This is a genomic window from Mesorhizobium sp. M5C.F.Ca.ET.164.01.1.1, from assembly GCF_004792125.1.
Classification (GTDB): domain Bacteria; phylum Pseudomonadota; class Alphaproteobacteria; order Rhizobiales; family Rhizobiaceae; genus Mesorhizobium; species Mesorhizobium wenxiniae.
Genome location: NZ_SRTG01000012.1, coordinates 1 through 54,638 on the forward strand (window position 1 = coordinate 1; position 54,638 = coordinate 54,638).

Below are 54,638 nucleotides of genomic sequence, written 5' to 3' on the forward strand. Positions count from 1 at the left end.
CCAGCCTTCGTGCCCGGACGGGAAGCGCACGCGGTGGATCGGACCGTTGGCGCGTAGCGCCAACATCTCGGGCGAGGGCTCGATGTGATCGACGCGCCACATCGGCAGCGTCGGCAGGGGTTGTTCGCACATGGTGGCACTTCACTCTCTAAGCGATGGACGGGCGGAAGGTGACCGGCAGGCGCTGCGGGCAGCGAATGACGTAAGACGGCATGTAGATGACCTCCTCCGCGGCGATGGTCAGCGCCAGATCCTCCAGCCGCCCGAACAGCGCGGGGAAGGCGTAGCGCAATTCCAGGCGCGCCAGCGCAGCGCCCAGGCAGGAATGCGGCCCCTCGCCGAACGACAGATGAGGGTTATGCCGCCGGGTGACATCGAACCTGTCGGCGCCGGGACCGAAGGCCTTTTCGTCCCGGTTCGCCGCATGGAACGCCATCAGGACGGCGTCGCCGCGGCGGACCATGCATCCGTCGATCTCCACGTCCTGGGTGGCATAGCGGAAAGGCAGATTGGCCACTGCGCTGCCCCAGCGCAGGATCTCCTCGATCGCCTGTGACCACGGAACTTGGCCGCTGCGCACCAGGTGCAGTTGCTGCGGATGCGTCAGCAATGCCAGCACGCCATTGCCGATGACGCCGGTGGTGGTCACGAAGCCCGCAGAGAGCACCATGAACAGCATGTCGATGAGCTCGGTGTCGGAAACGAGCTCGCCGTTGTCGCGCGCGACGATCAGGGCCGAAGCCAGATCGTCGCCGAGCTGGCCCCGCTTGAGCGCGATCAGGCGACGGAAGAACTCCGGGATGCGCTGCCGCGTCTGTCGCACCTCTGCGGCTGTGGCGGAGGTGTTGGCCCGGCTGTAGGTAAGCGCGACGAGCTCCTCGCGCTGTTCGTCCGGCAAACCGAACAGTTCGGCGATCACGTTGGTGGGCAGCGGAACGGCGAACTCGCACATCAGATCGGCACTGCCGCCGCGCTGCGCCATCTCGGCCAGGAGTCGATCGACGCATTGTTCGATCCGTGGCGCCAGCAAGGCGATACGACTGGGCGCGAAGCTCCTGGACAGCAGGCCGCGCAAGCGCCGGTGATCGGCGCCATGCGCCGTGACCATGTTGTCCACTTTGCACATCCCGATCAGCGGATGATCCTCGGGAATCTCGCCGTCCTGCAGCGCCCGCCACTGTCGCCAGTCCCTGTTGAAACGCTGGTCGGAAAGCATCCGCCTGAGCGTCTGGTGACGGCCTGCCGCCCAGGTCACCACATTGCCTGACAGCGACACTCGCGCCATCCCCCCCTGCTGCAGAATCGCAGCAGACAGACTATCAAGTTGCGTGGGAGCGACCGACACACCGATCACATCGCAATGATCGTTTTCTACGCGCATGCCAACAACTCCTTAAAGAACCATTATGTATAAAGTTACAAAATCATTTGCAGCTTCGCGCAAGATGCGTAACGTCTCATCCCTCAACAAGAACCAGCAAAATTGGATTTCGACTAACCCGCTTGACCTTGCCGGGTTCGGGCGCCCTAGTTAATTGAATAACAAGCCCCAAAATTCAAGTGAAAGAATGTTAACTTTATTTGTTACTGAAATGTCTAAAATCGCATAATTCCGCAATATATTTCACAATTCTGGCCCGTCATCCCATTCCTCTCACGGCGTATCAGAACCGCGCTCGGCAGGGCTTCGGGCCCGAGCGCCGCAATACGCGAGGGCCGCGTCTTGTCGCAACACCCCTTGAAGCCTTCGGCGGCGAAGCGCTCTGCCAACGCCATATGCAGCTCTTGGACTTGCCGGCCTGCCGGATCATGTCGACGGTGCCGACGTCATCGTCGGTCCAGCCGGTTCGGAGCCGCCTCAAGAACATGCAGACTTCTGTCATCAGACATAGGCGCAGACATAGAAATTGACGCCGTAAGCTTCCCCGGCTCCTTCAGTGTCATCATCTCTCGCCCATCATCTCATGCCACGCCAGATGAGATCGCGCCTGCTTCTGTTGTTCCATTCCATTATCAGGATCAGAATCGGAAAAGGGTTACTTGCTTTTCATACGTCTGAAACACTCAGTTCATAAAAAATTGTGACGGTTTATATCTTTTCTACAAATTGTAAACATAATATGTACTAACTCAATCAGAAAATGTATTTGGTAAATTATGTATCGTTTGGCATTTAACTGGGAAATGCAGTCGTCTCGACCAGGACTGGCATATAATTTCAGAATATCGAAGTTCGGATTCAAATTAGATGCAATCGAATGGAGAGTGATATGCTAGCGCTCGGATATGTCGCCGCCGTGTTGGGGCTGCCCGTCAAAGAGGTGGCGCCACACGCCAGACACGCTTCAGGTTGGAAGCGCAGAAATAGCGGCTAGCCCGTAAATCGTGTCGTTGGCGTGATGCACGGCAAGCGGTCAATAGCGCCGTTCAGGTCGCGCATCGACGGTTGGCACAGTGGCATCCCGGCTTCCTCCTCAAAGCGGCGTGTTGTTCATAGGGTCGCGATCGCGTATGCCGCATTCCCAGCCCTCGAATAGGGCCTTTCACGTCCTGGGGGGTAGACCAAAGCGATTGCCTCCCAGACTCGACCGGAGCTTTGATACATTGGGCCCAATCAGCTTTTCGGCTCGATGTCCTTCGATCTGGCAAGCGCATCGAAAACATATTGCCTGGCGCGGCTGACGCTCGCTTCCAGCGATGCTCCATGAGCAAGCGAGCTGGCGACTGCGCTGGACAGCATGCAGCCAGTACCGCGCATCCCACGCGGCCAGCGGGGCGCATCGAATCGAACCGAGGGGAGGTTTGGCTGCAACAGCACATCGATGCAACGGCTTCCTTGCGCATGGCCGCCCTTGACGAGCACGGCGGCCCTGACCGTTCTCGACAATTCGTCAGCTTGACGCCAGGCGCCTTTTTCGTCCGAGGCCGGTGCCGATCCGGTCAATCGCGCCTGCTCGACCAGGTTGGGTGTTACGAATATGACCATAGCCCGCGAACTCTTGGGCGGCTGCCAGGAAAGCACCTGTCACGTCTCCCGCGAGCTCTGCAAGGTCGCTAGCAAAGCCTCTCGGGAAGCTGGTTTGGTCCGTGGGCAGTACCGTGCAGACGAAACTTTCGATCAATTCACGCACGTCAGGATCTGCGCGCATCCGCGCATACCAATCTGCGTCACGTTCGGGTTTGCCCCAGTCCACCAATCCCGGGAAACTTCGATCGGGTCGATACTCCAGCCAGCGCGCAACCTCCGACAGATTGCTGATTGAAGATCCGACCGCTGCCGCCAGGCGCAGAGCGTTTTCGAGATCGCGGCCAGTTGCCTTGAGTTTATTCTCGACCAAGCGGTTGAGCCGGTCCTGGCTCGCGCGCGATGGTCGCGGCGTTGCATCTGCGATGCGTTGTGAGAGACGTATGATCTCGGCGGCGGTTTCAATGCCCCAACTGCCGCCCTGATCGTCATCACGTGCGAGCAGCGCGTCAATCAGCGGGCGCAAGGTCAGGCGCACAGCTTGGGGATGCCCAGCAAGCGCAGTTTCTATCCCGGCTTCGACCTTGCCGTGATAGTAGGCAAGCGATCCGTCGGCACCTTGACGCAAATTGCGCCCAGTCACAAAGCTGTTTACAAGCGTGCTGATCTTACCCTCGAGACTGGAATCGATGTCGACTAGTGCATCGTCGAGGCCGCGCAGCACATCGGCTGACAGACGACCGTATGGCTTGATGAGTGCCCACAGAATCGCTGCAGGCTTGATCGCGTCGCGGGCCTCGAGTTGGTCGACGACGGTGCGCTCGATGGAATCCTGATGTGCCCGTTTGATCGCAGTCGCGAGGGCAGCTTGCGGATGCCTGGCGAGTTCGTCCGAAGCTAGGTCAGGGAGGCTGTCAAAGAAGTTGCGCAGCTCGAGCGGCAGGCTGAGTTCGCGCAGAAGATGAAAATCCGGTCATGCCGTGCGCTCTCAAAGGCCGGAGCGAGCTGATCGTTCCAGGGACGGCTGTCCGGCTCAAACTTGAAGCGCCCCCAAGGATCTTCAATGTCGTAGAGCACCGGGGGCACCGTCGTGTCGGTCCGCAGCTGGTCCGGGCCATGGGTGATGTGGACGCGCTTGAGATCAGGGATGCCGCCCTTGAGGTGAAGCCAGAGCGCCTCGGCGGTCGCGGTCTTTCCGCTGCCTGACTGTCCGATGATCATGATCGCGTGACGCTTGGCCAGCGCCTGAGTCAAGTCACCCCAATTGGTCGGCTGCACCTATCCGTCTCGGTCCTGTCCGCTGACTAGGTAGCCCTCGTGCTTGGCGATGACTTGCTCGGCTTGCTCGCGCGTCCACAGCCCGTCGTCCAAACCACCCATCCGGTCCCAAGCTGCCTCGCGTAGTACCACAAGGCAGTCTTCCCAACACGCGCGCGGGACGCGCAAACGCTCGAGCAGCAGGGTCTTGATGTCAGTTTTCAGCCGTTCATCATCCTCGCCACCGATGATCGCCAGCCGACCTGCGATATTGGTTCCTGCCGTTGCGATTTTCTGTGGCACTTTGCTAGCTGCGGGCCAGGTCCCGGCGTGTCTCACACCCAGATAGCTCACAGGATCATTGAGTGCTGCGCTGGTAACGAGGAGGTAGCGGGCATTCGGATCCTGTTCGAGCCGCTTGATCGCTGACTTGCGGTGTTCGCCATGCTTGAGCAACGAGATATATCTGGCCTCGGTCCATGCGTTGCCGGTGCGCCGTTTGGCCTGAACGATCAGGCGATAGCCAGCAGAGCGACCGTCTCGGCGACGGTGCCAGGCTCCAATTCCTGGACGTCCGCCTCGACATCTTCCTCACTAACATGTTCAAGGATCATCTCGCTGGCGAGCCGGTTGGCTACCATTAGGTCTAGTGCCAACCAGACCGAAACGTCAACCTGATAGTCGAAGCCCTTGAGCGACCAGCTACCAGCTCCAACGCGCCCTGTACTATTGCCATTGTCCGCCAACACATGCTCCGCTCTATTTATAAGAACTCCGTAGCGTGAATAGCGCGCATTTGAGGGATGCCCACGCCTTTGATGCCAGAAGACAGTCTTATCCAAATAGAGCGAACGTCGCTGTGACGTCTTGCTAGGCGATCCTGAGGGGCCAAATGCAGGTAGACTGGTTGGGGTCAAACTCGCCAGAGGACGAAGAATTCCGGCTCATGTGGATTGTGCGGCAATTCCCCGATGTAAGCGTACGGCGCGACGGACATCCGCTAACCAGCTAAGCAGCCTCTTGGCTATAAGGATCAAACGACTGCTTCTGGCGCATTGTGCTGTTTCGGAACCGGGTTGACCGACCTGGGGCAGGATCAAAGTCGCAATAAGATTGCAGTGTGGAATCCGGCCTGAAAAGCCGGACCCTTGTTACTGACATTCAATCTCAGGTGATTCTCGATTTGCACTCGATGCGCCAACTGCAGAGTGCATATCCGGCGCGAGGTAAGAAATATTCGCTTTTCGCTTCACCGTCCGTGCGTCCTGTTCGTGCAGGCGGTTGCAGAGCCTCCGACAGCCTGCACGAAAGCGTCGTCTGTCTGGTCGCACCCGAGCACGGGCGCCGGGAGCGCCAGTTCGAGCGGGCTAATCCTCGGAGTCAATGCTCGCCAGACGCGTGCTGCCGCTGGCGAAGCTCGGCAAATGAAAGGCGCGCTAGCGGACGCTAGGCGTTTCCTTTCTCAGTCGAACTTGATGCTCGCCTGCACGAACATGCCGTAGCGCTCTGCCTTCCAGTCATCGACCTGCGGGGAACCATTGGACGGCGTGTCCTCGAAATGCGCGCTGCCGTCAGATGCCACCCGCCAGTAGCGGGCGCCGACACCGATGTTGAAGAAATCCGTGACCTTGTAGTTCAACACCGCCTCCAGTTGGAGCCCATGCCCGTCGCCGTCTTCAGGAACGGGATTAATCTCTGGGCGCAGATGGTGCCGATCTTTGCCGTCGAGCCGCGTGAACAAGGAACGCCACGTCGCCAGAAAGGCTGAGTCGGTCGGTGAGTTGCGTCTGCCCGGCCAGTCCGAGCCGCAGCGAATGCCAATCGTTGTCCTGGCTGATGATGCCGACATTGGTCGGCATGTCTGCGCAAATCTGCGAGTTAGCCGCCTGCTGCGCGCAACCGACGGCGTCGTAGCGCTCGTTTCAGAAGTTATAGCCGACCAAAGCACCGATGCGGTAGCGCGGCGTGTTCCAGAAATAGTATCCCAGATCAGTGGTGAAATAGGTGATGTCGCCCCCGCGCTGATCGCTCGACGTGTTCGAATAAGGTTCTGTTAACGGCGGGAAATCCTCGTCGACGAGAGAGCCCTCGGTGACCCCGCCCGCACCGAGGAGGCCCTTGACGAAAATGCCAGTCGGATTGTGGGTTGCCTTGAAGAAGACTTCGCCCGAATGCGCATCGAGATGGTCGTAAGTGAGCCGCGAGAGCAGCCGCGTGCCGCTGGCGTCGTAAAGGTCCTTCGATGCTTCGCCGGTACTGTACCAGTAGCGTTGCCACTCTCGAACGAAAAGACTGGGGCCGCTGCCCCGGCTACAATTGCCGGATCGGCGATCACTGGAACATTGGCAGCGGTAGCGCCCGCCGTCAGCCCACAAAGCGCCCCATTTGTAAAAAAAGTCGCCGCATCAGATAATTCTCCTTTGTGTCCCCGGGGTGTCGATCTCGGGTTCTGTCGCAAATTGTTCGGTAAGAAGGTCGATGGCTTTGAGCGCTCTTCGGTTTCTGAGAAGCTCATGATGTAAAGGCCGGCAGTTGGACTGATCGGGATCGTGCTGCGCGTGCGCTTGTAGGTGGTGGTGAAGCCACTCCGATTTCTTGGTTGCGCTTGCCGTCACGATCGCTCCCACAGCTCGACCCATCGCGCCCCGGAACCCCACATACGCTCGCGCATCAGCATGCCCTCCACAATGCTACTGTCTCTATCCGGCGGATACGCCTGTCATGGCTGCCGCAAGAAGCGCTTCGTCACAAACCGGTCCCGCGGGCCGATCGGAGATCTGATTGCGTCCGCAGGTGACAGAATTATCCAAGCAAAATGCGTGCCGAATTGGCGGACTCTGCGCTGCACCGATTCTCCATGCCGGCGGCCCGGCCCCTCATCCCTTTTTTGTCGGTCTTCACATTCTTGTCGAGCTTCCGACACAAAAGGTTTGAGGATAAGAATGCTTCCTGAGCCGAGCCGAGCAGCAACGCCAAAAATGAAACCCTTCCGGAGGGTCGAATCAGGGTATACGCCTGCAGATCGTAGAACCATGTCTGAACGCCGAGACCGGCCTGAAGGTAAGCAGTCTGTGAGCTCCATGCTGCGGTCGAAGTGATGGATCAACGGGGCCGAATGAGGAAGGGGACCAAGCACGTCACCAAGCCCTCCATGATCGCGCGTGACTGCCAGTCGTTGTTGCGCAAGAAGATCGCGGTCCTTCTTTTCCTTGACTTCCACTTCGGTCGCACCGCCGACGCGGATGACGGCAACGCCCTCAACCCAACCCGTGCGGCCGTCAGGAAGGAGAGGTTCGGTTCTTCGGTGAGGTCGACGCGTCGGCGACCAGCATGCGGCGGGTCATAGGCCGGATCGCCAGCCGCTTTGGTTACGTGCATTTCTGCTATGAGGCTGGGCCGACCGGGTACGGCCTTTATCGCCTGACCCGGTCGCTCGGGCACGAGCGCACCGTGGTTGCACGCGCGCCGGCGAGCTGACCGCGGTGTGGGTTCCCGATGAAGGGCACGAGTCCATACGGGATCTTGTTCGCGCGCGGGCGGCCACGGTCGAGACGCTGCGGGTTCCATCGCCAACAGGTGAGCGCATTGGCCTCACATGCCAATGGATGGTCAGGATCACATCGCGCGCGTCGTCATCGACGTCCGCCACGATATCCTTGATGAGCGCGCGCAGCAGTTGCTGACGGCAGCGCATATCGACACCCGGCGCATTCCAGCCGGCTTCGAGATCCTGGGCGAGGCCGGTGAAGTCAGGGATCGCGTCGACAGGCTCCATGCGCTGGACTTCGCTGAGCCGGGCCTCGCAGGTCTCCACGCGCCTGAGCGTAGCTTCCCAGTTCCTCTCGAGCTGGGCCGCTATAAGCCGGTTCTCCGGGTCGCAGGCGGCATAGCGGCGCTCGGCGAGCGATGCCTCATAGCGTGCCTGCTGCAGGTCCATCTCGATCATCTGCCGCCGCTTGGCTTCGCTCTCCAGCTGCATCCGTTCAGCCTCCAACGCCGCTTCGATCGCCATCGGCGCAACCGCCTCCAGCGCTTCGCGGGTCACCGCCGCGTCGGTGCGAAAGCCGTTGAACGACATGCATCGCGCCTGTGCCATCATGAGGTTGCCGCTCGCAGCGATATACCGGATAACCTTGGCCGCGTCCGGCATACATAACAACCAGTCTTCGCCCGCATCGACCACAGGAGAGAAGACCCGGGAGCAACGCGCGACCGCCGCGGCCCGACTTGACGCCGCCGGCTTTGCCATAGGCGTTGGCGGCGAGAAATTCCTGGTTCCGTTCGTACTCGCTCCATCCAATATAGCCTTCGTGATGCTCCTTGAGCACCACCGCCCACTCGCTGGCCGGCTTGTATGGCCATAGCTCTTGCGAACGCGGCCATCGCCTCCAGGCAAAGCACGGCGCCCACATGGCCGGTGCACAGATCGTCGACCAAGCGCTCGAAACCGGGACGCTCCACAGCCCCGCTTGCGGTTCGTCCCAGATCCTCGTCGATCACCTCTACTTTGCGGAATCCCCAACGCCGCGCGACGCCGACAAGCTCATACTGCCGACGCTGGCTCTCAAGGTTGAGCTGCACTTGCGCCTGCGTGGACTGACGTGCATAGAAGACGGCCTTGCGCTTGAGGATGGTGGCCGGAATCAGATTACCGCTCGTCATCGCAGCTCTCCTCCTCCGTTGCCACGCCGGCGGCGGCCATCAGTACGTTGGCGAGCCGGGCGATCACTATCGTCCGTTGCGCTGAACTCAGCCGTTCAGCTTCTGCGAGTCGAGCGGCATGCTGAGCTGGCGAACGATCACGAGAGATCGTGTCAGTGGCGGCAAGGTTCTCATTTTTGCGTCTTCCCGATGATGAAACCATCCGGAGAGAATGATCCGACCGTTGGCGCGTTCTTTGCTGTTCTCGCAGCGAAGCCGGCGTCCGAACGCGCGAGAGCTTGTCGCGCGTCTCGATCATCCAGCGCTCGAGCTCGGTGACCAGCGGCGCGCTCCGCTCCTGGCGCACGTCGAGGCGTTGGGCCGGCGACGGGCCCACAAATGTGGCGGGCTCTACCAGGTCTACCCTGCGCGTTTCGCAAAAGGCGGACAGGGGTTCCGCTAAGCCCCCGGACAGTTTCCGGGGTGGATTTGACGTTCGGTTCTCGGCTGCGCCGTTCTGGTATTTTGGCTCTCTCATCATCGAACCGAGAGAGCCCATGCTAAGACGGAAGCAAGCGAGATGAACGAGCGTGAGGGATATCCGGACGATCCTGCGCCTGACCATGAACTGGGCCTCCCGGTGGGCGAGATGGCAGAGCGACTGAGGTTCGGCAAGACCTCGGTTTCCACCTATTTACTGCGGGCGCTGGAGGAGGGGCTGACGTGCTGGCCCTGCATGCGGGCTTTGACGACGATGCGATGTTGAAACAGCGTCTGTTGCATCGAATCGGCCGTCGGCCACGCGTTGTCGTCGTCAGGTTCTCGACAGCTTCCCGGTGGCAAATTCAAGCCGTGGTCGGCGCTCCCGACCAAGGTGGTGGGAAGGCAGCGCTGACATAGCCGAACGTCGATCAAGTCACGATCGACGATTGCCTCATGCTGCATGCCCCTGCGGAACTGAAAAACGGAGAAGAATATGTGCGATGCAAAACTGAAAACCGTGCTTTCGCTTTTTTCGCAGGTGGCCAGACAGTTAGATGCTCTCTCGTCCAACGGACCAGTGACGGATGCAAATTGCGTTAAGCTAAATACGAACGAGAACCCGTTTCCGTTGCCGAAGAGCGTAATGCAAAGTGCGATTGCTGCGATCGAACACCAGTATCTTTATCCGGAAGACGACAACCTCAGCTTAAGGGAAGCTGCCTCCGACGCTTACGGACTTTCCAAAGATCAGGTGATTGCCGGCAACGGTTCGTCGGAACTTCTCGGACTCATCTACAGAGCGTTCCTCGCCCCAGGAGATAGAGTGGCGATGCTGTCGCCCGGATTCTCGTTCAACCGAAAACTTGCCATGCTGCAGGGTGCTGAGTTTCTCGAAATCGCATCGAGCGAAGCTCATTCCTTGCCAATAGAAAAACTGCTGTTCGGCCCCGCAAAAGACGCGAAGTTCATTCTGTTGGCTAATCCGAACAATCCGACCGGAACATTCGTGCCGGTGGCCGAAATCGAACGCCTTGTGGAGCTAGCAGATCGCTTGATCGTCTTGGACGAGGCCTACGTCGACTTTGCACCCGACCATGCCCTGCGCCTCGTCAATAAACATCCGAATCTTTTGATCTTGAGGACTTTTTCGAAGAGCTATGCTGCCGCTGGCGTGCGAGTCGGCTTCGGTTTCGGTCATCCAGAAATCATTGGCAGGCTGCGCAACATCCAGAACGTGTTCAACATGAACGTGATCGGGCAGGCGGTCGGGAAAAGCATCCTTGCGCATCGCCACGCCTACGAAGAGAATCACAAGCACATCAAGCATGAACGACAGCGAGTGACCCTGGCGCTGTTGCAACTTGGCTTTTCCGTAACACCCTCCCACGCAAACTTTTTGCTGGCCCGTGTGCCGGCGGGACAGGAGGGCCCATGCTGGCAAGCAGCGTTGAAAGAGCAGAAGATACTTATCGCCAGCTTTCCTGACAGATATTTGAAGAACTGCATTCGCGTCAGCATTGGCACCAAAGAGCAGATGGATAAATTCCTTGCTGCCGCCAAACACATCTCCGTGAGCTTTAGGAGGAAATCGCGGTGTGCAGAAGCATCAAGGTCTGAATTCGCTTTGCATGGGCGGTGCATAATGTAATACGTGTCGATGTGTTATGAGTGCTGGTGTTCCAACGAGTAGGTTAGATTATGTCTAATTTGGAGAAGAATTAATGAAGAAAATTTTCCCTTCGGGCTTGACCTTCGGCATCTTCGATCATCTGGACGAAAACTGCGATGATATCGCCCAACAATATGCAGATCGGCTGACCCTAGCAGAGGCGTGCGATCGCTATGGCTTTTATGCGTATCATCTCGCAGAGCACCACTGTACGCCGCATGGCAGAGGTCCATCACCGAATTTGTTCTTAGCGAGCGTCGCCCAGCGAACCCGCCGTCTTCGTGTTGGTCCCATGGTAATGCTGCTTGCGCTCTATCATCCGCTGCGTGCGTTCGAGGAGATCTGCATGCTTGATCAGTTGAGCGGCGGCAGGCTCGAACTCGGCATAGGGCGCGGCTCTGCCCCGACTGAATTGGGATACTTCGGGGTTGCTGTAGAAGCAGCACCAGAACAGTATGCGGAGGCCAGCGAGATTCTCATGGGTGCGATGAAAGGCGGGACGCTTTCTTATCAGGGCCGCCACTTTGAGTTGAAGGACGTTCCGTTGACGTTGAGACCTCACCAATATCCCCATCCGCCGACATGGATCGCCACCAATCGACCCGAGCCGGCTAGCTGGGCCGCCGCGAATGGGGCAAACATCGCCTGCGTTGGACCTTGCACTTCTGTTCGCAGCGTTACCGACGCATTCCGCGCCGCTCGAATGCACGATGCTGACGTTGGCCACCAAGCGCCATTTCTTGGATTGCTCCGAATGGTGGTGATAGAGCGTTCTGAAACAGATGCGTATTTGCTCGCAGCACCTGCCTATGGACGATGGCTCAAGAGCTTCAAATTTCTATACGAACTTAATGCCATTCCCACCCCACCAAACTTGCCGCTGGACTTCGATGCAGCAATTGAAAGTGAATTGTGCGTCGTGGGAACGGCAGCTTCTGTCCGACAAGCTCTCCTTGATCAGCTGGAAGAGGCAGGTGCTAATTATCTTCTGTGTCAACTGGCATTTGGGGATTTGCCGCTGGATGCGTCGCTATACACCGCATCGACCATTCGATCCGAAATCATGGCTCGAGTTGGCGCATCGTGAAATCCGTTGCGTGATTGGAGGAGGAGCGGCAGCGCTGCTCCTCATTCCGAAACGGTTGCGGGGGATTAACGTATATGCCTTGGCATATGAGCAAACTGCGCCGGCGCCGAGCCAGTCTAATCTAAATCCGCATGACCACTGGCCAATGCGCAACAGCTTGTCACGATCATATTCCCTCAGGTTGCGCGGCTATCCACCTTCTCGAAGCGTTCGCCAGACATCACGTCTGCGAGCCGGCTTTGAGGATCGTCTCGAGGGCTTCTTCAGGCACACGTCGAAGGAGGCGTAGTTGAGATTGTATAGTTCGGGATAAAGCCCACCCAGCGCCATCTTGGTCGTGAGTGCCGGTCTCAAGGACTTGGCCATTTGTCGCTTGGCACTTAATTGTAAGAATGCGCCGGTTTGGTTAAGGATTGGCATTTAATCGTGAGAATCTTGGGCTTCTGATTCTCAAATTAACTGCATTTGAGAAGAGGCTCTCGACCTGCGCGCTCGGGCTATAATGTTCTCGGCGGCGTCGGTGAATCTCACCCTGTTGTCACCTATCATGTGCCCACGCAGCATTCGGAGCATCTCCGGTCCGGCACGCTCGACGATGGCGATTCCCGCCAGCAGAGCGGGCCGCATGTGAAGCGGCAGGATCGGCTTTGCAGGCGTGGGCAGGTTCTCCTGTTCCGCGCCGACGACACGGTCGAGATCGGGGATGATTGCGCCGAGCACCCGGAAGCGCCAAAGGTCGCTCTCGCGTGGTATAGGTCTTGGAATGCGTCGCATCAGGAGAAGCCGGGCAATTTCGGCTGGCGATGTCCAGGTTCCGATACCACGTTCGACTTCATCGTCGAGCAGCTTTTCGTCACGAAGAGCGGCAGTCCGATATTGCCGGAAAGGGGAGGCGAGTTCGCGACCGCCGGCATCCCGGAGGTGGTCTCCGCACAAAGGGCACGTAATGCGCCACCCCAGAAGCTGGCTTCGCAGGATCGGCTCCGGCTCCGTATGTCCCGGGCTGCAGCTGGTGCAGACCTGCGTTGGCCGCGTGGCGATGAACCGACGCGATGGTTGCGCGACATTTGCGAAGGTCATTCGGCGCACTGCGGCCGGCTCGGTGGCGAACATCTTGGCCAGGCGGATTTCCGATCACTGCTCAGATGGAGATCGGCCGCGCGCAACGCCGAGGCCTCCGGCAGGCAATGCCGAAGCATGACCAGCGGTGGAACCGAGTAAAAGGCGGCATGCCGGCCGATCCAGGATGACAGCAGTTCGTCCGCGACAGGTGACAACCTCGCTGTCTTTCTGGTCGCCGCGTCGACCAGTTCTCGCTGCGCCATCGCGGTGCGGACGATGGCGCGGGTGTCGACTTCACGGCGGCCTTTCGCCAGCAGAGTGCGTCGGGCGGTCAGCGCCTCGTGCAGGGTTATCGAGGGCAGGGTCACGTCGGCATAACGGGCTTCCACAAAGTTCCCTGATGGCCGTCGAACGAAAATGCGCGCTAAGTCGCGCGGATCGTACTTCACAAGCAGGCGGCGGTCAGAACGTCCGACGTCGGCGCTGAGCGCCGCCGACCAGTAGCGCAGGCCGAACAGATGAATCCCGGTCGGCCGCAAGGTGCGCTCCTGCTCAGGCAGGAAGGTCAGCCAGAAGCGGAGCCGATCCTGTGGCAGTCGAAGCGGGATCTCGCCCTCGTGCTCCGCCAGACCGCAATCGGCGGGCGGCCCAGGGAGCTGTGGATCGACTGATGATAGGAGCCGACGATATCGAGGGCGATGTAGCGCTCGAGTTCCCTCAAAGTCAGCGCTGCGTGCCGCTTGGAGTTGTATTCGCCGAACTCCTGTTCGTTGCTGAATGTTGTCCCGGGCAGCAGGTGCAGCTTTCCCATCTGCGTGCCGATCAGACGCTCGATGTGACCGCCGAAGCGCGGCTCGCCCGGCGGCCGCCATCGATTGCCATACCGGCATCCTCACAACCTCTCTTGAATGCTCGACTTCGGAAGTCGGATCCGTTGTCGACATGTACCGTGGTCGGCAGGCCAGCTACGGGCCACGGCTCCCTGATCTCACGTTCTCTCAACCATACCGACTTGTCGAAGACGGAATGCAAGAGGCACAGGCTGGTCGACAACCGCGACGGGGCCTCCATAGTGAGATAGAACCCGGTGACCATCCGACTGCAGATGTCCATCGCCAAGGTCAGCCACGGCCGGCCGATCGGCTGCCGGGTCTCCTCGTCAACAACGAATACATCGGGCTTTGGTATGGTCGATCTGGACCACCTCGAGGGGGCGGGAGGCACCGAACGCTCCGGGAACGGCCGTTGTCGCCTTCACGATCTTCTGTTCGCCACGTCGCCTGGCACGCTTCTGGAGGTCTATGTCCTCAAGGCGAGCGACGATCGTTCTGCGATGCGGCGGCTTCAGTCCTGCCGACATGCAGTTCGTCTGCACGTCCCGGACCAACTGCGAGACCGTCGGTCGTGTCCGCTTCAGATAGAACGTGCTGATGGTCCTCCGGACAATTTCCTCACGCTTCTCATCCAGTGTGCGATGACCCTCCGGCCGCCCGCGTTTGCGGTCCACAAGCGACAGGACGGTTCCGCCGGCGCGGAACAGCTTGACCAGGCGGTAAGCTGTAGCTTGGCTAAGGCCGAGCTCGGCCGCTAGCCCCGCAACATTTCCGGCCGTAGTACGGCCGGAGTGGCGCCTTAGAAAGCCGCGGATCGAATCCGCACGCCGGCACGCTTCGTCCCAAAGCGCCTCATCAATTTCGTCGGGAAATGGGTCGCTCATGGAGGCTCACCAGTGAAAAACTCCGAGAGCCCTATTCTCACATTAAGTGGTAAGCGCCAAGAGCGATTATCAAATTAACTGCTAATTCTCAAATTAAGTGCCGGCCTAAGCATCTGGAATCGTTTGTATGGCATTCTCATAACTAAGTGCCAAGTGACAGGTATCGAACGTTTGTTACCCAACGCAGTCAACAGCCCAAAATAGGCTGCGTATGTTCCCTGCACCGGGCGCATCGGCAACGTGACCCAAGCTGGGATTAAACACGCTGCGAGGGCATGGACCTGGCGAAGAGCCATTGCTGTTATCTGGTCGACACTCGCGCCACCCAGCTTCAGCCTTTTGTTCACGGGATCAGGCACGAGCACGCAATTGTAGGACTCATTCAATCCCCTAATGTCTCTGTCCTCGTTTCGCGTCTTCACCCCGATGAAGTAACGTTTGCCTGACTTTTCAGCAAGAAGGTCGCGAACGGGTGGTTGTGTATGTCGCCGTTCAAATCACGGATTCCTGAAAAACCATTTAGGGCAAGCGCTTCCGCAGCAAGGATTTCTCCGAGCCTACCAAGCTTGGATGTACGGCGAATGCGAGCAATGATGTCTTCCATTTTGTCCCTCGCACTCTTCTGTAGCATTGATGAGCTGTCACAGTTCAAAACCGGCAATACAAAGAAGTGCATGCAACGGTACGGATCGGCAATATGCCCTTCCCAAATGATTGTCGCCCGACCACACAGGATTACGCGACCTCTTCCCGTCTTCCTTGCGCAATGCTCACTTCAGGCGCCTGGGCCAAGGCTTGCCGCGTCTGAGTACTAGGGTGGGCGACAATGGGTTCAATCCGGCCGACTGTCACGCCGATAGCCGTCAAGCGTTCCCGCTGGAAGCCGGTAATTGCCCTCAGCCGCTTGCTGAACATTTCGCTTCAACCAATGTCGATTGTAACGGTTTGCAGCCAATTGCAGCTCCGGTGACTTGGTGCACTGTGTGCACTCCTCCGCTGTTTTTATCAGCGACGTGATGAGGGTAGAGGAGTGGAGCCGATCACATTTGTAAAGCTGGCCATACGCCATCATTTGCTACACGTCACCCTGCGACACGCCTTGCTTGGCATCCTCCATACGGGCGGCGATCCGCTTCCATTTCGTGTCGATAATCTGCACGACCTCGTCGCCGCGCTTGACCAGGATGTCCAGCCGCGTCTGGAACAGGGCACGTCGATCTTCGGTTTCGAGGCAGTAGAGCCGTCCACCTTGGCTGACGACACGGAGATCTGTATCCACCAGCACACGCTTCAACATTCGAGCGACATATTCCTCGAACAGGGTGTTCATCTCGAACAGCAGAGAGAAGCCGTCGCTGCAACCGGCAGAGGTCGTCTGGAACCGCTCACCAAGCAGGAGGCGAGCGAGATTGAGCAACTCGCGCCAGCGGCCATTGGTCCTATCAGGCACGACCTCGTCCCAGCGTAGGACCGACCTAGGCACATCCGCGATATCGGCATAGGCGAATGCCAACTCGCGCAGTCGGCGCTGGTTGTCGGCGGTCCGTGGGATGCGAACGAGCCGGGCAACAGCCTTCATGATCCGGTTGAGGGCAGTATCGGCGGTCAGGGAGTCATAGCGACAAGCCAGCCGCGATGGTTTGGCGGCGAGGATCGTGAACTGCCGCGTCACGTCGAGCTGTCCGCGCAGCAAGGGCAGGTCATTGGCGTGTTCGACATAGCGCCGCGGCATACCCTGCCGGACAGAATCGACCAACTTCTCGGAAAACAACCCGATCAATATTTCGAGCAGCGTCTCTCGCTGCCAGTCTAGCGTTGTGACCTGGCCCGCATCGATCTTCAGGTCTAGTGCGACGGCGAGCATGTGGACGAGACGACGGCGGATGCTGCCGGTCATCTCGGCCCCATCCTCGCCTGGAAAGTCGATCTTGGGCAAGATTTCCATCGCACAGCCTTCGGCAGCAATCACGCCGACGACCCCTCTCGCACGAAGCTGCTTGCGTCCATGCTCAAGGACACCGCCGCCGCCCCGGCCTGCGAGCGGCGACGCCGCCGCAATCGCAGCGATACGATCGGCCGCTAGTGTGGGATTTCATCGGCCGCCTCGCCGTAGCGACCCGGCACAGGTTCGAGCGTCAATGCCATTGGTAGAACGAGCTTGTTAGCGGAACGGCGGCGAATATAGCAGACCGCCCGTTGGTCCACAGGCTGTTGTAACCGCGCTCCCAGCCGAGCGGCCTCAGATTGCCGACGGTCTTGATGATGTTGTAGGCCCATGTTGGATTGAGGCCGATTGCGTGCGCCAGCGATGGATCAACGCCGAGGAAGCGCTGTATGGCTGGGTCCGGCGATTCCAGGAAATCGTCGACATTCTTGCTGGTGATGCCATTCCTCGGCCTGGATAGTTGCGTTGACCGTCCAGTTGACGATCTCCAGCCAGCGATCGTCGCCGCCGGCGCCAGCGGCTCCTTCGACAGCCGCTCCGGTAAGATGATGTAATCGTCGGGCTTCTTTAGCTGAGTCCGCTTGCCGACAAGATCGGACGAGTCCTGCGTGATCGCGTCGACGCGACCGGTCTCCAGCGCGTTGATGAACTGGCCGGTGTCCTCGATCGTCACCGGCGTGAACTTCTTGCCGGTCTTGCGGAAGAGATCGGCGAAGTTCAACTCGCCGGTCGTGCCGCTCTGCACGCCGATCGTCGCGCCATCGAGGTCGGCTGCCTTGGTCACGCCGAGGTCCTTGCGAACAAGCCTGCCCTGGCCATCATAGAAAACGGGCGGGCCGAAATGGAAGCCGAGCTGCAAGGCGCGCGTGATCGTCACCCGTCACGCCGGAAAGCAGAATGTCGAACTCACCGGATTGCAGCACCGGCAGGCGTTGCTGCGGCGAGGAGTTGGTGAACTCCACCTTCTCCGGATCGCCAAAAACGGTGATCGCCAGGGCGCGACCATAGTCGGCGAAGAAGCCTTGCCAGCGACCGTTGCTGTCCGGTGAGAAGAAGCCGGGTATCGTGCCCACGCCAACCTTGATCGTGCCACGAGCCTTGATCCTGTCGAGGGTCGGGCCGGCGTAGGTGGATGTCGAGAACAGTCCCACTGCCACCATGAGCGTTGTTGCCAGTACCGTCCTCCAACCGGCACCGGACCGGGTTGTCATTGTCATGTCAGGCACTCGTGCGATTTTTGTCATCAGCCGCTGGCGGAACTTCCCCCGCTCTGCCCGACCGCCGCAAAGTTAATTCTATAATTTTTGGAGGCTAAGGAATGGCAATCCATTTTTTGGCCACTGGGAAAGCAGATTGCTCCCAAAAGGGCGCATCGCGGCGAATGCGGTCCAGCTCGTTTCCTGGTTTCTGGGAGCGATGGATGCCCGTCGCGACCGGCAAGAGACCTGCCGGCAAAAAATTGGCCGGGCTCGAATGCGGCCCGGCCAGAAGAAGGTTCACACCTTCATAGAGACACCGTTCAGTGGCTTGGGAGGAGAACGCTGAACGACTTTACCTTTTTGAGCCCATCTCGCAGTCCCAGCGACACATCAAATTCCAAAGAATGGCTCCAATGAAAAAAATTCGTCTTTTAAACTGGGCACCTCAGCCGGGCCGGCTTTCCGGGTCCAGCAGGTCCGCGTGATGGCGCCGGGCGACGTCAGGATGTGAACGCACTCGGCGAGCACATTGGTTCCGACATCGCGGAGCAGCGGGTTGTCCGGATCGCTGGCCAGCCCGCGCACTTGCGCCGCCAATTCCAAGCAAGGGGATCGTCGCATCGAGCCTGGCGCTGAAGAAGATCGGCATCGAAATACGCTCGACGCCGGTGGGCGGCGATGCACGGTCGCGTGCAAATAGCCGTTCCAGGCAGTTCGACCAATTCGCCGATGTTGACGAGGAGCGTTCCGAGCTATCGGACCCACATCCACCCACCTTCCATCATAGTCGACCTGCAGCCCCTTGTTGTCATCCTGGAGCAATGGCGTCAGGAAACCGTCATCCTTGTGCGCCCCGACACCCTGGTCGCCATCGGTCGCATCGCGGGGGCACTGTGGCCGAGAACCATTCATTGATCTGGGCGCTTGAGGGTTCTGCCGGTGCGCTATTGCTCGTCGGTAGGCCTTCGGGGCTGGCGAGTCTGCCAAGGCGAGCAACGACAGGCGATGCCCGCAGCCATTACGTGACGGCACTTGATATTGCAGCGCAGCAAGCGTAGGGCACCGCGCGCTTATCGGAGTGTCGTCCATGGACCTTACCAATGCTGGTAACGAGGCAGAACCCGTCGAACAATCGAGCCATTCTGAGGTCGAGCAGCACAGCACCAAGGTGCTGATGCTGGGCCCACTCGGCGTGGTTTACGGTGATATCGGCACCAGCCCGATCTATGCTTTCCGCGAGGCATTGGTGGCATCGTCGGGGGGCGAAGTCGCCAACCGTGGCGACATCCTCGGCGTGCAGTCGCTGATCATCTGGTCGCTGACGATCATCGTCACCATCAAATATATCATGTTCGTGCTCAGGGCCGATAATCGCGGCGAGGGCGGGGTGCTGTCGCTGATGGCACTGGCGCGCAACAGTTTCCCGACCCGCTCGGCGGTGATCCTCGGCATCGGCATCGTCGGCGCCTCGCTCTTTTTCGGTGACGCCGTCATCACGCCGGCGATATCGGTGCTGTCGGCGGTCGAAGGCATGAACGTCGTCACGCCGACCTTCCAGCCCTATGTGGTGCCGTTGACGCTCGCCATCCTGGCGATCCTGTTTTCGGCACAGAGGTTTGGAACCGGCGGCGTCGCCCTGATCTTCGGCCCGATCACGGCGGTCTGGTTCCTGGCCATCGGCCTTTCCGGTCTCAACCACATCATCGCCGACCCGGAGATCCTGCTGGCAGTCAGCCCGCATTACATCGTCGCGTTCCTGATCAATTCACCAGACGTCGCCTTCGTAACGATCGGCGCCATCTTCCTCGCCGTCACCGGCGCCGAGGCGCTCTATGCCGATCTCGGCCATTTCGGCCGTAAGCCGATCGTGCTCGCCTGGCTGGCAATCGTGTTCCCTTGCCTGTTGCTCAATTATGCCGGGCAGGGCGCATTCGTGCTGGCGAAAAACGGAGTGGTCGGTCATCCCTTCTTCGAGATGAACGAAGGCTGGACGCTTATTCCGATGGTCGTCCTGGCCACCGCTGCGACCGTCATCGCCAGCCAGGCGGTGATCTCCGGCGCTTTCTCGCTAACCAGGCAAGCAGTGCAGCTCAACATGCTGCCGCGCCTGGAAATCCTGCATACGTCGGAAAGACAGTCCGGCCAGATCTACATGCCGCGCGTCAACATGCTGCTGGCGCTGGTGGTGATGCTGCTGGTGGTCGGCTTTGGCGAATCCAGCAAGCTTGCCTCGGCGTACGGCATTTCGGTGACCGGCAACATGCTGGTGACGACGGTGCTGCTCTATGTGATCATGAGCCGCATCTGGAAATGGCAGCTCTGGCTGGCCATCTCCCTGACGGTGGTATTCGCGTTTATCGATGTCGGCTTCTTTGCCTCGAACATCGTCAAAGTATTCGAAGGTGGCTGGGCTTCGCTAGCGGTGGCCTTCACCATCGTGCTGGCGATGTGGACCTGGATCCGCGGCAGCCGCTATTTGTTCGAAAAGACGCGCCGGAACGAGATCCCTCTCGATTTCCTCGCCGGCAATCTGCTGAAGAAGAAGCCGCATCTGGTATCGGGCACCGCGGTGTTCCTGACCAGCGATCCGCTGAGCGCGCCGACGGCGCTGATGCACAGCCTCAAGCACTACAAGGTCCTGCATGAACAGAATGTCATCCTCTCGGTGGTGACGGCGCAGCAGCCCGTCGTGCCCGACAGTGACCGCGTCAAGATGGAAACGATCAATGAGCTGTTCATGCGGGTGACGCTGACCTTCGGCTACATGGAACAGCCCAACATTCCGCGTGCGCTGGCGATCTGCCGCAAGCAGGGCTGGAAGTTCGACATCATGACGACCTCCTTCTTCCTGTCGCGGCGCTCGCTCAAGGCGTCGCCCAATTCCGGCATGCCGGTGTGGCAGGACAAGCTGTTCATCGGGTTGGCGCGCACGGCAGCCGATGCGACCGAGTATTTCCAGATCCCGACCGGACGTGTGGTCGAGATCGGAACGCAGGTGGCTATCTAGGGCATGCCGCGGTTGAGCAGAATCAATTGGCATTTCCCGAGCCGGTGAATGCCTGACCGGGCAGAGGCCACGATGCTTGCGCCCAACTGGGGTCTGGTTCCAGGCCCGAAGCTTCCGGCCCCAAAGCCGTCTCTTTATGCCTGCGATCATTCCGGTTCCCCATTTCTCCTGGAAGCGACATGCGCCAAGCATGGTAGCCCTTCTCCATCCTTCAACAACTCGGTCGCTGATTTTCCTCCGACGCGTCAGTCTGACCGAGCCGCAACATTTCTTGGCATTTCTGCGATGCATTCCTCGAGACGCTCCAGGCGGAACTTCGCATTGCGAAGTTCATGTCCGGCTTCGAAACGTCGATGGCGCCCCATAGGTGTGGTCGCCATGAGGTCGCGTTCCAGTTCGGCAATGCGCGCACGCACCTGCCGCGCCTCGTCCTGACGCAACGCCTTGATCCATCCACGCCCCCGCATCGCGCGGTCTTCCTGCAAGCACTCCTACAAGGAGCCTGGTATCTCACTGGGACCCTAATTTCCCGCAAGCCGAACCCCTCTAAATTTAACATCCGCCAATTAGGAAGACAAAGAGGCTCTTCGGGAAGACGGCCGGTGGCGCTGCTCTCGTGCTCAAGCCGAAAACCGTCAATTTTACAGATCCGATCAACTGAGTTGTGATCTTCCCATGATAGCCCTGCTTCCCCGTCTCGCGCATAGGCAGTCTCGCCAAGATATATTCGAGATGCTCTACGCCTTACGCCAGGACGGTCTATCCTACAGCGAGGTCGCCCGACAGGACCGGTATGAGCGTCGCAGCGTAGCGAAGTGGCTCAAGTTCAAGGCCCGCCAGATAGGCGGCGAGCAGCATTGAACCCCACATCACCATCGTGCTTTGAAACGTTCCTTGCCCAATGCTGGAAGGAAGGAACCGCTGCGGACGGCATCTTTTCATGACATCCAGCAACTCGGCTACACCGGCAGCTTCTCCAATCTGGAGCGACTGCTGGGAGCTTGGCGGCGGGCCGAAAGAGTGCGCGTTGTTGACGGCATCGATGTCTCTGCGCAAAACACGGGCGAATCGCATGATCGGAATAGGCGTCAGCAGGCCTCTTGGCTTTATGCACAGCGCCGCGGCAACAACTGGCGAAATCGCGTGGCCGGTATCCAGATCTCGAACGGGTCCCAAGCTGATCGCCATCGAAGGAACGTCATCGGCGCCATCGAGCTGCCCTGGAGCAATGGACAGGCCGAAGGTCGATCAACCGCCTCAAGACCCTCAAGCGCGCAATGTACGGCAGGGCAGGCCCCGAACTGCTGAGACTGCCACCGCGCCACACAAATTGCGGAAGAACCCAACTAATGGCCAGGGGACGGCTGTTCGGCAGTGGGCTTCGTCCCGAGCGAGGACGAGAGTGTCGGGTCTACAACCAAATGTCGGAGGTCGGACACGCAAGGCAGCTTACCACGCAGACGATTGAAAGCTTTATTCCTTTGGCACGATTAGTGCAACGGATGATCCGCAAACGTTGCACCGATACAATGTGAGGGGAGCGTCATTCAGATTTTTGTGTTGACCGTCCACTCAGTCTTCACCCAGTGGCTGCCGCGCAGGCGCTTGCGGACGCCGGTCAGCCGATAGCTCATCGATCCAGATCAGCGGAGAACAACAAACAGAATGGGAACGAGATCAGCATGAACTCGAATTTGAATCGTTTGGCTCAAGCAACCGCTATGAGCTTGCTCTGGACGGTCACCGCTACGTCGGCGCACGAAGGTATGTGGATGCCGGGCCAGACTGCGGAAGTGGGCGCGGCCATGCGCGCGGATGGGCTCCAGATCGATCCCGCGCAGCTGAGCCGACTGGACGCTGCCCCGCTTAACGCGATCGTATCACTGGGCGGATGCTCCGCCTCCTTCGTCAGCCCGCAAGGATTGGTCGCGACCAATCATCACTGCGTGCTGGAATCCATCCAGTACAACAGCAAGGAGAGTCAAGACTATCTCACCAACGGCTTTCTGGCGAAGAGCCTGGGTGAGGAATTACCCGCGGTGCCCGGCAGCCGCATCTATGTGATCGAGGATATGCGGAATGTGACCGCCGACATGCTCAAGGGCGTATCGGACAAGCTGAACGGCTTTGCCCGCTATGAGCGGCTCGACACGAACCGCAAGGCGCTGATCGCCGCATGTGAAGAACAGCCCAATCGCCGCTGCGGCGTAGGGTCCTATTATGGCGGCGCCTCCTACTATCTCCAGCAGAAGCTCGAAATTCAGGACGTGCGCCTCGTCTATGCGCCCGGGCTCGGCATAGGTAACTTCGGCGGCGAAACGGACAATTGGATGTGGCCGCGCCACACAGGCGACTTTGGCTTTTATCGCGCCTATGTCGCCCCTGATGGTTCATCCCGGCCTTATGCGCGCGACAACGTGCCCTACCGGCCGAAGGACTGGCTGCGCATCGCCTCTAAAGGCGTGCAAGAAGGCGATTTCGTGATGGTCGCCGGCTTTCCCGGGGCAACCAATCGGTTCCTCACCGCGGATGAAGTCCGGTTCAACTTCGCGCACTACGAACCGCTGTTGCAGCATTTGCTGTCGGATCAAGCGGCCCAGATAAACCAAGCCACGGCAGGCAATCGAGAAGCGCAGATCCGCTACGCCTCCATCCTGCAAGGCGTGGAAAATTACAAGAAGAAGCTGGCGGGCGATCTCGCCGGGGCCAATGCGATCGGGCTCGACGCGCGCAAGGCTATCGAGGAGAAAGCTTATCGCGACTGGGTCGCCGACGATCCCGCGCGGCAGGCGCGCTATGGCGCTGCGATCGGCGAACTGGGTGCCATGGTGGCCGAGAATAGCCGGGCCTCGCTCAAGGGGCTGCGCCAGGCGCTGCTGAACCGCGCGCAAATGCTCTCATCCGCGCGCACTCTGTATCGCTGGGCCAAGGAGCACGAGAAGCTCGATGAAGACCGCGAACAAGGCTTTCAGGATCGTGACCGTAACCAGACCGTGGATCAACTGACGCAGATCGAACGCGGTTACCTGCCCGACATCGATCGCAAGCTATTCGAGGCCGCGCTCGATGAATATCGCAGGCTGGACGCAAAGGACCGCGATACTGCGTTCGAAACCGCTCTGGACCAAATCGGCCTTGACCGACTTTATGCAGAAACCAAACTCGCCGACACGGCCACGCGGCTCGGCTGGCTCGACAAGCCGGCTGCTGCCTTCGAGGCGTCGGACGATCCTTTCATCAAGCTGGCGGTCGCGCTCTATCCCGGCGACATAGCTGCGGAGCGCGCGGCGAAGGACCGCGCTGGCCGAGCGCAGGCGGCGCGCGCGACCTATATGCAGGGCCTGCGCGCCTACCGGCAGGCGATCGGCCGGCCGGTGTATCCCGACGCGAATGGATCGCTGCGCATCACCTGGGGCAAGGTGTCGGGACGAACGCGCGACGGGCAGATCTGGACGCCATTCACCACGGCCGAGGGACTTCTGGCCAAGCACACTGGCAAGGGCGAGTTCGATGCGCCGGCCGCCGCCGTCGCCGCGATCCGGGCCAAGGATTATGGCCCCTTTGTCGCGCCGGAGCTGGGCACTTTGCCGGTCGACTTCATGTCCACGGTCGACATTACCAACGGCAATAGCGGCTCGGCAACGCTGAATGGGCGCGGCGAGTTCGTCGGTCTCGCCTTCGATGGCACGCTCGATGGAGTGATCTCCGATTGGGCATATGCCGCAGACCGCAGTCGAACCATCCATGTCGACAGTCGCTTCATGCTTTGGACCATGGACAAGATTGACGGCGCTGGCTGGTTGCTCCAGGAGATGGGAATGCTGCCGGCGTCGCGCTCATGAGCGGGGTAGTCCACGATCCGGCGGATCGGCCGACTGAACCGGCACGTGCTTCGCAACGCCCGCGAAAAACAGCTCCGCCGGCCTTTAGAAAAATTCCCTTTCCACACCGAACCGGATTTCACTCCCCGAGAAAAGGGAGAAGGAAATGGGTGCCGGGCTCATCCTTTGCCCCCAGCGGCGGGCCGACGACCATAATGGCGGGCTCGGCCGAAAGCAGCTCCGCCGTTGCCCTGACTTGATCGAGCATCACCGGACCTTTCCGAGCTGCTGGCGCACGAGCATGCCTCGCTGGCGCTGGCGCTGGTGCAACGCTGCAGCGGCGTTGCGGCGCCGGCGCCGCGCTCGGGGTGAGGCCGGACCAGCCGGTGGCGATCTGCGTCGAGCGCAGCCCGGCGATGGTGGTCGGGCTTTTGGCGATTCTCAAGGCGGGCGGCGCCTATCTGCCGCTGGACCCGGCCTATCCCTGCGCGCGGCTGCGGCAGGTTCTCGGCGATGCCGCGCCGCGGCTGCTGCTGGCCGATGCGGCCGGCCGCGCCGCGCTCGGCCCCGAGGCCCTTGTCGATGTGAGCGTGGTCGATCTGGAGACGGCGACACCAGCCTGGGCCGAACTGTCCGCTTCGGATCCCGAGCCGCGCGCGCTTGGCCTCACCGCGCGCCATCTCGCCTATGTCATCTACACCTCCGGCTCAACCGGAACGCCAAAGGGCGTCATGGTCGAGCACCACAGCCTCGTCAATCTAGGGTTGGCTCAGCTCGTGCTTTTTGGCGTCTGTTCAAATAGCCGTGTCGTGCAGTTCGCCTCCTTCGGTTTTGATGCAAGTGCTTGGGAGCTTGTCATGGCGTTTGGCGCAGGCGCCGCATTGCACTTGCCCGCGGACGAGTTCCGCCAGGCGAGTAACAAACTATCGGACTACCTGCGACGCGAAGCCATAACCCATGCGACGTTACCTCCAGCCTTGCTTCAGGCAAGCAGGGAGCCCGGATGTTTGGCATCGCAAGTTCTCATTCTTGCTGGCGAACTGCCGAAGGCTGAACTCGTCCGAAGTCTAGCCTCGGCATCTATCGTCAACGCCTATGGCCCGACCGAAGCAGCGGTCTGCGCGACGGTTTGGAGTTGTCCCGATGATTTTGATGGGCCAGTTGTTCCGATCGGGCGTCCGATTGCGAACACGCGGGTGTATCTGCTGGACGGGCATGGTGGGCCCGTGCCGTTCGGGGCGGTGGGCGAGCTTTACATTGGCGGGGCAGGCGTTGCGCGTGGCCACCTGAACCGGCCCGAGCTGACGGCGGAGCGATTCATCGCCAGTCCCTTTGTGGAAGGCGATCGGCTGTATAAGACCGGCGACCTGGCGCGTTATCTGCCGGACGGCAATCTTGAGTTTCTGGGCCGCAACGACGACCAGGTGAAGATCCGCGGCTTCCGCATCGAGCCGGGCGAGATCGCGGCGCGGCTTTGCGAGCACGCCTGGGTGCGTGAGGCGGTGGTGGTGGCGCGCCAGGACCGGGCCGGCGACAAGCACCTTGTCGCGTATGTGGTGTGTGCGCCCGAGGCCGGCTCGGACGACGAGGATGGCGGCGGGCTTGCCGGCGCCTTGCGCGCGCATGTGAGCGGGCGGCTGCCCGACTACATGGTGCCGGCTGCGTTCGTGCAGCTCGCGGCGCTGCCGCTGACGCCGAACGGCAAGCTCGACCGCAAGGCACTGCCGGCGCCGGCCGGCGCCTATGCGCGGACGGCCTATGAGGCGCCGCGCGGCGCGGTCGAGACGGCGCTGGCGCAGATCTGGGCGGAGCTTCTCGGGGTCGAGCGGGTCGGACGCCACGACAACTTCTTCGAACTGGGCGGCCATTCGCTCCTGGCGGTGCCAGTTGCTCAGTCGAGTATTGTATCTTGGGTTGAACTTTAACGCCGCCGACCTCTTCCAAGCCCCTGTTCTGAAGGAACTTGCATCGAACATTCATTTGGAGCCACAGCCCTGTGGTCCGGGCGTGATTTCCGTACAAGCAACCGGATCGCAGCCACCGCTCTTCTTTGTTCCCACAGGTTCGGGCGATTGTTCCTATGCCCTCGGTTTGGCGAACGAAATGGACATAGACTGTCCCGTCTACGCTTTACCATGGCCGTCTTTCGATGAAGTTCGTCCACTGACCCTTGAAGCGATAGCTGATCAGGTCATCCTCGCGATCAAAGAAATTCAACCGCAGGGTCCATATCGCTTCGCTGGATACTCATCAGGCGGAATCCTGGCTTACGCAATCGCCCAGCGCTTGCTGAGTCTCGATGACGCTGTGTGTTCATCGCTCTCATCGACGTTACGCTACCTGCAAACGTGACAAAGTGCGAACTGCACCGAAGGTTCTGGCACCCAACGAGTTCAGTCTCGGATCGCGACAATCCCCAAATGTCGGAGAGTTCTGGCTCGGTGATCCAAAGATGGGAAGCATATGGGGTCTGCCGCCGCTGCCGATTGACGACCGAGTCGAGCAATTCCAAAGCCAAGCTGCATTGGATGAAGCTTCTCATTCGAAAAGCTCAAAGGGACCAGATAGGATGGCGACTATCACCATTGATCAACAGAACATCCTCGTTGGCATCCGTCCAATAGAACCGGCTGACGACTCCACCTTGTACGCTTCCGAAGTTACCTCGTTGGGACTGCCGCCAAAGAAGAGATTTTTCCCGCCATCGGATAGTTCGACAAGGGCAGATTCAATCCTGATAACGTCGTCTATCGGGTGATGTCGGCTCTGCCGCAGCACCCATGGCAGTTCCATCGTTCACCTCGCGGCAAATGCCCATCTTTCTGCCACCGCTTCTTGCCGCGGGTCCGTCTGAGTCAAGCCGGTGCGTTCGATGTTTCCGGAAAGATGCGCAACGCCGGCCGAAGCGGAAGGCTCGAAACGCGCTTGACTTCAACACGCCGAATAGAGAAGCAACCCCGTTTGCGTACAGCTGCAAAGACTAAGGACGGGCCGCCGCTCAGACCACGGTCATAACGTCAAGAAGGCACGAATGGCCAAAGAGGAGAGTGGCGTCGGAGAGCCGCAGAGCACTGGCTGAGCGAAGAATTTGCGGTTGCCTGCTTCTGCAGCGGGCCAATTGTCGAGTTCGGAACCCAAAATGTCGGCAATTTGACAATGCGTGTGGTCAGACAATGCACAAAATCAGACATTTGAGTTGGTACGCCGCTTGCGTGTGAACAACCTCATCGTCCGATCGCTTGTGAGAGCGAGACGGATAGGTTGGCAATATTGAGGAAGGCGGGAACTAGCTATGCCGCGAACTGACGTAGAGCGATTCGTCAACGATTTAGGGAAAAAAGGCAGTCCGCTTGAAAAGCTCAAACCACGATTTGGAGGCCTTGCATCGATTGTAGCGATTGGAAAGAGCCTCGACTACAATATCACGCTTGATCAGGTTAAAAGTTACATTCGATCGAACATTCGACAGAAGTCGAGTAGCAAGAAGCTCAGCGCGATTGCGAGCCGCACGCGTGATTCCAGCGTTTCTGGCTTAAACAACCTTGTGCAGACCACTGCGTTGACTAATTACGCTTCGGCTGTACCCATGAGTTCTGTGATAATCGGGGAAAAGGCTACAGTCGCCGCGGTTGTTGTAGTTATTGTAATTGTTGTTGTGGTCGCGACCTAATGCAAATGTTAGCTCTGAGCGCATTGGCTCCGACGAGCCGGTCTGAAGAAACTGCCCAGGATGAGATCATGCTATCAGGCCTACAAGGGGCAGCTTCAGGGGCTCACCTGTACCCTTTGGCCGAACACTGGCGACAAATTCTCAACCGGCGCACGCCGGAGGAACGGCGCACGTTGTCCCACGTCAAGCGCTTCATGGAGCGGCTGGCCGGTGACGGGAAATTCCGCACGGCACTCGCGGAGAACCTCGACGCCCCTCGAGCGTTAACAGAGCGCTACGGCATTGAAGTTGACCCATTGGAGATGCTGCCGCTCTGGTGCGGTGACTACCTGAAGTTCCGCTTCAAGCCGGAGTCTGCTTCGTGGCCGCTGGCTATGTTGTGGGACGAATATATGCGCGAGATATCGCACCATCGCGACCTCCTGCGCGACCAAGGCGAAATGTCGATGATCGACCATCGCTTTCATGCCTGGCGCGAGCGCCAAATTCGGCGCTGTAACGACGAATTGGGCGAATTGGCGCCGTCAATCACGCACCCCATCATCGCTTTCGAGCTAAGCGAAGGCTGCACCGTCGGTTGCTGGTTCTGTGGCCTCTCGGCGGACCGCTTCAAGGGTTACTTTGAATATAGCGAGGAGCATGCAGAGCTCTGGCGCGGCGTAGTCGGCGTCGCGAGCGAGATGTTTGGTTCGGCGGCCCGCACTGGCTTCTGCTACTGGGCCACAGATCCGATCGACAACCCGGACTACGACCGTTTTCTGCTAGACTACCATCAAATCACGGGTGCTTTGCCACAGACGACGACGGCCGCACCGCTCAAGGATGAGGCACTCACCAGGCGCGTGCTCGAACTGTTCAAACGCTTCGGTGGCGTGACGAATCGTTTTTCCGTGCTAAGTACGAAGCATCTCAATCAGATTCACGCGGCGTTTTCGCCCGAGGACCTGATCGGGGTCGAACTCATCCTGCAGGGCAAGGCGGCGCCGACCGCTAAGGCTTTCGTCGGGCGCGCACGCGCGCGGAAAGAAAAATTCAAGGTAGCCAGTAAAGATGACGCAACCGCATTACCCGAGGGTTATCCCACGACGATCGCTTGTGTTTCCGGCTTCCTCGTAAATATGCGGCAGGGACGTTTGCAACTGGTAACGCCGGTACCGGGTAGCGAACGCTGGCCTCTCGGGTACCGAATTGTGGGTCAACGTTTCTTCAGGACGCCCGACGAGTTCCGGGAGGGGCTCCAGAGCATCATCGACGAGCATATGCTCGAAAGCCCACCTCCCAACCTACCGATCCGCTTCCGCGGAGGCCTGCAATACGAGGCTGGGTACCGGTACTTCCATCTCCGGTCACGCAACATTGAATACCGGGTGCTCGACGATGTCGTTCCGATTTCCGTTGGCGATCTAATCGCGTGCGGCAATTGTACAGCCTCGGAGCTGATTATGCGCGTCACGACGGACGGCGCAAGCGCCCTTGCTGTCGCAGACATGCTCGATCAGTTGTACGCGGCCGGGGTAATCGAAGAGGACCTCGACGAGGTTTCACTTGGCACAACATCGACGGTATGACGGGCCGCAGGGCGCTGGCTTGTCTACCCCATGCACTGGACGACGGTCCCCACTGGGCTACTTGGCGCGATCAGATGCTTCGGGGAGGCATGACGCAAATCGGCGGTCCGCTTTACAGGCACAACACGCGTTGATGGGCCATCGGTAGATAAATGCGCTTGGCCGCTACCTGCGTAGCCTGTGCTCCTGGGAACGACCGAGCGTCCCGAGCTGAGGGCGGAGCGGTTTCTGGCCGACCGGTTCAGCGACGAGGCACGCGTCACGGTCTACCGGACCGGCGACCTGGCGCGTTATCTGGCGGACGGCAATCTGGAGTTCATGGGCCGGCGGCGCTAAGCTCCAGTCAACATATCGTGCGCGGCCGAGAAGCTGCACCGCCAACCGCCGCGCCCGGCCGCGGGCGAGTTGCGAATGGTCGCGCCATACTTCTCATAGGTCGGCTCGGCATGCGTGGTGGCGTGCGACGTATTCGAAGCAGCCACCCTGGTCGATCGCGACGTCGACCAGTACCGCGTCCTTATTCATGCCAGACAGCATTTCGCGCGTCACCAGCTTGGGAGCCGCCGCACCCGGGATCAGCACCGCGCCGACGACGATGTCGGCCGAGAAGCATTCGTCCTCGAGCGCCTCGACGGTCGAATAGCGGGTGTGGACCCGGCCGTTGAAGATGTCGTCGAGCTGGCGCAGCCGCGGGATCGAGCGGTCGATGATGGTGACGTCGGCGCCAAGGCCGGCCGCCATCTGCGCGGCATGCAGGCCGACGACGCCGCCGCCGAGCACAGTGACCTTGCCGGGCAGCACGCCGGGTACGCTGCCGAGCGGCACGCCGCGACCGCCATTGGCCCTCTGCAGCGCAGTCGCGCCGGCCTGGATCGACAGGCGGCCCGCGACTTCCGACAGCCAGCAGCGGCAGGCCGCCGCGGTCTTCGGTGACCGTCTCATAGGCGATGGCCGTCACGCCCGAGGCCAGCAGACCCTTGGTCTGCTCCGGATCCGGAGCGAGATGGAGATAGGTGTAGAGGATCTGGCCGTCACGGAGCTGGACCTATTCGTTGGGCTGCGGCTCCTTGACCTTGACGATCATGTCAGACTTGGCAAACACGTCGGCGGCCGTCTTGGCGATGGTGGCGCCGGCGCCGCGATAGGCGTTGTCGTCGGCGCCGATGCCGGCGCCGGTCTCGACCAGCACTTCGTGGCCATGCGTGACATATTCGCGGACCGATCCCGGCGTCAGGCCGACGCGGTATTCGTGGTTCTTGATTTCCCGGGGGCAGCCGACGCGCATTCGCTCCTCCTCGAATTTCTGATTTTGCGGGGTGGACCATAAAACCATAAATAGCGCGGCAAGTGTTTGCGTATCCGGTTGTTGCCGGGCGCGGCAATCGCTATTCCTTGCGCCAAAATCCGTTCTATTCGCATGAAGCATGAACAATGTCGCTCGACAGGATCGATATCGCCATTCTCGAGACATTGCAGAAGGATGGGCGGATATTCTAACGATGCGCGCACCCGGATGCAGTCTGGCTTGAATCGCCATTGCTATGAAAGACGGCTTCGCGAAATATTCCTGCTCGGCGTCGCCGCTCATGCTGGCGAAGTGCAGGACGGCGATTTACGGCTTCGGCGGCGGTGGGATTTCTACCACCAATACGTCGCTCCGAATGACAGGCGCGGTACGCCTTCAATCCGAACCCGTCTCTCAGTTCGAAATCCTCGCTGCCGCATGAGGTTGCCAACGCTCTGGCAAATTCTCTGACCAGACAAAACTTTACGGCGGAACCGCTGCCGCAATTCGATGTTTCTCATGCCACCGCAGGCTTGCAGTTGAAGGCGGCAGGACGGGTCGACTGTTGGTACTGACTGAAGCCGGTGGTCAGGTCATCACCGCCAGCTGTGGCGCTTGCCATCTGCGGCCAACCGCTGGACGACGGGCTCAAGGTCTTCGATCGCGATTCGCGTAAGGAGTTCGATCTGATGTTCCATGAAAAAATGGTCGCCGGCGCAAAAATGGGCCTTGAACTGCTTCGTGGTATGCTCTTTCCAGCCGATAATGTGGTTGCCTGTAACATATGGGTCGACGCGGCCGCCTATCGCAGTGATTGGAGCGTCGAGCGGAGGATGGGAACCGTAGCGATAGGCATTGTTCATCGCGTAGTCCGCCTGGATAATCGGAAGCATCATCGCGTGCATTTCGGGATCTTCGAACAGGGCCTTGTTGTTGGCGAAATTTACCTCCTTTAGCATCTCGACGAACTCGCTCTCGTCGAGTTCGTGTTCGGCCTTGCCGGTCCCGTGATTGAACTGCTGGACGTCAATGGCTAACTGGTCGTCATTGTAGATCTGTGGCGAGCGACCACCGGCCACAAAGAAGTATTCCGGCTGCAGCCCGTGATCGCGGCGTACCCGATGGGCAATCTCGAAGGCCTGGACACCGCCATAGCAAAACCCGAAGAACGCGAACGGTTTGTCCTTAAGGAAGGGCAGCATCTCCGGCACGATGCCGTCGACCATGTCCTCCATCCGCAGCCAGAAGCCCTCTTCAAGGCGCGCGCTGCGGCCTGGCATCTGCAGGATGCCGAGCTCGATGTGATCCGGCATCTTGTCGATCCAGTGCTGGAATACGAGCGGGCCGCCGCCGGCATAGGGAAAGCCGATCAGGCGGATCGGCGCGTCGGGCTTCGGACGCGGAATGACCACCGCGCTCTTGTCGTAGCTCTGGGCGCTGTCGGCCAGGACCGGCGCTGTCGGTACCGCCTCGCTGTCCGCAATACCCCCAAGAGTGGCGGTCACCTGCGTCTCAGTATCGGCCGCGATCTCCGCGATTGAGGCACCCATCACGAGCTTCTGGAGCGAAACCTTGATGCCGCTCTTGGCGAGTTTGTTGCGGAACTCAATCGTAGCCAAGGAGTCGAATCCCATTTGGTTGAGCGCTTCGTCCATCGGCAGGCTGTCCGGATCGGCGATGCCGAGCACACGGGCGACTTCTCCGCGCAGGAAGCTTTCGATCGCCTGACCGCGTTCGCTCGGCGCTACCGAGCCGAAGAGCCGCGCAAGTGGATCTGTCGCCTCGTCGTCATTGGTCGCCTGCCGATTCTTGTGCACATTCGACAGAGGCGTGAGCCAAGCAGGCGTTTCCCCGTACTGCTTCTTGGCGAAACGTCGCCACAGGATCGGCGCTGCGGTGAGCGTGCCAGTTGAGGCGAACAGGCCCTCCAGCCGCTCGAGCGCCTCCCGGTTGCGGATCGCGAGCAGGCCGAAATCGGTCAGGCGCTTGCGCAGGCGCTCGTCGAGTCCGGATGCCATGCCGGTTTCCGCCCACGGACCCCATTCGATGCTGACACCTGGCAGACCCTCGGCGTTGCGGCCCTCGACAATGCGGTTCATGGCGGCATTGGCGGCCACGTAAGCCGCTTGGCCCTTCATACCGAGAAGCGCGCTAACCGAGGAGAAGCAGACGAAGAAGTCGGGTGAGAAGCGACGGCTCGCGTTATCGAGAACGAGCGTACCCTGGAGTTTGGCCCGAAGTGCGCGTTCGAGTTCGCTCGCCTCCTCGATCGATCCGAGCGTGGCGTCCTGAACGATTCCGGCGGTGTGAATGATCCCGCCGAGTTGATGGCCCGCCTCCGAGAGATCGCCCAGGATTCGCTCGACTCCGACCTGGTCGGCGATGTCAACCGCATGCGCCGCGATCTCAGCGCCGGAACGGCGCAGGGCTTCGAGCCGTTCCCGTTTGGTGCCGTCCGCGACGGCCCTGTTGAGAAGCACGAGGCGGCGCGCACCGCGATTTATCAGCCATTCGGCCATTAGCGATCCGAGAGCGCCAAGCCCGCCGGTGACGAGATAGGTCTTCTGCGGATCGACCGCGCAATCCGTACCGACATTGCGGCTTTCGCTGAGGCGCAGGACATAGCGTTCCTCGCCGCGCACGGCGTAGGCGGTCTCCGACCCAGAGCCACCGAAAAGAATGCCGATCGCGACCGCGATTTCTGCGTCGCTCGGCTCCGCGCCGAGATCGATGTCACCCCCCCACAGATCGGGATGTTCGCTCGCGAGCACCATCGCCATGCCATGTAGTGAGGCGCTGACCAATGAGGCTGGACGAGCGGCGTCCTGAATTGGTGTGTCTGTTTGCGGCACGGCACGGCCGGACTGGCCGACGACCCATATCTTCGCCTTCGTCAGATTGCCATGCTTGGTCGCTGCCTGAACCGTCTGGACGAACTGCATGAGGGTGGCGGCGTGGCTGTGCGCCGCCTCGACGATCTGTCCACTTGACGCGCCTTCCGCGCTCTCAGGAGTGACGATGATCCCCGCGACATACTCGTCGAGCACACCGCCAGATAGACCTGTTTCGACATTCGAAAGAACGACCGCTGTCTGCTTGGGCCCTTCCCGCTTCGCCTCGATCGCCTGAGCCAAACGTCCGGCGAGACCGAGGGCATTGCCCAGGATAATCCAGAGGGCCTTGTCTTTCGGCAGTTGCGGCGCTGACTGCTTTTCCACGTGCCATTCGCGGCGGCAGTGCCATGCCAGCCGGTCGCTCGCTTTCGTGTCGATCCAGTGATGCTGACGCTCGAAGGGATAGAGCGGAAGATCGACGAGCCGGCGTTCATTATCCGGCAGATCGGTGAGCGTATTGATCGCAAGGCCGGCGACGAAAAGGCGGCCCGCGGTCTCGGCGAGAACCTCTTCGTCATTGCGGGTGCGATTGAGGCTCGAGACGAATTGCGAGGGCGAGGCAATGCCATCTAGGGCCGCCTGCGCCATCGGAGTGAGGACCGGATGCGGTCCGATTTCCAGGAAGAGATTCGCCCCAATTTCTTGCGCCGTCATTATGCCCCGATGGAACAGGACGGGCTGGCGAACGTGGTCGGTCCAGTAGCGCGCGTCAGCGACTTCGTCGCCGGCGACCTTACCCGTCTTCGCACTGACCAGTCGGCCATCGGGCTTGGCGAAATCGAGGGTGCTCGCGAACGCCTGAAACTGTTCGAGGATCGGATCCATGAGATGCGAATGAAAGGCGTGCGAGACCTTCAACTGCGTCGTGCGGATGCCTTTTTCCTTGGCGACCTTGATCAGCGTTTCAAGTGCGTCCGTCTCGCCCGCGACCACCGTGCTGGCTGGTCCGTTCTCGGCCGCGATGGCGAGCTCAACTTCGGAGTCCCGGATCATCTGATGGGCTGTGTCCGGATCAGCTGTCAGGACGACCATGCCGCCATTACGTGGAAGCCGACCCATCAGTTCGCCGCGCTTGGTGATCAGCTGCAGCCCGTCCTCGAGTGAGAACACGCCGGCAAGATGGGCCGCCACGTATTCTCCGATGCTGTGGCCCATGACGATCTCTGGGACGAAGCCCCTGGCCTCGAGAACTCGGGCGAGTGCAAATTCGATCGCGAACAGGGCGGGCTGGGTATATTCGGTATCGTGAACGAAATGGGCGAGCGTCCCGTCACCGTATAGGATGTCGCTCAATCCGTGCTTGCGAATCCGTGCGACCACCGCGTCACAGGCGTCGAAGGCTTCGCGGAAGATCGGATCACTCTCGTAGAGTCCGCGCCCCATACCTTCGCCCTGGCCGCCCTGTCCGGTGAACAGAGCGGCGGGAACCACATGTTTGGAGAGATCGACACGGGCATAATCGTTTGCGCGAAGACTCTCGGCCAGCCCTCTGGTTGTCCGACCGGTCGCGAAACTCCGATACTCAAAAGCGCGGCGGGCGGTGTTCGCAGTAAAGCAGATGGCGTCGCGCTCGTTGGGCTCTGCCGTATCGAGTCGCAAGGCAAAACTCTTGGCCATGGCGCCCAGGGCCTGTGGCGTGCGTGCCGAAATGTTCAGCGTACGAGGAAGGTCCGGGTGGTGCGGCGCATCATTCGGCTGAGATAAACCGTTCGTCTCGCTCGGTGCTTCCTCCAAAATGACATGGGCATTCGTTCCGCCCACGCCGAACGAACTGATGCCCGCGCGTCGTGGACCCTTGGACGTCCAGGGCACAGCGCTAGTCGGCACGGCGAAGGGAAGGCGATCGAAGTTGATCTCCGGATTGGGCGTCTTGAAATTGACCGCCGGCGGCAAGGTTCGCGACTTCAGTGCCATGACCGTCTTGATTACACCCGCGATGCCGGAAGCGGCGATCGTATGGCCGATATTAGCCTTCACCGAACCAAGGGTAATCGGCGCGACATCCGCCGGCAAACCGGCGAACACTTCGCTGAGGGCTTCGATTTCGATCGGATCACCCAGTTTCGTGCCCGTTCCGTGCGTTTCCAAGTAGGAGATCGTTTCCGGCGCGAGCGAGCTGTTCATGAGTGCTCTTGCGACGACGCTCGATTGGCCCTCGATGCTCGGCGCCGAGAAGCTGATCTTGTCGTTTCCGTCATTGTTGATCGCCGATCCGCGAATAACAGCGTGGATGGTGTCACCTTCGGCAAGCGCGTCATCGAGACGTCGAAGCGCAACCACGCCGACGCCACTCGAAAACACCGTGCCGCTGGCCTCGGCATCGAACGGACGGCAGTGGCCGTCGCGGGACAAGATCATGCCCTCTTGATAGCGATAGCCCGCACGGTCGGGAATGATTGCAGTGACACCGCCCGCCAGCGCCATGTCGCATTCGCCGTTCTGCAGACCGCTGCAGGCCAGATGGAGACTTACGAGTGAGGTCGAACAAGCTGTCTGGACGCTGATGGCGGGGCCGATGAGGTTGAGGCGATGGGCCGCCCGAGTCGCTAAGTAATCCTTATCGTTTCCCAGCATGGCCTGGAAGCCGGTCATGGTGTCGAGCATGCCTTCCTTGCTGAAATCGTGCGAGCCGGCTACGCTCCTGGCGAAATAAGTGTTCGGGCCGGAGCCGGCATAAATGCCCGTTGTCATCTCGGTCGAACGGACGGCGTAGCCAGCATCTTCGATGGCGTGCCAAATGTTTTCCAGGAATAATCGGTGCTGCGGATCGAGGAGAGCCGCTTCACGAGGCATGATGCTGAAGAAGTCAGCGTCGAAGTAGCTGAGGCCCGTAAGTGGCGCGCCGTGGCGGATATAGTCCTCCGCTTCCCACTGCTCGGGGTCGACGCCCGCGCCGGCGAGTTCAACATCCGACAACTGACGAACGCTCTCGCGTCCGGCAATAATGTTTTCCCAGAACGCCTTGGGCGTATCCGCATCGGGGAACCGGCAGGCCATGCCAATAATCGCGATGGGGGTAGCTCTGTGAATGGGGCCGTTCATTTTCACCTCGTCGCTGCTCCGGCCTTCTGATCTTTGGTTCCCGGAGCGTGTTGTCTGCTGGAGCGGGTCATCGGTGCGCAGGATCAGCGCGGAGAAGCGCGTCCTTTGGACGACATACGCCGGGTTGCGAGTCCAGCCAACGTCGTGTTCGATGCATCGCCCTTCGCCGAGTTTCGCGATAAATAGTCTGCGAGCCCCCTCGGCGAAGGATGCCGGAAGACCAAGATCGCTGATATATTAATCCCGAACTGGCGGCGAAGGCGGCGTTGAAGCTCCGGGACCATGATCGAACGCGCGCCGAAATCGAACACGTTGTCCGAATCCGCGAGCGAGGGATGGTCCAGAAGCTCCCGCCAGTGGGAGGTAATCGCGCCGCACAGGTCACCGCTCTTCGTCGATCCGCTTGTAGTGGCACTGGCAGCCTTCTCGACAGGCGGTGCCGCGGTCTTGACCTTTTCGGCAAACAGCTTTTCAGCGATTGATTTGCGATCGACCTTGCCACTCGCCGTTTTAGGCATCGCGCTCATGATCTGGACACGGTCCGGCGCCATGTAGCTAGGGAGCATCTTACGGACATGGGCGCGAACTACTGTTTCGAGACAGTCGGTTGGCGCCTGATCTTTGCTCGTTAGGCAGGCGATCAGCCGTCCCATTCCATTTGCATCACGCTCGAAAACCATGGCGACTTCGGCCACGTCTGGGTGATCAGCTATAACGCTCTCAATTTCCCCAAGTTCAACCCTATAGCCGTCGATCTTGATTTGGTGGTCACGGCGACCACAGAAGAAAAAACAACCACTTTCATCTGACGTCGCAAAGTCGCCGGTCCGATACAATCTCGTTGGCGTGCCGTTAATATCGATAGTCACGAACCGTTCCTCTGTTCGCTCCTTATCCTGGAAATAACCCTGCGCGAGACAAATGCCACCGACATAGAGCTCTCCCACCTCTCGTGACCTCACCGGTCGCGCGTCTTCATCTAAAATAAAGAGTTCGACATTCGGCAGAACCCGACCGATGGGCGGTAACCTAGGCCATTCCGCTGGATTGCTATCAAGCTCGTGACAGGTGACCACGTGTGTCTCAGAGGGACCGTACTGATTGAAGAGCCGACACTCGGGGAGCTTGCTGAAAAACTCGCGCAAAGCGGAAGAGACCACGAGTTGTTCCCCGGCGGTGTGGATTTCCCGTAGACTGTCGGGAAACTGTTTGCGCTCCACGCAATTCGACGCCAATTGTTGGAGGGCGATAAATGGCAGGAACAATCGTTCCACCTGGGCACGCTGTATCTCGTCCGAAAGCAAATCGGGGTCGATCCGCTGTTCATTCGTTAGGATGACGATACGGCCACCTGAGCAGAGCGTGGAGAAGATCTCCTGAAACGATACATCAAATGAAATGGGGGCGAACTGAGCCGTTGCCCCATTGCCTGACAGGCTCGAAAGTTCGATCTGCCAGTTCACGAGGTTTTGAAGCGCTGCTCCTCCCATGTCGACTGCCTTCGGTTTGCCAGTCGAACCCGAGGTAAAGATAACGTAGCCACTGCAATTCGGCGACAGCGCCACATCTCGGTCGGACGATCCAGCACCGGCTGCGCCCACTCCAATTTCCTCGACCATCACCGCCGAGCCCGACGAAACATCCTTGAGGATCGCCGAATAGACGGCCGATGAACTGAGGAGCACGCTCGGGTCCACTTGCGCAAGCATCTCGCGAATGCGACTCTCTGGAAGATTTGGTTCCACGGGAACGTAGGAAACACCCAGGATTTGACAGCCCAGGATCGCCGCGATCCGGTCAACACCGATGGGCAAATGAATTGCGACGCGGTCCAAACCCGCTTCACGTCCAGTTTTTAGGGCGCGAGCTATCTCACAGGCTCGCAGCCACAAATCCATGTAGTTGATCGTTTCTGTTCCGAAAACGACAGCCGGACGACGAGGAAATTCGGATGCATACCAAAGCACGGACGCTGCAATGGTCCGCTCTGAAGGGCCTGAGGCGTTGTTTAAACTCTGCATGACTTCCCTCAGAATGCCGGACATTGCTAAATACATTTTTACTGTATCCGTGGTAAGCTCACAGTCAATCCAGTCAATTAAATTTCACATGTTCTTAATATTTCGACCGAGGTGTGCGGGCATCGCCAGATACAGTGCCGATCCCCTAGATGTTTAGATGGGGTATTCGGCTTTGCCCCACGTCGGTGCGGCTGCGCGGCTGGCCTCGAATAACGACAACGGCGGCCAGGCAGGATCGCTCGAGAGAGCGAGCAACGCCATCTGGTCGATCAGCTTCGTAATCTCATCCAGCGATGACTGTTAGCGCCATCAACTGCAAAACCGACCGCTCCTTTCCAATGCGCTGCCGCCCACCGCGTCCCCCCTCATCCAATGTTCGGATTGATAGAATCCCAGATATTCTCACCGATCCAGTCACCCGCGCACGGGTCTCCTGGCGCTACATATGGGCAAGGGATACAAGCTTGTTGCCATCCTGGGGCACGATTCCGCGTTCCTAGGCAGGGACCCGATTTCCCGCACGATCCGTCAGGTCGGACTTTTCAAGAATCGCAAAAATCTGCTCATGCGCTTCCATGATGTCGCGTTCGAGGGCGTCGGCGGCTGCCAAGCCATTGCCCTTCTCCAACTGGTCAATGATTTCGCGATGATTATGGTGGCCCGGAACAACTCTCGTTTCCTTTCGCCTGAGGCCGAGGACTCGGCCCGCCTGTAGCCAATGCGCCTCGATTGTGTTCATCAAGACCTTGTTTTCAGAGAGATTGTAAACTGCGAAATGAAACAGTTGATTCAGCTTCAGATACTTTTTCACGTCAGCGTTCTTCTCCATATTGAGCAGTTCCATCTTTTCATTGATTTCTCTGAGATAGTTTAGGCTCTTCCCGGCAGATTTCTTCACACCCCAGACTATGGCCTGCCGTTCATTCAGAAGGCGCACTTCCAGAAGATCGCGGAGGCCTTCAGCAGTGATCATTGGAACGCGCGCGGACTGACGCGGCGCCCGTTCGAGTATGTCGATGCCGCTAAGCCGGTTGAGCGACTCGCGGATTGGCATATGGCTGGTGCCGAATGCGACAGCCAGTTCCTTGAGACGCATCGGCTGCCCGGGCGAAAATTCCCCGGACATCAGTGCGTCCTTCAGTTCGGCATAGACATGCTCAATCGTCGAACTTGGGGAAGCCTTCAATGGTGGTATTTCGTACTTCGGGCCTTTTGTCGCCATTTGGCATGATCTCCAAAACCGGCGCCTCGAACGCCCTGTGAACACGTCTCACGCTGCATGAAAACGGCGGGGCACCAGCCCGCCCGAGCCCTGATCCGCTGGTCCACGCCTGAAGTGCGGCGCATCGCAAACCACTTGGCAGTGCACCTGCCGCCGAGATTTCCGGCCACGACGACCCAGGGCAGCCGCCATCTCCAGCGCCCTGGTTCCGAAGCTTCGGCAGCCTTAACGATGTATCAGCCGGAGCCGCTACATTGACATATGCTGGGGTGTTACTGCCAACCAGGTCAACACATGGCCAGCAGCGATGCTAAAGCGAATGTCGTAGTGCTGGCCCTCGAGCAATTCTGGACAGATAGTTTTTGTCAGATGCAGTCGTAGTTGCCCGTTTCTAGGCGTCGTTCGTAACTCTGCACAGTCGAATCCGAAAAAGCGCCTTGCCACAGGATAGAGCGCTTTGAAAAGTGTCTCTTTGGCCGAAAAAACTAGGCTCGCCAGCCCGTCTGAAGAGAGGACCACTTGCCGAGCGATCAAGGCGCGCTCATCCTCATTGATGGTCATGTTTAGGATCGCATCCAGAGCATGACCGCTGGCCAGCGCCTCAACGTCGACACCTGCCCGCCAGTTCGCATTGGCGATGGCGAAACAAGCGCAATGCCCACGCGTATGGCTTATCGATCCAGCGGAAGAGGAAGGCCAGAGTGGAGCCCCGCCTAGACCGATTGGAATCTCACTAGCGGCTTGACCCAGCGCCCGCAATGCCGCGTGTGCCATCGCTCGCCCGGCTAAAAACTCAGCACGGCGTATGGCCACCGCTGCGGACAGATTGGCAGGGCAGTGTAACGCCAGCAGGTTGAACAGGTCATCCGTATAGCTCTCGAGATCAAACCTGCCGCGCACCAAGATCGCATTGGGGAGCCCGGGGACATGTAACTCAACATCGGTGAAAAATCCACGTGAACGAGCAGATAGAGCGATAAGTTCGAGATCGGAAAAAGCGGTCATATCCTGTCGCCTCCCCTAACCCAGGTCGCATTTCTATCATGATGTTTTCTGGGGAACGAGTTTGAGTTTGTTAATTTATATTACGAATTCATTAAGCTAGAGTTGTACGTTTAGGTGGCGAAGCCGAGGGCTTGCGCCATTCGCAGGATGCGCCCCGGCCAGGACGTGCGTGTGGTGGGTCTTCCAAGCACCGAGTTGGCTGGGTAGGGTTTGCAAGGGGGGCGAACAACCGGATGAACGAACGGATGATGCTGGATAGGTTGCGCATCCTATTGGGGATTTATACCAACGGTCATGAAGCTCGACCGACGTGAACCCACTCTCGCATTTCGTTGATGTGATTGTTTCGGGGCCATGAGCTTCTGCCAAGCCTCGCAGGCGGCGTCGATGATGGCGTCGTGGGGACGTCCGCGCCGGAACTGGACCCGGATGAGCCAATCGAGGCGGACGAGCCGGATCCGCTGCCCGAAGGGTTCGCGGCGATCGACGCCTTGCATGCGCGCGCGAATGCGGTCCTCGAAGGTGTGGTAGTCGAACGGCTACCTCGATCGGAAGCGGCGCCCGATCGGGATCCGCTGATCTACGACCCGGATTGGGACGAGCGAACCCGGTCGAGGATTGGCGCGCCACGCTTGATCGAGCAATGTCATGGAATGCAAATTTTATGACATTGAGGAATAGTTTGAACCCACCAGTTAGCAGTAGGAGACGTCGGGCCAGACCGTTATTTTTGCGCAGCGTAGCCGACTGAGCGGCAAATACCGACTCTGCTCGTGCGATAACTGCCTTACCGAGCAGCGGGATCCGCTGATCTAGGACCCGGATTGGGACGAGCAAACCCGGTTCGAGGACTGGCGCGCCACGCTTGATCGAGCAATGTTATGAAATGCAAATTTTATGACATTGAGGACAGTTTGAACCAACCAATTGCAGTAGAGACGCTGGACGTCGGGGCCAGACCGTTATTTTTTGCGCAGCGTAGCCGACTAAGCGGCAAATACCGACTCTGCTCGCGCGATAACTGCCTTACCGAGCTCGCTTGACCTGCGCTGTTGAAGGTCGAATCGAACTGATACGCAGCTCTCCACGGCAGCGGTCTCACCGTTGGACGAATTCACCATGACATGCCGGATGGCAAGCGAACTTTTGCCGATCTTTGTGACGGAGGATCGGATTTTAAGAATGGTCCCCGCACTTACCTCCGCGCGAAAATCGGTCTCGGTCCTGACATCTGCCCATCCAAGGGAGTCTTGGCGGTCATCCACATCCAAGAACCGCAGGACGACCAATGTAGCGTCGTCAAACATGGCCGCGTAAAATCGGCGGTTCATATGACCAAACTCGTCGCACATCCATGGCTGCGCGACGCCAATAAAACTATCGATCTCGTCAGTCAAAATATACCTCACTAAGAGTTGGCGGAAAGTGTCGCATTGTCGGGATAACCCATGCTTGGGCATTCACTTCGACACAACTGCATGGTTATGGGCCGCGAAGACGCTAGTTTCAATTTCAATCGCGCCCACTCACCCTTTTGGAGCTACCCGCTCCAAGTTACCCGAGAAGCAATGCCCAACCGAAGCAGCGGCAGCAGGGATCGTGAAAGGAACCTCGCGAGGCCAAATGAGCGACGGCGCGCATCGGAATGCCTGGGCCCCAACTTAGAGGCGCCCGACGCCGAGGCTGCGGGTCGCTCGCTAATAGCTTCGATCCATATCATTCCACCACCAAGCACCGCCCTCGCAACGCGCGAGTCGCTTTCAAATTCTGCCATCTTCGTTTCGTCCATTTGGAAATCAATGCGCAGCCCAGGAATTGCGGTTCGAGTGTCATGGCGCGCTCGAGCTAGAGCTGTGCGCTTTCTGTATTTTTGTAGACAAAGCTGTCGCGATAGCGTCTCCAGCTTCCTGCAGGTCGGCGACCAGGCTCTGAACAGCTGTAGCGCTGTCGCCCGATCTCACGGCGGCAATTATGTCTGCGTGATGCCGATGCCCTGAAAACGACATTGGAGTCGCCTTCAACAGGCTCAACAACGGCCCATAACGCATCCACAGCAATTCAATAAGATTCACAAGTTCAGGATTTCCGCATCGTTCATACAGCGAAAAATGAAACTTATGATTTAGTTGTAAATACGCCCGCGTTCCTAATGCGCCACGCTCCGCTTCAATATCCATCCGGGCATTTATTTGGGCCAGCTGATCGGCAAGCCCGTTCTCGCCGCGTTCGACCGTCATCGCCACCGCCTTGCCTTCAAGATCTGTTCGAAGGGTAAGTAGATTGCGAAGGCGCCCAACGCTCGCTTCGGGAATGAAGGGAGTTCGCCTCGTTTCGGACTGCAGCGCGCGAGCCATGACAAGTCTATTGAGGGCCTCTCGAACCGGCATATGACTTGTGCCGAATGCGGTGGCCAAGTCGTCGAGCTTCAACTTCTGACCAGGTGCAAACTCGGCCATCATGATTGAACGAGTTAGCTCCGCATAAACATGTTCCAAATCTGAGTTTCTTGGCCGCGGCCGAAGCACGGGAAATTTGGTCGCTGGCATTTTCACTCCTGATCTGCCTGACACGGACGTGAGCATAGCGAAATTATTTTATTTGATCAACGATCAAAAACGGTTAGGCTCTGTGTGGTGGATATCAAGTGAACACGGGGGTTGACACAAATCTGTTTTGCCGGCAATTCTTTGATCAACGATCAATAAAAGGGTAACTGGTATGTGGAAAGTTGGTATTGATGTGGGAGGGACTTTCACGGACCTCTTCGCGGTCAACAGTGCGACCGGCGAGGAGCGAACCGGTAAAGTTCTGACGACCCCTGAGGAAAGGTCGCGTGGCGTCTTGAACGCCATTGCAAACGCCAGCATCGCACCGAACGAGATTGAGCTGCTTGTCCACGGCACCACGACGGCGACCAACGCACTGATCGAGCGCACCTTCCCGGATGCTGCGATGATCACCACGGAGGGCTTTCGCGACGTGCTCGAAATCGGCCGAATGCACCGCGAACATCTTTATCGGCCCTATCAAACCAAGCCTGAGCCCCTGATCCGTCGTCGGCATCGCTACACGATCAACGAAAGAACCACTGCGTTCGGGAAGGTTGAGAAGGAGATTGATGCTGCAGAGCTTCAGCCCATTATCGAGGCCGTCGCAGCAGCTGGTATCAAATCCGTGGCTATCTGCCTGATCAACTCCTACGCGAACCCGGCAAACGAGCGCAAGGTCGCCGAAATCATCACAGCCGCATTGCCCGGCGTGCGGGCAATTTCCTCGGCGGATGTCAAGCCGGTGTTCCGAGAGCACACGCGCTTCACGTTGGCTTCGGTGAGAGCCACGATCCTGCCGGTGATGGCCGACTATTTTGAGCGTCTTGAGGCCCGGCTCCGTGAAGCGGAGTTTACCGGCAATCTCATGATCCTGAAAAGCAATGGCGGGATGATGTCCGTCAACCAGGCGCGTCTGCGTGTCGAGGAACTGGTGGAGTCGGGGCCCGCAGGCGGCGTCGGATATGCGTCCGAGATCGCGCGTACGGCCAGCTCGGTAAACATCATTCATACCGATATGGGCGGAACAAGCTTCGACGCATCCATCGTCGAGGATGGCGAGGGCCTCATCACCCGCGAATATGAAATTGAGTTTGACATACCGGTCGCAGTGCCGATGCTCGACATCCGTTCAATCGGCGCCGGCGGGGGGTCGATCGGCTGGATCGACAGCGGTGGCTCACTCCGCGTCGGCCCCATGTCCGCAAGTTCGGTTCCCGGGCCTGCCTGCTATGGGCGAGGTGGAACGCGGCCGACGATCACGGATGCAAATCTGGTGCTCGGCAGGATTAGTCCGGACCTTTCGGGTAAATTTAAACTGGATGGCGCAGCGGCCCGCGCAGCCGTGGAGACCGTTTCGTCTCAGTTGAAACTTAGCATCGAGGAATGTGCCGAAGGCATGCTGCGGATCGCGACCGAGGCTATGGCACAAGCCGTCAAGCTTGTCCTTGCATCTCGCGGCCGCGATCCTCGCGATTTCGCGCTTGCGAGTTTTGGCGGAGCAGGACCGCTGCACGCGTGCGCAGTCGCCGAGGCGCTCGGCACGCCAACGGTCATCGTTCCCAGATACTCCGGTGTTGCCTCTGCTTATGGAGCGCTGCGACTGGCAATCAAGCACGACGAAGAAGTTTTCTATTACGCCCCGCTCGTCGCCAAGGAGCTCGATGAAATCGGCCTTCGCTTGAAGAACCTCGGTGCCGCAGCCGTCGAAGCCCTTCTTGGGCAGGGCGCCAGCGCAGACAGCGTGCAGGTTAGCTTCGTGATGCGCATGCGGTATGCGGGTCAGACTTTCGAAGTGGACGTCGTGCAGGACCGGGGTGTTATCGAGCGACGCGACCTCGATCGCCTGGCTGAGGCCTTTCACGGTGCGCACAAGAGAGAGTTCGGTGTCCGGTCGGACGATTTCCCCGTTGAGATTGTCGCACTGGCAGTCACGGCGGAAGCGCCATCACCCGCTGGCATTCTGCAATCTAGCACGAGTTCCGCGATCGGCTCGCCACGTCAGGCTGAACGCAAGGTCTGGTTTGGCGGCTGGACCGACAGCCTGGTTCACGACGCCGCCGGCGCGGTTGAGGTCAGCGGCCCCGCTCTCATTGAAGATCCGCACACCAGCATCGTCATCCCACCGGGTTGGGCGGCACGCTTTGACTCCGCCCGCAACTGCATCTTGGAGAGGTCATAATGGTTACCTCAATCGACCCAATCACGTTCGAAGTGCTTCGCAACACGTTCGAGCATGTCTGCCGCCGCATGACGGTGATTCTGCAGAAGTCATCCTTCTCGCCGATCCTTTCGGAAAATCTCGACTTTTCGAACGCGATCTATGACCCCGCGCTGCGTCTGGTCGGTCAGACTGCAAACTGCCCCGTTCATCTGGCGGCGATGCATTTCAGCGTCCAGGCCGTGGCGCGGAAGTTCGGCATCGAGACGCTTCGGCCGGGTGATGTGGTGGTGCTGAATGACCCCTATGACGGCGGCACCCACATCAACGATGTGACGCTGACCATGCCTGTCTTCCATGAAGACATGCTTATCGGTTTCGCGGTAAGCCGGGGTCACTGGATGGATCTTGGGGGTGGCGGCCCCGGTGGCCAGGGCTTCGGAACGCACGTCGCCGGTGAAGGGCTTCGGCTTCCCCCACTGAAGCTCTATCGCAACTATGAGGTCGATCCGGACCTTCTCGAAATCCTGCTGCGAAACACGCGCACACCGCATTACATCCGCGGCGACCTGCAAGCCCATATGGGCGCTCTGCTGGCTGCCGAGGATGAACTCCAGGCTACGGCGCGCAAATACGGCCGCGCGACCCTGCTCCAGGGAATGGACGACATGATCCGTTACACCGAACGGATCGTTCGCGCAGAAATCGAAAACATACCGGATGGTGTCTACGAAGGCGCCGACTACGCGGATTCCGATGGCATCACCGATGCCAAGGTCTGGGCGCGGGTCAAGCTGACCGTCTCGGGCTCAAACCTGCACGTGGATTTCGCGGGAAGCGATCCCCAGGTGGCCGGTGCGATCAATTCGCCCTTCGCGAACACGACCGCCGCCGTATACACCGCTCTGCAGTTCTTCCTGGCGCCCGACGCGCCGCCGAACGCAGGCATGTTTGCGCCAATCACGTTGAGCCTTCCGGATGACTGCTGGCTTAATGCGCGCTGGCCCGCTCCTGTCGTCGGCTGCACCACCGTAACGTCCGGAAAAGTACAGAGCGCGATCTGGCAGGCCGTGGCAAAGGCCATCCCCGATCTTGCGATCGCTCCTACATGCGCCGATGCAAACTGGTTCGTTGCTGCGGTTCGCGGTGCCGGCGGGCGCATCGATGTCTTCTCGGATATCCCGGCGGGCGGCTGGGGCGGAACGCCATACAATGATGGGCTGAACGTGACGCTGGATCCGTTGGGCAACTGCACCAACATGCCAGCGGAAGCGGCCGAACTGCTCTACCCGGTCGTCGTCGAAGCCTTCGACCTTCGCCAGGATTCCGGCGGCCCGGGCGAAAACCGAGGGGGTCTGGGCGCGCGGTTCAAGTTCCGCTTTCTCAATGGCGGCGAGCTTTCGATCGAGACATCCAGAACCATCGAGGGAAGCCCCGGCGTAAACGGCGGCAGCATGAGTCCCGTTCAGGTGCTGGTGCAGGAATATGGCGATGGGCGCCGCGAGATCATCGGTGGCCCGAGGCCGGATGGCACCTGGCGCTCTCCGCTTCTGTCATCCCACAAATTCGGGCCGAACGAAGCATTCGAATTCCTGTCTACAGGTGGCGGCGGCTGGGGCGTTGCGCGCTCCCGTAATCCTGAGCGTGTCCGCGAAGACGTGATCGACGGCTACATTTCGGCGGAAGCCGCACGCCGGGATTACGGCGTGGCGATCGACCCCAAAACTCTTGAAATTCTTTCAGACGAAACCTCCAAGCTGAGACAACAAGCATGAACAACGAAATCTTTATCACCTGTGCCGTGACCGGCGCCGGAGCAGGCCCCAAGAAGAACCCGCATGTCCCCGTGACGCCTGAACAGATCGCCGCCGACGTTCTGGCCGTCGCCGAAGCCGGTGCCGCGATCGCCCATGTCCATGTTCGCGATCCGGAGACGACGGACGGGAGTCGCGATGTCAAACTTTATGCAGAAGTGCTTGAGCGCGTTCGTGACCGCAACAAGGACATCATCGTCAACATGACGGCGGGCATGGGCGGCGACCTCGTTCTCGACGCCGAGTATCCGACCCAGGCTGTCGCTGGCACAGATCTCGTCAACCAGAAGACCCGGCTCCTCCACGTCGAGGCGCTGCGACCCGACGTCTGCACGCTCGACTGCGGCTCATACAACGTCGGTGAAGGCAATCTGGTCTACATTTCCACGCCCGAGCAAATTCGCGAAGGTGCGGCAATGATCCGGGGTTACGGTGTAAAGCCCGAGCTCGAGGTATTCGACCTCGGCCACCTTGACTTCGTCATGAAGCTCATCGGCGAAGGCGCGTTCGCCGGCCCTGCAATGATCCAATTTTGCCTAGGCGTGAATTGGGGCGCTCCGGCCACCACGACGGCAATGAAGGGTATGGCGGATGCAGCCCGCGGCGCCGACGTTGTCTGGTCCGCTTTCGGTGTTGGCCGCATGCAGATGCCGATGGTCGCCCAAGCTGTTCTGCTTGGTGGGAACGTGCGTGTCGGTCTCGAAGACAATATCTGGCTCGACCGGGCTGTTCCGGCGACGAATGTCGCGCTTGTGCAGCGCGCGCGCGAAATCGTCGAACGCATGGGTGTGCGGATTATGTCATCCGCCGCGACCCGCGATCGCCTTGGATTGGGAGCAGCAGCATGAGCCCTCTTTCTGGCAAGCGCGCAATCATCACTGCCGGTGCCAGTGGTATTGGCAGGGTCGTCGCGAAGAAAATGATTGAAGCCGGTGCGCGGGTCGCAGTCTGTGACATTGATCCCGCTTCGGTAAGCTCGTTCTCCTCGGAATATCCCGAAGCCACTGCAGTCGTATGCGATGTGGCTGACCCCGCCAGCGTTCCAGCCGCTCTCCAGTCGATGCTCGCGGGATTGGGTGGCGGAGTGGACATCCTCTTCAACAATGCCGGCATCGCCGGTCCGACGCTTGCGATCGAGGACGTCTCGCCCGAGGAGTGGGCGCGAACGGTAGATGTCAATCTCACCGCCCAGTTCTTGTTCATTCGCGGTGTGATGGCCGGGATGAAGACACAGCGGTCGGGGGTTATCCTCAACATGTCCTCAGCGGCCGGACGACTCGGCATGCCGATGAGGACGCCATACGCGGCGGCCAAATGGGGCGTGATCGGCCTTACCCAATCGCTCGCGATGGAGGTCGGCCAGTTCGGCATCCGCGTGAACGCAATCCTTCCCGGGTCTGTCCGTGGGCCGCGCATGGAGCGAGTGATGTCCGCCCGGGCAGAACTTACAGGACGCGGGCTCGCTGAAATCGAGGCCGAGGAAGTCGCGACAATATCACTGGGTCGAATGATCGAACCTGAGGAAATTGCGGATCTGGCGGTTTTCGTCGCGTCCGATGCAGGCAGATCAATCTCGGGGCAGTCATTAGGTGTGTGCGGTAACACCGAGATACTCAGGTAGAAAAATTGGGGAACTTCAACACAGGGAGAAGTGAAATGAACATGCTTACAAGACTGCTGATCGCCGGCGCACTTGCCGGTGCTCTAGGAACTTCGGCGGCCGCCGAAGATACGATCAAAGTTGGAGTGGTCCAGCCACAGGCAGGCGAGTGCGCTCAATGGGGCGTTCCGATTACTCGCGGTGTTCAGATTTGGGCCGAAGAATTCAACGCGAACGGCGGTATCGCCGACGCAACGGGCAAGAAGCATAAGATTGAGGTAACCGGCTACGACAACAATTGCTACACAGCCGGTGATGAGCTGAACGCTTTCCGCCGTGCAATTCTTGATGACAAAGTGAGCTTCATTCTCCAGACCTTTACACCTGCGTCACGCCAGGCCGTCGCCGAGATCACCACCGAAAACAAGGTTCTGACAACAAGCTATGGTGCCGGCTATCTCGGCCCGAAGTACCCGTTCCTCATCGGTTCGGTCACCGGCTCACCGGCGTCATACATGTTTCTTGTCAGCCATCTCCTGGAGAGCCGGCCGGAGATCAAGCGTGTCGCAATCGTAACGGCAGACCACTCTTTCGGCCAGGCGGCGCTTGCTTATTACAAGGCAGGCCTGGCTCCCTACCTGGATCGCGCCGAGATCGTTTACTCGCAGCCCTACGATCCGGCATCAACGTCGGATATGCTCGGCCTGGCCACGCCGGTAATGGCATCCAATCCCGACCTTATCGTCGAGCTGGGCTTCACACCTGGACAGCAGGCCCTGTTCGTCGAGGCGATGGAGCAGTTGGGCTACAAGGGTCTCTACGGCAGCGAAGGCTGGACCATGGGCTTGGTAACGGAACGTGTCCCGGCTGCAGAAGTAGCTGGCCGGATCTTCAGCGCTTATGTCGTCGATGCTTCCGAGCCGAACTTCAGCCCGCGCGTGTCGGCGTTCTATAAGACCTACGTCGAGAAGTTCGGCGAGAAGGAATGGTCGGCGCTCGCATCGGTCGCCTACGCAGCGATGACAACCATCGAGGCGGGGATTCAGAAGTCCTCAGATCCCACCGGCGCAGGCGTGCGCGACGCGCTTTTCGCAAGCGATACCGTGGATCAGCCGCTTTTCGGACCTTCGCGCTGGGGTGGATCGGAAATCTTCGGTGCCAACAACTGGCTGATGACTCCACTCCCGGTCTACGTGACGGACGACAAGGGTGGTGTAAAGGTTACCGCCGTCGTTGATGTTGCTGCCTGGTGGAACGCTCACAAAGACGCAGCGCTGCCAGCACTCTCTGAAGGCGGTCAAGTCTCGGCAAAGTGAGGCTTATCGGCATAGGTGGCCGCGGACGTGCCGCGGCTACTCCGACCTCTCTCAGGTGATTGACCCGATGCAAATCTTACTGAATTGCCTATCGCTCACGTCCTTTTACCTTTGCTTCGCCCTCGGTCTGGCATTGGTTTTCGGCGTGATGCGAATCATAAATTTCGCCCATGGCGAATTCTTCATGATCGGCGCATACGCAACATATCTCTGTATTTCGACTCTCTCACCCCAGGTGGGTGGTCCAGTCGCATGGGCCATCGGTGCAATCGTTGCGGCGGCGGTGACCGGGCTGCTCGGCCTGGTGCTACACAGAACCATGGTCGTGCCACTCGGCGACAAGCCTTTGGCGATTTTCATATCAACGCTTGCGTTGTCGTATGTCATTCAGACGATTGTCGTTCAAATCTTTGGGCCCGTTGGTCTTTCGATCGCCCCGCCGATGCGAGGCGTCGTGAACTTCGGCGGCGCCATTCTTCCGGCATCGAGACTCGTCGTCATTGGGGTAGCCGTCGTACTAGCAGCCGGTCTGTGGGTATTCCTCATGAGGTCCGAGGCAGGCCGGCGCATTCGCGCTGTGGCTCAAAATCCGCGTGGCGCCCTCTTGCAAGGTATACGAACCGAGAAGGTGGGCCGACTCACGCTCATCCTCGGATCGTCGATTGCGGGCATATGCGGTGCGGCCATGGGTCCCATCAGCCAGATCTCTCCCTACATGGGCGCGGGTACGCTATGGAAGGCGTTCATCATCATCATCGTTGGTGGTATTGGCAACATCTGGGGCGCGGTTGCTGCCGCTGCTATTTTCGGTGTCCTCGATACCCTCATGTCTCAGTTCGGTGCCGGACGTTTTCTCGCTCTCACGAGCGCGGCCGTCATGCTGTTCGTCCTGAGTGTTAAGCCATCTGGCCTGTTCGGGGAGAAGGAATAATGAGTGCGTTCCGACGCGATTTAATGACCGTGTGCGCACTGGGCGCCGCGCTTGTCGTCGGCGGCTTCGTCGGCAGTAACTATATGCTTGGTGTCCTCGTGCTTTTCGGCATGACTTCCATCCTGGTTCTGTCGTATCGCACCATCACGACAATGGGAGGTTGGTCGTTCGCTCATATCGCCATCATGGGAATCGGCGGCTACTCCGTTGCAATCCTTTCGAAGCCGCCATTCGGCCTGCCGGTGCTGGTGGCAACGGTCGCAGGAGGATTGTTCGCGGCGCTATTTGCAGCGCTGCTGTCCTACCCCGTGCTTCGGACCCGCCAATATTACTTCTTCCTGTCGACCTTTGCGGCGGGAGAGGCACTGCGCCAATGCTTCATTCAGTTCCGGGAAATCACTGGCGGCACATCGGGCATCGCCTTTATCGAGCGGCCTGAAATCCTGCCTAATCCGTCGTCGACGCTGGAGTTCCTATGCCTGGTGGCCGCTGTGCTGGTCTTGTTGGGCATCTTCTACGCGTCACTGGATGCCTCCGACGCCGGCTTGAAGATCAAGGCTGTCGGCGAGGACGAGGCACTATCGTCGTCGATCGGGATCGATGCCTGGGCGTTGCGCGCCTTGGCGTTCATACTTGGCTCATTCGGCGCCGGAATAGCGGGAGGTTTGTTCGCCACTTACAACGGCATCGTCTCGCCATCGGATATAAATGCGATGCTGATGTTCAAGGTCGTCGCGGCCTGTGTGATCGGTGGCACGACCCGTTTTTCCGGTCCAATTCTCGGACTGCTGTTTCTTACGCTCATCGAAGAAATCTTCAGATTTGTCCCTGAATTCGTCCCGATGATCTGGGGCGTATTTGTCATCATCGCAATACTCTTCGGACAATGGGCGCGTGGCCGCCTCATGGTCTGGAGGGCTAAAAATGCTTGACATCAATAATTTAAGCAAGATCTTCGGCAGCTTGAAAGCGGTAGATGGAGTGTCGCTCAAGCTCGGACGGGGCGAAATCCGCGGCCTTATCGGGCCGAATGGCTCGGGCAAGTCGACGACGATGAATTTAATAAGCGGAAGCTTGCAACCTTCTGCCGGTGACGTCAGCCTGGATGGTGTTCGCGTCGAAGGGTTCCCCTCGCATCGTATTGCCAGGCTGGGCCTGGTTCGAACATTTCAGCTTACGAGGGTCTACACTTCAGGAACCCTGCTTGAAGCCGTGGCGCTCGGCGTCCGAGCTGCACAGGGGTCAGCGTGGAACCCTAAGAGATGGATACCGACCGGAGAGAACGCGAAGATCAATATTGCTGCGTTCGAGGCACTGGAGCGGATGGGGCTTGCATCACGCGCCAATGAGCCTGCTGGAAACCTTCCAGGTGGTTTGAGGCGCGTACTAAGCATCGCAACCGCGCTGGCGACCCGCCCTCGAATACTGCTCCTGGACGAACCGTTGGCAGGGCTGCATGCAACCGAAAAGGCAGAAGTCTCGACACGGGTTGAACAACTGCGAGCAGATGGAATCTCGATTTTGCTCGTCGAGCACGACATGAAATCGGTGATGCGTCTGTGTGACAGGATCACCGTTTTGAATTTTGGCCGCGTCATTGCGGAAGGAACGCCTGAGGAAATCGGACGTCATCCTGAAGTGATCAAGGCGTATCTTGGTCGGAAGAGGAATAGTGATGCTTGAGGCGAAAGATCTCGTACTTGAATATGGTGGCGTCCGCGCGCTCAATGGGATGAGCTTTACGGCCAGCACTGAGCAAGTGACCGCGGTTGTCGGCAGCAACGGCGCGGGAAAGACGACCCTGATGAATGCTATCTGCGGTCTCGTCAAACTCGCCTCCGGCGAAATCCGATTGGACGGTGCAAAGCTCAATGGGCTTGCACCAGATGACATCGTGCGCAAGGGCATCTCTCTTGTGCCAGAGGGACGTGAGCTTTTTCCGAAACTGTCGGTCCTAGAGAACCTTTTGCTCGGCGCAACCGTTCGGCCTGATCCCACAAGGCGGCGCAAGACGCTGGAGCGGATTTTCGAGCTCTTTCCGGTGCTCGCCAACCGTCAAAAACAACAAGCAGGTCGAATGAGCGGCGGTGAACAGCAGATGCTTGCTTTTGGCCGGGCACTGATGGCGCAACCGAAGATGCTTTTGCTTGACGAGCCGTCCATTGGCCTCGCCCCTATGGTCGAAGAGCAGCTCATCTCGGCCATCAGCGACTATTCGCGCGAAAGCGGGATCGGTGTGCTGATCGTGGAACAGAACGCCATGCTTGCGCTTGAGTATGCACAACATGCCTACGTCGTTGAGCAGGGGCGCGTTGCACTGTCCGGGCCAGCAGCAGAGATAAGGGACGATCCTGCCGTCATCGCGTCCTACCTAGGCTAGTTGTCCCGAGATGCAGGACGTGTGTCGAGGCCGCGCTGCGTGCTTATCGCGGCGCAACTAACCTCTGTTCATCCTGGCGGGTTGGCGATCAAGGCGCTCGCGTGTTGTCGGGACGCGGGCGTTAATCTGTTCGGTTAAACGCCGAGAAGGCACCTAGAGCACGTCCTGTTTAATCCGGTTCATATCCTGCGGCTTTGAAGTAGTTGGCACATTCGGCTGGGGTGAAGAGGTCGACGACCGCGCCGACCACGTCCCACAGAGCCTTGATGGTTCTCTCGGCCTTTGCTCGCAGCAGCGCCTTGAGTTTGGCGAAGGCGTTCTCAATCGGAT

Annotated in this window: 42 protein-coding genes and 10 pseudogenes; 22 read left to right on the plus strand and 30 right to left on the minus strand. The window is 59.4% G+C overall.

What is annotated here, in order from left to right:
* The 9 genes and pseudogenes from EN807_RS30335 to EN807_RS30380 form a co-directional block, all read right to left on the minus strand.
* Positions 1-132, minus strand: a pseudogene (locus EN807_RS30335) (cytochrome); the annotation flags it as partial.
* Between the two features lie 16 nt (positions 133-148).
* Entirely contained in the window at positions 149-1,381 is a 1,233-nt protein-coding gene (locus EN807_RS30340) for a cytochrome P450 (RefSeq protein ID WP_135937779.1), read from the minus strand.
* A gap of 1,233 nt (positions 1,382-2,614) precedes the next feature.
* A complete protein-coding gene (locus EN807_RS30350) occupies positions 2,615-2,986 on the minus strand; it encodes a bifunctional hydroxymethylpyrimidine kinase/phosphomethylpyrimidine kinase (protein WP_135937780.1) in 372 nt (123 codons plus the stop codon).
* Positions 2,892-3,689 (minus strand): hypothetical protein, encoded by a 798-nt coding sequence (locus EN807_RS30355; RefSeq protein WP_127210600.1) that lies wholly within the window; start codon positions 3,687-3,689, stop codon positions 2,892-2,894. The genes EN807_RS30350 and EN807_RS30355 overlap by 95 nt, the downstream gene beginning before the upstream one ends.
* Before the next feature lie 173 nt (positions 3,690-3,862).
* Entirely contained in the window at positions 3,863-4,243 is a 381-nt protein-coding gene (locus EN807_RS30360) for a hypothetical protein (RefSeq protein WP_127210599.1), read from the minus strand.
* On the minus strand, positions 4,244-4,678 hold the full coding sequence (locus EN807_RS30365; protein WP_127210598.1) for a hypothetical protein: 435 nt from the start codon (positions 4,676-4,678) through the stop codon (positions 4,244-4,246).
* A 56-nt stretch (positions 4,679-4,734) separates the two neighbouring features.
* Positions 4,735-4,968 carry a hypothetical protein gene (locus EN807_RS30370; protein WP_127210597.1) on the minus strand — a complete coding sequence of 78 codons (234 nt, stop codon included), beginning with the start codon at positions 4,966-4,968 and terminating at the stop codon, positions 4,735-4,737.
* A gap of 716 nt (positions 4,969-5,684) precedes the next feature.
* Positions 5,685-5,963 carry a hypothetical protein gene (locus EN807_RS30375; protein WP_127210596.1) on the minus strand — a complete coding sequence of 93 codons (279 nt, stop codon included), beginning with the start codon at positions 5,961-5,963 and terminating at the stop codon, positions 5,685-5,687.
* A gap of 181 nt (positions 5,964-6,144) precedes the next feature.
* Positions 6,145-6,597, minus strand: a complete 453-nt coding sequence (locus tag EN807_RS30380; protein WP_135937781.1) for a hypothetical protein — start codon at positions 6,595-6,597, stop codon at positions 6,145-6,147.
* Between the two features lie 910 nt (positions 6,598-7,507).
* Between EN807_RS30380 and EN807_RS30385 the strand changes: the two are divergent.
* Positions 7,508-7,807 (plus strand): annotated as a pseudogene (locus tag EN807_RS30385) (IS110 family transposase); the annotation flags it as partial.
* 13 nt (positions 7,808-7,820) lie between these two features.
* On the opposite strand, the pseudogene EN807_RS30390 reads toward EN807_RS30385, so the two are convergent.
* Positions 7,821-8,884 (minus strand): annotated as a pseudogene (locus EN807_RS30390) (recombinase family protein); the annotation flags it as partial.
* Complete coding sequence (locus tag EN807_RS35815) at positions 8,871-9,182, minus strand: hypothetical protein (protein WP_164759722.1); 312 nt, start codon at positions 9,180-9,182, stop codon at positions 8,871-8,873. The pseudogene EN807_RS30390 and the gene EN807_RS35815, both read right to left, overlap by 14 nt.
* 271 nt (positions 9,183-9,453) lie before the next feature.
* Between EN807_RS35815 and EN807_RS36925 the strand changes: the two are divergent.
* The 3 genes and pseudogenes from EN807_RS36925 to EN807_RS30400 all read left to right on the plus strand — a co-directional run.
* Positions 9,454-9,667: pseudogene (locus EN807_RS36925) on the plus strand (IS21 family transposase); the annotation flags it as partial.
* A 172-nt stretch (positions 9,668-9,839) separates the two neighbouring features.
* A complete protein-coding gene (gene hisC / locus EN807_RS30395) occupies positions 9,840-10,994 on the plus strand; it encodes a histidinol-phosphate transaminase (protein ID WP_127210594.1) in 1,155 nt (384 codons plus the stop codon).
* Positions 10,995-11,067: 73 nt separating this feature from the next.
* A complete protein-coding gene (locus EN807_RS30400) occupies positions 11,068-12,102 on the plus strand; it encodes an LLM class flavin-dependent oxidoreductase (protein ID WP_127210593.1) in 1,035 nt (344 codons plus the stop codon).
* A 450-nt stretch (positions 12,103-12,552) separates the two neighbouring features.
* Here the strand turns inward: EN807_RS30400 and EN807_RS36930 are convergent, their stop codons facing one another.
* From EN807_RS36930 to EN807_RS30435, 8 genes and pseudogenes are all read right to left on the minus strand, one after another.
* The gene (locus EN807_RS36930) at positions 12,553-13,215 is read right to left on the minus strand and encodes a hypothetical protein (protein WP_246684452.1); all 663 of its coding nucleotides are present in this window, start codon (positions 13,213-13,215) and stop codon (positions 12,553-12,555) included.
* Positions 13,179-13,703 carry a Mu transposase C-terminal domain-containing protein gene (locus tag EN807_RS36935; RefSeq protein WP_245485979.1) on the minus strand — a complete coding sequence of 175 codons (525 nt, stop codon included), beginning with the start codon at positions 13,701-13,703 and terminating at the stop codon, positions 13,179-13,181. The genes EN807_RS36930 and EN807_RS36935 overlap by 37 nt, the downstream gene beginning before the upstream one ends.
* 26 nt (positions 13,704-13,729) lie before the next feature.
* The gene (locus EN807_RS36940) at positions 13,730-13,975 is read right to left on the minus strand and encodes a hypothetical protein (RefSeq protein WP_245485980.1); all 246 of its coding nucleotides are present in this window, start codon (positions 13,973-13,975) and stop codon (positions 13,730-13,732) included.
* A gap of 348 nt (positions 13,976-14,323) precedes the next feature.
* A complete protein-coding gene (locus EN807_RS36950; RefSeq protein ID WP_245485982.1) occupies positions 14,324-14,881 on the minus strand; it encodes a helix-turn-helix domain-containing protein in 558 nt (185 codons plus the stop codon).
* Positions 14,882-15,299: 418 nt separating this feature from the next.
* A complete protein-coding gene (locus tag EN807_RS30420) occupies positions 15,300-15,485 on the minus strand; it encodes a hypothetical protein (protein ID WP_127211416.1) in 186 nt (61 codons plus the stop codon).
* 471 nt (positions 15,486-15,956) lie between these two features.
* On the minus strand, positions 15,957-16,826 hold the full coding sequence (locus EN807_RS30425) for an McrC family protein (RefSeq protein WP_245485983.1): 870 nt from the start codon (positions 16,824-16,826) through the stop codon (positions 15,957-15,959).
* 216 nt (positions 16,827-17,042) lie between these two features.
* Positions 17,043-17,986 (minus strand): annotated as a pseudogene (locus tag EN807_RS30430) (amino acid ABC transporter substrate-binding protein).
* A 484-nt stretch (positions 17,987-18,470) separates the two neighbouring features.
* Positions 18,471-18,910: pseudogene (locus EN807_RS30435) on the minus strand (2OG-Fe(II) oxygenase family protein); the annotation flags it as partial.
* Between the two features lie 202 nt (positions 18,911-19,112).
* Between EN807_RS30435 and EN807_RS30440 the strand changes: the two are divergent.
* The gene (locus EN807_RS30440; RefSeq protein ID WP_135937782.1) at positions 19,113-21,032 is read left to right on the plus strand and encodes a potassium transporter Kup; all 1,920 of its coding nucleotides are present in this window, start codon (positions 19,113-19,115) and stop codon (positions 21,030-21,032) included.
* A gap of 245 nt (positions 21,033-21,277) precedes the next feature.
* Here the strand turns inward: EN807_RS30440 and EN807_RS30445 are convergent, their stop codons facing one another.
* Complete coding sequence (locus EN807_RS30445) at positions 21,278-21,517, minus strand: hypothetical protein (protein WP_246684455.1); 240 nt, start codon at positions 21,515-21,517, stop codon at positions 21,278-21,280.
* A gap of 208 nt (positions 21,518-21,725) precedes the next feature.
* On the opposite strand from EN807_RS30445, the pseudogene EN807_RS30450 reads away from it, so the two are divergent.
* Positions 21,726-22,052, plus strand: a pseudogene (locus EN807_RS30450) (ISL3 family transposase); the annotation flags it as partial.
* 3 nt (positions 22,053-22,055) lie between these two features.
* Here the strand turns inward: EN807_RS30450 and EN807_RS30455 are convergent.
* A pseudogene (locus EN807_RS30455) lies at positions 22,056-22,238 on the minus strand (ISL3 family transposase); the annotation flags it as partial.
* 380 nt (positions 22,239-22,618) lie between these two features.
* Here EN807_RS30455 and EN807_RS30465 point away from each other — a divergent pair.
* A complete protein-coding gene (locus EN807_RS30465; protein WP_245485628.1) occupies positions 22,619-24,874 on the plus strand; it encodes a S46 family peptidase in 2,256 nt (751 codons plus the stop codon).
* Between the two features lie 118 nt (positions 24,875-24,992).
* Here EN807_RS30465 and EN807_RS37515 read toward each other — a convergent pair whose 3' ends face one another.
* Positions 24,993-25,124: a hypothetical protein gene (locus EN807_RS37515; protein ID WP_281405228.1), complete on the minus strand. Its 132-nt coding sequence runs from the start codon at positions 25,122-25,124 to the stop codon at positions 24,993-24,995.
* 115 nt (positions 25,125-25,239) lie between these two features.
* Between EN807_RS37515 and EN807_RS30470 the strand changes: the two genes are divergently transcribed.
* The 5 genes from EN807_RS30470 (at position 25,240) to EN807_RS30490 (ending at position 30,427) form a co-directional block, all read left to right on the plus strand.
* On the plus strand, positions 25,240-26,778 hold the full coding sequence (locus EN807_RS30470; RefSeq protein ID WP_246684456.1) for a non-ribosomal peptide synthetase: 1,539 nt from the start codon (positions 25,240-25,242) through the stop codon (positions 26,776-26,778).
* 82 nt (positions 26,779-26,860) lie between these two features.
* Entirely contained in the window at positions 26,861-27,205 is a 345-nt protein-coding gene (locus EN807_RS36960) for a thioesterase domain-containing protein (RefSeq protein ID WP_246684459.1), read from the plus strand.
* Positions 27,206-28,145: 940 nt separating this feature from the next.
* A complete protein-coding gene (locus tag EN807_RS30480; RefSeq protein WP_127208180.1) occupies positions 28,146-28,523 on the plus strand; it encodes a hypothetical protein in 378 nt (125 codons plus the stop codon).
* 68 nt (positions 28,524-28,591) lie between these two features.
* Positions 28,592-30,091 (plus strand): radical SAM family RiPP maturation amino acid epimerase, encoded by a 1,500-nt coding sequence (locus EN807_RS30485; RefSeq protein ID WP_127208181.1) that lies wholly within the window; start codon positions 28,592-28,594, stop codon positions 30,089-30,091.
* Between the two features lie 180 nt (positions 30,092-30,271).
* On the plus strand, positions 30,272-30,427 hold the full coding sequence (locus tag EN807_RS30490; RefSeq protein WP_127208182.1) for an AMP-binding protein: 156 nt from the start codon (positions 30,272-30,274) through the stop codon (positions 30,425-30,427).
* A 92-nt stretch (positions 30,428-30,519) separates the two neighbouring features.
* Here EN807_RS30490 and EN807_RS30495 read toward each other — a convergent pair.
* The 5 genes and pseudogenes from EN807_RS30495 to EN807_RS30515 all read right to left on the minus strand — a co-directional run.
* A pseudogene (locus tag EN807_RS30495) lies at positions 30,520-31,376 on the minus strand (alanine dehydrogenase); the annotation flags it as partial.
* A 596-nt stretch (positions 31,377-31,972) separates the two neighbouring features.
* The gene (locus tag EN807_RS30500) at positions 31,973-37,312 is read right to left on the minus strand and encodes a type I polyketide synthase (RefSeq protein ID WP_127208183.1); all 5,340 of its coding nucleotides are present in this window, start codon (positions 37,310-37,312) and stop codon (positions 31,973-31,975) included.
* Between the two features lie 83 nt (positions 37,313-37,395).
* On the minus strand, positions 37,396-39,369 hold the full coding sequence (locus EN807_RS30505) for an amino acid adenylation domain-containing protein (RefSeq protein WP_246684457.1): 1,974 nt from the start codon (positions 39,367-39,369) through the stop codon (positions 37,396-37,398).
* 460 nt (positions 39,370-39,829) lie between these two features.
* Positions 39,830-40,555 carry a GntR family transcriptional regulator gene (locus tag EN807_RS30510; RefSeq protein WP_127208184.1) on the minus strand — a complete coding sequence of 242 codons (726 nt, stop codon included), beginning with the start codon at positions 40,553-40,555 and terminating at the stop codon, positions 39,830-39,832.
* 249 nt (positions 40,556-40,804) lie between these two features.
* The gene (locus tag EN807_RS30515) at positions 40,805-41,560 is read right to left on the minus strand and encodes a 4'-phosphopantetheinyl transferase superfamily protein (protein WP_127208185.1); all 756 of its coding nucleotides are present in this window, start codon (positions 41,558-41,560) and stop codon (positions 40,805-40,807) included.
* 398 nt (positions 41,561-41,958) lie between these two features.
* Between EN807_RS30515 and EN807_RS30520 the strand changes: the two genes are divergently transcribed.
* Positions 41,959-42,228 carry a hypothetical protein gene (locus tag EN807_RS30520; protein ID WP_135937783.1) on the plus strand — a complete coding sequence of 90 codons (270 nt, stop codon included), beginning with the start codon at positions 41,959-41,961 and terminating at the stop codon, positions 42,226-42,228.
* 318 nt (positions 42,229-42,546) lie between these two features.
* Here EN807_RS30520 and EN807_RS30525 read toward each other — a convergent pair whose 3' ends face one another.
* Both EN807_RS30525 and EN807_RS30530 read right to left on the minus strand, forming a co-directional pair.
* The gene (locus tag EN807_RS30525) at positions 42,547-42,957 is read right to left on the minus strand and encodes an acyl-CoA thioesterase (protein WP_245485569.1); all 411 of its coding nucleotides are present in this window, start codon (positions 42,955-42,957) and stop codon (positions 42,547-42,549) included.
* Positions 42,958-43,389: 432 nt separating this feature from the next.
* Complete coding sequence (locus tag EN807_RS30530) at positions 43,390-44,055, minus strand: GntR family transcriptional regulator (RefSeq protein WP_245485570.1); 666 nt, start codon at positions 44,053-44,055, stop codon at positions 43,390-43,392.
* A 223-nt stretch (positions 44,056-44,278) separates the two neighbouring features.
* Here EN807_RS30530 and EN807_RS30535 point away from each other — a divergent pair, with 223 nt between their 5' ends.
* From EN807_RS30535 to EN807_RS30575, 9 genes are all read left to right on the plus strand, one after another.
* Positions 44,279-46,288, plus strand: coding sequence for a hydantoinase/oxoprolinase family protein (locus tag EN807_RS30535; protein WP_127208189.1), 2,010 nt, complete (start codon positions 44,279-44,281; stop codon positions 46,286-46,288).
* A complete protein-coding gene (locus tag EN807_RS30540) occupies positions 46,288-48,042 on the plus strand; it encodes a hydantoinase B/oxoprolinase family protein (protein WP_246684458.1) in 1,755 nt (584 codons plus the stop codon). The genes EN807_RS30535 and EN807_RS30540 overlap by 1 nt, the downstream gene beginning before the upstream one ends.
* Entirely contained in the window at positions 48,039-48,929 is an 891-nt protein-coding gene (locus EN807_RS30545) for a 3-keto-5-aminohexanoate cleavage protein (RefSeq protein WP_127208191.1), read from the plus strand. The genes EN807_RS30540 and EN807_RS30545 overlap by 4 nt, the downstream gene beginning before the upstream one ends.
* Positions 48,926-49,702, plus strand: coding sequence for an SDR family oxidoreductase (locus EN807_RS30550; RefSeq protein WP_127208192.1), 777 nt, complete (start codon positions 48,926-48,928; stop codon positions 49,700-49,702). The genes EN807_RS30545 and EN807_RS30550 overlap by 4 nt, the downstream gene beginning before the upstream one ends.
* A gap of 35 nt (positions 49,703-49,737) precedes the next feature.
* A complete protein-coding gene (locus EN807_RS30555; protein WP_128177570.1) occupies positions 49,738-50,997 on the plus strand; it encodes an ABC transporter substrate-binding protein in 1,260 nt (419 codons plus the stop codon).
* Positions 50,998-51,064: 67 nt separating this feature from the next.
* Positions 51,065-51,928: a branched-chain amino acid ABC transporter permease gene (locus tag EN807_RS30560; protein WP_245485571.1), complete on the plus strand. Its 864-nt coding sequence runs from the start codon at positions 51,065-51,067 to the stop codon at positions 51,926-51,928.
* Entirely contained in the window at positions 51,928-52,860 is a 933-nt protein-coding gene (locus EN807_RS30565; RefSeq protein WP_245485572.1) for a branched-chain amino acid ABC transporter permease, read from the plus strand. The genes EN807_RS30560 and EN807_RS30565 overlap by 1 nt, the downstream gene beginning before the upstream one ends.
* Positions 52,853-53,611: an ABC transporter ATP-binding protein gene (locus EN807_RS30570; RefSeq protein WP_135937784.1), complete on the plus strand. Its 759-nt coding sequence runs from the start codon at positions 52,853-52,855 to the stop codon at positions 53,609-53,611. Before EN807_RS30565 ends, EN807_RS30570 begins: the two co-directional genes overlap by 8 nt.
* On the plus strand, positions 53,604-54,308 hold the full coding sequence (locus EN807_RS30575; RefSeq protein ID WP_127208196.1) for an ABC transporter ATP-binding protein: 705 nt from the start codon (positions 53,604-53,606) through the stop codon (positions 54,306-54,308). Before EN807_RS30570 ends, EN807_RS30575 begins: the two co-directional genes overlap by 8 nt.
* A gap of 169 nt (positions 54,309-54,477) precedes the next feature.
* On the opposite strand, the pseudogene EN807_RS30580 reads toward EN807_RS30575, so the two are convergent.
* Positions 54,478-54,638 (minus strand): annotated as a pseudogene (locus EN807_RS30580) (IS630 family transposase); the annotation flags it as partial.

Excerpts from the sequence above, each read along its gene's own strand:
- EN807_RS30340 (WP_135937779.1), bottom strand. The coding sequence starts at position 1,381 with ATGCGCGTAGAAAACGATCATTGCGATGTGATCGGTGTGTCGGTCGCT.
- EN807_RS30350 (WP_135937780.1), bottom strand. The coding sequence starts at position 2,986 with ATGGTCATATTCGTAACACCCAACCTGGTCGAGCAGGCGCGATTGACC.
- EN807_RS35815 (WP_164759722.1), bottom strand. The coding sequence starts at position 9,182 with ATGATCGAGACGCGCGACAAGCTCTCGCGCGTTCGGACGCCGGCTTCG.
- hisC (WP_127210594.1), top strand. The coding sequence starts at position 9,840 with ATGTGCGATGCAAAACTGAAAACCGTGCTTTCGCTTTTTTCGCAGGTG.
- EN807_RS30400 (WP_127210593.1), top strand. The coding sequence starts at position 11,068 with ATGAAGAAAATTTTCCCTTCGGGCTTGACCTTCGGCATCTTCGATCAT.
- EN807_RS36930 (WP_246684452.1), bottom strand. The coding sequence starts at position 13,215 with ATGTTCGCCACCGAGCCGGCCGCAGTGCGCCGAATGACCTTCGCAAAT.
- EN807_RS36940 (WP_245485980.1), bottom strand. The coding sequence starts at position 13,975 with ATGGGAAAGCTGCACCTGCTGCCCGGGACAACATTCAGCAACGAACAG.
- EN807_RS36950 (WP_245485982.1), bottom strand. The coding sequence starts at position 14,881 with ATGAGCGACCCATTTCCCGACGAAATTGATGAGGCGCTTTGGGACGAA.
- EN807_RS30420 (WP_127211416.1), bottom strand. The coding sequence starts at position 15,485 with ATGGAAGACATCATTGCTCGCATTCGCCGTACATCCAAGCTTGGTAGG.
- EN807_RS30425 (WP_245485983.1), bottom strand. The coding sequence starts at position 16,826 with ATGGAAATCTTGCCCAAGATCGACTTTCCAGGCGAGGATGGGGCCGAG.
- EN807_RS30440 (WP_135937782.1), top strand. The coding sequence starts at position 19,113 with ATGGACCTTACCAATGCTGGTAACGAGGCAGAACCCGTCGAACAATCG.
- EN807_RS30480 (WP_127208180.1), top strand. The coding sequence starts at position 28,146 with ATGCCGCGAACTGACGTAGAGCGATTCGTCAACGATTTAGGGAAAAAA.
- EN807_RS30485 (WP_127208181.1), top strand. The coding sequence starts at position 28,592 with ATGCTATCAGGCCTACAAGGGGCAGCTTCAGGGGCTCACCTGTACCCT.
- EN807_RS30500 (WP_127208183.1), bottom strand. The coding sequence starts at position 37,312 with ATGAACGGCCCCATTCACAGAGCTACCCCCATCGCGATTATTGGCATG.
- EN807_RS30505 (WP_246684457.1), bottom strand. The coding sequence starts at position 39,369 with ATGTATTTAGCAATGTCCGGCATTCTGAGGGAAGTCATGCAGAGTTTA.
- EN807_RS30510 (WP_127208184.1), bottom strand. The coding sequence starts at position 40,555 with ATGGCGACAAAAGGCCCGAAGTACGAAATACCACCATTGAAGGCTTCC.
- EN807_RS30515 (WP_127208185.1), bottom strand. The coding sequence starts at position 41,560 with ATGACCGCTTTTTCCGATCTCGAACTTATCGCTCTATCTGCTCGTTCA.
- EN807_RS30535 (WP_127208189.1), top strand. The coding sequence starts at position 44,279 with ATGTGGAAAGTTGGTATTGATGTGGGAGGGACTTTCACGGACCTCTTC.
- EN807_RS30540 (WP_246684458.1), top strand. The coding sequence starts at position 46,288 with ATGGTTACCTCAATCGACCCAATCACGTTCGAAGTGCTTCGCAACACG.
- EN807_RS30545 (WP_127208191.1), top strand. The coding sequence starts at position 48,039 with ATGAACAACGAAATCTTTATCACCTGTGCCGTGACCGGCGCCGGAGCA.
- EN807_RS30550 (WP_127208192.1), top strand. The coding sequence starts at position 48,926 with ATGAGCCCTCTTTCTGGCAAGCGCGCAATCATCACTGCCGGTGCCAGT.
- EN807_RS30555 (WP_128177570.1), top strand. The coding sequence starts at position 49,738 with ATGAACATGCTTACAAGACTGCTGATCGCCGGCGCACTTGCCGGTGCT.
- EN807_RS30560 (WP_245485571.1), top strand. The coding sequence starts at position 51,065 with ATGCAAATCTTACTGAATTGCCTATCGCTCACGTCCTTTTACCTTTGC.
- EN807_RS30565 (WP_245485572.1), top strand. The coding sequence starts at position 51,928 with ATGAGTGCGTTCCGACGCGATTTAATGACCGTGTGCGCACTGGGCGCC.
- EN807_RS30570 (WP_135937784.1), top strand. The coding sequence starts at position 52,853 with ATGCTTGACATCAATAATTTAAGCAAGATCTTCGGCAGCTTGAAAGCG.
- EN807_RS30575 (WP_127208196.1), top strand. The coding sequence starts at position 53,604 with ATGCTTGAGGCGAAAGATCTCGTACTTGAATATGGTGGCGTCCGCGCG.